Here is a 57,671-nt window from a genome sequence, read left to right on the forward strand (position 1 = left end):
CACGTCTGGACCGTTGGCGAGGCGTTTAAGACTCGCGCCCTCTGGTGCGACATCTTCGCCTTCATGTTTGCCGTGATGGGAGAGTTCCTCATCTGGTCGCAGATCGTGCGCTACTTCACCGTAGACCTCGGCTGGACGCAGCCGTCGCTACTGGGGATGCCCCTCGCCAACGTGATTTACATGGTCATTGGCCTCGCGGGTATCTTCACCATGCCGCTCACCGGCAAGGCATCCGACGCGCTGGTCAAGCGCATGGGTGTCGAGCGCCCGGCACGCCGAATGATGCTCGTGATCTCTCCGCTCTTTGGCATTGCTGGCGTGTTGCTTGCCCTCTCCGGCAACCTGCCCGTCGTCATCGTGGGCATGGTCCTGCTCGCCGTGTACTGGGGCATCGAGCCTGGAGGCGCCGCGGGCTACGCGGGCACCGTCTTCGGTGGCGCGTCCCTCGGCAAGATCTGGGGACTTGCCACGCTCATCATCATGGGCATCGGCCCGTCGTTCGGCACCTTCATGGGCGCCTTCCTCTTCGACACCTTCCAGTCCTACGTGCCCGCGCTCTACTTTGGCATCGGGGCGTACGTGGTGTCGACCATCTCGGCGCTGCTGCTCCCGGGCAAGGTCGAGGGCGAGTAGGGACAATCGCGTCTCCTAGGCCTTCTCGCTACTAAATCGGGCCGCTGTCTCAAGGCAGCGGCCCGATTGCTGTGTTGCTTGCGGCGTAGCTAGGAGGTGCGGCCCTAAGAGACTATCCCTGGGAAACGAGCGTCTCGACAAACTCCGCCGCGTGCTCGATTGCGATGTCTTCTCGCAGAGCAACCTCGTCGCCGGAGGTGGTGAGCAGATGGCGTATCTGGTCCTCCGTAAGGGGATATCTCGTCGTTAGGCGCTTTACCTCGTTTTTGAGGTCATCTTCGCTTGCCGTGAGGCCCTCCTGCCGCGCTATGGCAAGGAGAATGGCCCGTGAGGTGAGCTGACGACGCGCCTCGGCGCGCATATCGCCCATGAGCCCGGCCTCGCTTGTGCCTATGGCCGCATAGTAGTCCTCAAGCGAGTGGGAGTCCGCGGCTAGTCGCGCCTCGAGCGCCATGGCCATGGATGATGCGCGGTCCTCCACCAGGGCAGTGGGGAGCGATACTTCGCTTTTCTCGGCAATCTGACGAACGAGGGCTTCGGCGAGAAGGTGCGTGTGCATCTGCTCGCGAAGATCTGCTGGTACATCTGCGGAGTCCTTCTCGGCTGCTTTTTCATCCTCCGGAGTGGGGGAGAGCGAGCGGTAGTCGCAGAGATGCACCTGCGCTTGAGAGAGCGTTGGTCGCCTACGTTTCTTTGTGGTCACAGCAGCTTCCTTCCATGTGGGCGCAGGGGCCTACATCTCGTTGTTCATGAACCTTCTCACTGGCTCTGCAATGCGCTGAAGTGACTCCACGTTCAGGAGCACCACCTCATCGGGGGTTGGGTGGGTCACCAGGCCTTCACGTTCCAGGCTGTGTAGGACGTTGTAGAAGTTTCTCCGGCTCATTTGGAGCCTTCGCGCCGCATCGCTGGCGCTTTCGAGCCTGCATATGCCGTCATTCGCGTTCTGTACGAGGTAGTCCGCAAAGATCTGCCTGTCCGAGAAGAAGTCGCCCGCAAGCTTTTGCTTGAACATCTCGTAGAGCCTCACGCTTGTCTTGAAGTAGAAGAAGGCGCGGAACTCTGGGCAGCGGATGAGGGTCTCGTGGAAGAGCTTTGGCGAGATGCGAAGAAGTGTTGAGGGCACCCGCGTTATGCAGGCGCAGTAGAAGTTCTGGCCCCAGTAGTTGCTTAGGTGGCCTGCGAACTCGTCCTCCACGTTGGTGTCTACCACAAAAGTTCGACCAGCTTGGGACGTTGCGCAGATGTCTACTACGCCCGAGACCACATACCAGATGGGGTAAGTGTCATCGTAGGCGGGGCAAAAGTTGACGCCGCCTTCAATGTCCATGAGGCGGCAGCTGTCAAGATAGTCGCTTACATATGGGTAGATTCCCGTGTCTTCAAGACGCATGGAGTCCGACGCCCCTCCCAGTTCCCCGAACATCCACCATCAGGCGGACTCATTTTGCGGGGGCGAGAGGGGCGTCGATTGTGCAAGTTGCGCAAGCGGTCGATCTTCCCGGTGGACGTGGGGTTCTGGCGCCACGGGCGGTAGCGCATCGGCTTCCTTCTTGGTGTCAGTGGCTCTCGTGGTTTCGTCTCCCGCACGGTAGCTTTTCTCGTTCTTCGTAGGCGGCCAGTCCCTCGCTCCCGCACGACAACCGTTCTAGCCCTCCGGAGATTAGCTCCTTTTCTCAAAACGACATTGTGACAACTGCGGAAACGTCGGCTGCGTTTAAGAAAAGGAGCTAATCTCCGCAGGGAGGGGGAGAGAGCGGCGCCTGAGCAGGGGTTTCGTACGGGGCCGCTGCCAAATATGGCCCCTCGGGCGCCAAATCGACACCCGAGGGGCCCGCCGTTCGCACCTGCTTCGCCAAACGCCCTGCTATTCGTGGATGATAACCACGTCGCCTACGTTGCACAGCGAGTAGAGCTGCTCGGCCTTCTCGTACGAAAGGTTGATGCAGCCGTGACTGCCGTTCGTGAGGTAGATGTCGCCGCCAAAGGCAGAGCGCCACGGTGCATTGTGGAACCCCATGAGGTTGCCCACGACGCCCATCCAGAAGTCCACGTGGCTGACCCACGCCGGGTTACCGGACTCGTCGTTGGGGCCAATGAGGGTGGAGGGGCTCTCCTTGTTGGTAATGGTCCACGTTCCCTGCGTGGTGTCGTGCGAGAGGCTCGGCTGACCGGTCACGACGTCGGCCTCCCAAATAACGGAGCCGTCAGAGTCGAAGAAGATCGCGTGCTGGTCAGAGATATCGACGTCGATGAAGCGCGTGGGCCAGTCCTGCCCGCCGGGGTTATACGTGTCGGCCGTCTGGTAGCAGGGCAGCTCAAGCGTGGTGGGGGAGCCGGCGGTGATGTTGTTGTAGATGTCCTGCGCCGCCTCATCGCCGTTGATGGACCAGCCATAGACGCCGCCCGCAACCACGGACTCCTCGACGCCGTCCGGCCGCGTGTAGGTGCGCGCCGTGCCCACGGAATCGGTCTTCTCAGAGAGGTCGCCCTTTGCCCAGGTTGTGATGGCGTCCTGGTTAAGCGTGACCGAGAGGTCGTCTCCAATGGTGATCCACTGGGAGATGAGGTCCGCGTTAACGGTGGTGACCTCGGTTCCGCCAAGCGTGAGCGTGACGGTTGCGCCCAGCATGGCGTTGGCCGTGTTCACCGCAGCGTCGACGGACTCGCCGCCTTGGAGCGACTCGTCGCCTAGCTCGATGGAGGTTGCCAGCGAGCGGATCTTCCCCTCGACGAACTGCGCGGCGCTTGCCTGGTCGATGCGACATGCCTGCGCCGTGTCAGATGCCACATACGTCTTGCTCTCGGCATCGTAGGTGATGCCCGTGCTGTTGGACCCGTCGTCTCCTGCGGTGACCGCGCTCACTGCGTTGGCAAGGGCGGTCGAGACGGCGTTTGCGTCAAGGCTGGTGTAAGTGGAGACGTCTCCGGTCGAGAGGCTCTGCGCCTTCTGCTGAGCAAGCTCAACGGGCCACGCCCAGGGGTGCTGCTGTGCTATGGCGGCGCGCGCCGCGCTCTCTCCGTCATAGGCGAGAGATACGCCGGCGGCTGTGAGGTCGAAGGAGATGCCGTCGCCAGAGACGCTCGCCTTCCACCCTGCGGTCTTGCTGGAAGAGAGAGCGCTGGCAACGTCGGCCACGCTCATGAGCGAGACGTCTTGGCCATCGACGGTGGTCGATGGCATGAAGAAGAAGTTAAAGTACGCAACGCCGCCAAAGTAGGTGGCGAGAAGCACGGCGAGAATGACGAAAAGCGCAATGACGGGGCCACGGCTGTGACGCTTCTTCTCGGGCGTTTGAGCGAAGTGTCCGCCCCGCTTGGGTTGTTCCATAGTAATGGCTGTCTTCTCCTCGATATTGGGCGGCGGGCCGCCTCGGTATGCGTGTCATGTTTGACTATAGTAACCCAGGGTGGCCAACCGGCCCGGCTGCGGGAGCGTCCACGAGAAAAAGCTCCAAAGGAAAACGCGACGTGCGGCCGAGGCGCGGCAAGCCAGAAGCAGAGGGAGGGGTCGATCTTCGTGGGCATGCAGGTGGTGCGCGTCGATAGTGCGGAAGATCAGCGGCTTGACGCCTACGTCCGGCTAACGGACCGCCAGCTTAGAAGCAAGCTCGAGCCCGAGAACGCCGTGCTCATTGCCGAATCGCGGCTGGTTGTGGAGGTTGCCCTGGACGCAGGCCTTGAGCCCCTCTCGTTTCTTGTCGATGACGCCAGGCTGGAGTCTTGCGCGGACCTTATCGAGCGCGCGGGGTGCGTGGCCTACGTCCTGCCGCACGACCAGATGGAGCAACTCACCGGCTTCAACGTGAACAGGGGACTGCTCTGTGCCATGCGCCGGCCCAAGCCGCGCACCGTTGAGCAGGTACTTCTCGGCGCCCGACACGTTGCCGTCTTGGAGGACCTTGTCGACGTGACCAACGTGGGCGCGGTCTTTCGCTCTGCTGCGGCTTTGGGTGCAGACGCCGTGCTCCTCTCGCCACGCTGCGCGGATCCCCTTGGCAGGCGTGCCGTGCGCGTCTCCATGGGGACGGTCTTCCAGGTCCCGTGGGCGCGCGTCGATGCGGGCGCCTGGCCGATGGGGATTGTGGCCGACCTTCGCGACCGGGGCTTTGAGTGTCTCTCCATGGCACTTGAGGAGGGAGCCGTGCCCATAGACGACCCGTTATTGGCGTCTGCCAAGAAGGTCGCGCTCTTCTTTGGGTGCGAGGGCTACGGGCTTACGAGGGCAACGTTGGATGCCGTGGGGCGCTCCGTTATCATTCCCATGTCGAACGGCGTCGATTCTCTCAACGTTGCCGCTTCCTCGGCGGTTGCGTTTTGGGAGCTCTTCTCGCGCCGGCGGTAGGGAAGGCGCCGAGAAGAAAACGCCGAGAAATTATTGCGCGTTTTTCCTGACAAACGTATTGTTTGCCCAGTTGCTTAGATTTTTCCCAGGAAAAACGTTCAATAATTTCAGTCACAAAGCGCTCTGTCGGCACCCGGGACCCACCTGACCAGGCGCTTCGGTCTCCTTTGCCCCAAGCTCCTGCCCAGGCTTCGGGCTCCTTTACCCCAAGCTCCTCCCACCCCAAGTAGCTCCCGGGCGTCTCGCCGAAATCACAGCATTTCTCCCGCAGCGCCAGTGCAGACTAAAGCAATACAACCGTCTGAGGGAGACAACTACATGCAGGAGACAGACGCCGCCCAACTAAAGTATCTTGAGCTTCTCTCCGAGAAGTTCCCAACCACCCAAACCGCGTTCACCGAGATAATCAACCTCGAGGCCATTCTTAACCTGCCCAAGGGCACCGAGCACTTTGTCTCGGACGTCCACGGCGAGTACGAGGCCTTCGAGCACATCCTCAACAACTGCTCCGGCGTCATCCGCGAACGCGTGGAGGAGGTCTTCAACCTCGAGCTCACGGCAAGCGAGCAGGCCGACCTCTGCACGCTCGTCTATTACCCTGCCGAGAAGCTTCGTCGGCTGCGCGAGGAGGGCCTGACCACCAGCGAGTGGTACGCCATCACGCTCATGCGCCTCGTGCGTCTCGCCCGCCGCCTCTCCGGCTCCTACACCCGCTCCAAGGTGCGCAAGGCCATGCCTGTGGCCTACGCCTACATCATCGACGAGCTCCTGCACATCTCGCCTGACGAGCGGGAGGCGCGCCTTGCCTACCACCAGCGCATCATCGAAACGATCATCGACACCGGATCGGCCGACGACTTCATCTGCTCGCTTGCGGCGCTTATCAAGCGCCTGGCTGTGGACCACATGCATCTGGTGGGTGACATCTTCGACCGCGGGCCACATGCCGACAAGATCTGCGACCGACTGATGGGCTACCACTCCATCGACGTCGAGTGGGGCAACCACGACATCGTCTGGATGGGCGCGGCCTCGGGCTCGGCGGCGTGCTTGGCCGCCGTGATTCGCAACAACATCCACTACGAGAGCCTTTCGATCCTCGAGAGCGCGTATGGCGTGAGCCTGCGTGAGCTGGCGCTCTTCTCGGAGGCTATCTACACGCAGGACGATGGCATGACGCCCATGGAGAAGGCCATCTCGGTCATCCTCTTCAAGCTCGAGGGCCAGGTCATCATGCGCCACCCCAACTGGCACATGGAAGACAGGCTGCTGCTGGGGCATGTGGACGCGTCCCGGGGCGTGCTCGAGCTCAACGGCACCACGTACGAGATGCGCACGCGAGACTTCCCCACGCTCGATCCGGCCCACCCCTATGAGCTCTCGGCAGACGAGAAGCGCGTGATGGACGGCCTCATGGACGCCGTGCGCTCCTCGGACAAGCTGCGCGCCCACATTGGCTTCCTCTACGATCACGGGTCAGCCTACCTGGTGCGCAACGGCAACGCGATCTTCCATGCCTGCGTCCCCATGAACGAGGACGGCACCTTCTGCGCCGTGCGCCACCAGGACCGTCTCCTCGCCGGACGCGAGTACTACGACTACGCCGATCGCCTTGCTCGCCAGGCCTGGCATGAGCACGACCAGGTTTCCCTCGACTGGATGTGGTACCTCTGGTGCGGGCGCTACTCGCCGCTCTCGGGACGCGTGGTGAAGACCTTCGAGCGCACCTACCTCACCGACCGCTCCACCTGGGAGGAACCGCGTGACCCATACTTCAGGCTCACCGAGAAGCCCGAGGTGGCACGGCGCATCCTCACGGAGTTTGGAGCAGACCCGGTTCATGGCCACATCATCAACGGCCACACCCCCGTGCACGCTGCGGACGGCGAGAGCCCCATCAAGGCGGGCGGCCTTCTCGTGGTTATCGACGGTGGCTTCTGCCAGGCCTACCACAAGACCACGGGCATCGCGGGCTACACCCTCATCTCGGACCCCCGGGGCATGCGCATCAAGGCGCACCGGCCCTTTGGCACCATCGCCGACGTGCTCGACCTCAATGCCGACATCATGAGTGACGACGACCGCTTTGAGATCTACCCCAGGCCAAAGACCATTGGCGACACGGACACGGGTGTCCAGATTCGCGGACAGGTAGCAGACCTGCGGGCGCTTCTCGACGCATACCGCACCGGCATGCTTCCCGAGAGGGGATAGCCCCGGTCCAGCCCGGCCCCTCGAGGGGCGCCGGGCAATCCTTCTCGTACCAGCCATGCCCGTGCGGCACCCGTGAAAGGTGCCGCACATTATTTATGGAGACGTGGCAAATGGGTACGCTAGGGGCAGGCTCATGCACGGAATCGGACGAAAGGGTCCACAGATGGACATGGATGACAACAAGAGACGCAGATCGATGCTGATCTACGTGCTCATCGCGATCGTGGTGTACCTCGCGGTGAGCCAGACGCTCTACCCCAACCTGGTGAGCTCTCAGGTGACCGAGACCAGCTACTCTCAGTTCCTCGAGGACGTCGACAACAACAAGGTCGTCTCCGCCGAGATCGACACCAGCAACAACACAATCAAGTACACCGAGGGCACGGGAGACTCCCAGAAGATCTACAAGACCACCGCCTGGCCGAACGACGACTCCCTTGCGACCACGCTCAAGGACCACGGCGTGGACATGACGGCGTCGATCCCAGACACGTCGGGTGACCTGTGGATCTACATGCTCATTGCCTACGGCCTGCCGCTTGTTGGTCTGTTCCTCATCGGCTGGTGGGCAAACCGCCAGATGAAGAAGCAGATGGGCGACGATGGCCCATCGATGAACTTCGGCGGAGGCTTTGGCATGGGCGGCGGCCTTGGCCGTTCCAACGCCAAGGAGGTCAAGGGCGAGGACACCGGCGTCACCTTCAAGGACGTCGCCGGCCAGGACGAGGCCAAGGAGTCGCTCCAGGAGATCGTCCACTTCCTCAAGAACCCCGGCAAGTACAACGAGATTGGCGCCAAGTGCCCCCGCGGCGCGTTGCTCGTAGGCCCTCCGGGCACGGGCAAGACGCTGCTCGCCAAGGCCGTCGCCGGCGAGGCAGGCGTGCCCTTCTTCCAGATCTCCGGCTCCGAGTTCGTCGAGATGTTCGTGGGCCGCGGTGCCGCCAAGGTGCGCGACCTCTTCAAGCAGGCCAAGGAGAAAGCCCCCTGCATCGTCTTCATTGACGAGATCGACGCCGTGGGCAAGAAGCGCGACATGTCGCTCAACTCCAACGACGAGCGCGAGCAGACCCTGAACCAGCTCCTCTCCGAGATGGACGGCTTCGACAACCACAAGGGCATCGTGGTTCTCGCCGCGACCAACCGCCCCGAGACGCTCGACCCCGCACTGCTCCGCCCCGGCCGCTTTGACCGTCGCATCCCCGTCGAGCTGCCCGACCTCGCCGGCCGCGAGGCCATCCTCAAGATCCACGCCAACGACGTGAAGATGGACCGCGACATCGACCTCAGCGTGATCGCCCGCTCCACGCCCGGTGCCTCCGGCGCAGACCTCGCGAACATCATCAACGAGGCGGCGCTTCGGGCCGTGCGCTTCGGCCGCAACCGCGTCTCGCAGGAGGACCTGGAGGAGTCCGTCGACGTGGTCATCGCCGGCGAGAAGAAGAAGTCCACGGTCCTCTCCGAGCACGAGAAGGAGGTCGTGGCCTACCACGAGACCGGTCACGCCATCGTCGCCGCCATGCAGAGCGGCTCCGCGCCCGTCCAGAAGATCACCATCGTGCCGCGTACCTCGGGCGCCCTGGGCTTCACCATGCAGGTCGAGGAGGACCAGCACTTCCTCACCACGCGCAAGGAGGCCAAGGACAAGATCGCCGTGCTGTGTGGTGGCCGTGCTGCCGAGGAGCTCATCTTTGGCGAGATGACCACCGGTGCCTCCAACGACATCGAGAAGGCCACGCAGATCGCGCGCGCCATGGTCACCCAGTACGGCATGTCCGACAAGTTTGGCATGGTCGCCCTGGGCCAGCAGCGCAGCCGCTACCTCGGCGGTGGCGCCGAGCTCACCTGCTCCGAGGGGACGGCACAGGAGGTCGACGCCGAGGTGCAGGCGCTTGTCGAGGAGGGCCACACCCAGGCGATGGAGACTCTCAAGGCCAACCGCTTCAAGCTGCACGAGATCGCCCACTACCTCCAGAAGAAGGAGACCATTACGGGCGAGGAGTTCATGAAGATGCTCAAGCGCGACGACGGCTTCGCCCCGCAGTTCTCGTCCCAGGGCGTGCAGTAGCACAGGGCGTACGACAGGCGAGAAGCCCGGGGGCACCGCCCCGTGACAAGATCAGGCTTTGGTGCCGCACGGACGTGGTCGTCCGTGCGGCACCGTGCTCTTCTCGGGGAAATCCGCCAGCGCTCGAAAGGGGCTGGCGAACGTGCTATCATGCAGCCCCGAAGGCTGTGAAGGGGACAGGTAGCCTCGGACAGCGCCATGGGAAGCGAGCGGGGATGGTGGGAGCCCGCCTTGGCGTCCGTCGCAAGATCACCCCGGAGCTGCGGCCCCAAAGCGGGGGCTTCTCGCCCGCAAGTAGGCGCCGACGGAGTGGCCGCCGACACAGGCCAGCCGAGTTTGGCGGAAGATCCGCTCGCTGGGTGGTCACAAGCGAAGTGTGAAACGAGCGCTTCGTCCCAGCAGGAGGGACGGGCGCTCTTTTGTGCCCGCGAGATGGAGGGTGTCCAGGTGGCAAACGAGTACAAGAAGACGATGAACCTCCCAAAGACGGGGTTCCCCATGAGGGCTTCGCTCGCCCAGAACGAGCCCAAGCGCCTCGCGCAGTGGGATGAGGACAAGCTCTACGAGCAGCTCCTCAAGAAGAACGAGGGCCACGAGAAGTTCGTGCTGCACGATGGCCCCCCGTACGCCAACGGCCCCATCCACCTGGGCCACGCGCAGAACAAGATCAGCAAGGACATCATCAACCGCTACTGGGCCATGCGCGGCTACCAGACGCCGTATGTGCCTGGCTGGGACTGCCACGGCCAGCCCATCGAGCACAAGGTCGAGGAGACGCTGGGCACCGAGAAGTTCAACCAGCTCCCCACGGTCAAGATTCGCGAGCTCTGCCGCAAGATGGCCGTCGAGCAGGTAGACACCCAGCGCCAGGGCTTCAAGCGCCTGGGCGTGCTGGGCGAGTGGGACAACCCCTACCTCACCTACGTCCACGACTACGACGCCACCGACGTCGAGATCTTCAAAGCCATCTTCGATAAGGGCGCCATCTACCGCGGGCGCAAGCCCGTGCACTGGTGCACCCACTGCCACACGGCCCTCGCCGAGGCCGAGATCGAGTACGGCGACGAGGTCTCGCCGGCCATCTTCGTGCGCTTCGAGATGACCACCGTCCCCGCTGGCCTCGAGGCCTACGAGGGCAACCTCTGGGTTGATATCTGGACCACTACCCCCTGGACGCTGCCCGCCGACGACGCGGTGATTCTGCACCCCGAGGCAGACTACGTGGCCGTGGTTGTCGATGGCCGCGCCGAGCTCATGGCCGAGGCACTTGTCGAGAAGGACTGCGCCAAGTTTGGCTACGAGTCCTACGAGCTCGCGCGCCGCGCCGACGGCGAGGTCTGGCGCATGACGGGCGAGGAGCTCTGCCACAACAAGTACAAGCAGCCCATCTTCGGCGACCAGGGCGTCGAGGGCGAGTTCATCTACGCCGACTACGTCACGCTCGAGGACGGCACCGGCATCGTCCACACGGCTCCCGGCCACGGCGTGGACGACTACAACGCCGGCATGCGCTTCAACATCCCCGTGGTCATGCCCGTCGACGACGACGGCAACTTCTACAAGGGCGACGGCATGGGGACCGGCGGCCCGTGGTCCGGCATGAACGTGAACGACGCCAACCCCAAGATCATCGAGTGGCTCGACGAGCGCGGCACGCTCATCCTCCACGAGGACATCAACCACAGCTACCCGCACTGCTGGCGCTGCAAGCAGCCCGTCATCTTCCGCGCCACGAGCCAGTGGTTCGTCTCGATGGACAAGACCGGCCTGCGCAAGGACGCCCTGCGCGAGCTCGAGAAGGTCAACTTCTACCCCGCGCACTCCCGCAACCGCATCACCTCGATGGTCGAGGGCAGGCCGGACTGGTGCATCTCTCGCCAGCGCAACTGGGGCGTGCCCATCCCTGCGTACACCTGCCAGGACTGCGGCGAGACGGTCATGAACGACGCCACGCTCGACAAGGTCATCGAACTCTTCCGCGAGAAGGGCTCCGACGCCTGGTTCACCGAGGACCCGGCGAGCTACCTGGGCGACGCCTGCGTGTGCCCAAAGTGCGGCGGCCACAACCTCAAGGCGAACACCGACATCCTCGACGTGTGGTGGGACTCCGGCGTCTCGCACACCGCCGTGTGCAAGCACCGCGGCTACCTCAAGTTCCCCGCCGACATGTACCTCGAGGGCTCCGACCAGCACCGCGGCTGGTTCATGAGCTCGCTCATGACCTCGGTGGGCGCCTACGACGTGGCGCCGTACAAGTCGATCGTCTCCCAGGGCTTCACGCTTGACGGCCAGGGTCGCAAGATGTCCAAGTCGCTCGGTAACGTGATCGACCCCAACAAGGAGTGCGACACCCGTGGCGCCGACGTGCTGCGCCTGTGGGTCGCCTCCGTCGACACCTCGACCGACGTCCCCTGCGACGACACGATCCTCGACCACGTGGGCGACGCCTACCGCAAGATCCGCAACACTTTCCGCTTCCTCCTCGGCGAGATCGAGGACCAGTTTGACCCCGCCACTCAGGGCGTCCCCGTGGCGGAACTCACCGCCTACGACCGCATCACGCTGGCGCACATGTGCGAGGTTCACGACACCGTGGCGCGCGCCTACGAGGGCTACCGCTTCAACGTGGTCTTCCGCACGCTCTACGACTACGTGACCGAGCTTTCAAACGGCTACCTCAACGCGACTAAGGACCGCGTCTACTGCGGTGCCACCAACTCGCCCGAGCGCCGCTCTGCGCAGACCACCTGGGCCTACATCCTGTCGATGCTCATCCACGACTTCCAGCCCATCCTGGTCTACACCACCGACGAGGCCATGCCGCACCTGCCCGCCTCCATGCGGGACAACCAGGAGCACGCGGCACTGCTCGACTGGTACCAGGCGCCCATGACGGCTGCCGAGTATGAGCCGCTGCTCAAGGCCCACAAGGCCCTTGTCGAGGCGAGAAGTGCCTTCACCAAGGCCTACGAGGAGGCGGCCTCCGAGGGCGTCATTCCCGAGAAGACCTCGCAGGCAGCGCGCGCGGCGCTCACCATGCCGGCCGAGGCGCTCGAGGAGCTCACCTCCACGGGCATCGACCTCGCCGAGCCCCTCGTGTGCTCTGCTGTGACGGTTGCGGTTGGGGACGAGTTCTCCGCAGACGTCGCCCACGCCGAGGGCGAGCGTTGCCCCAGGTGCTGGAACTGGCGTGAGCTTGGCGAGGACGGCCTGTGCTGCCGCTGCCACGACGCGGTTGAGGGTGCGTCGCAGCAGGGCTAGCATCTTAGGCAGGGAAGTTGTTGGGAGACGTACGTAGGGGGCTTTCGTGACGGTTGACGCAATGCATGGAGCACGGTCATGGCGGGGCGCACGGCTCGTCGTGTTCTGGGTCATCTGCGTGCTTGCCGTTCTCGTTGACCAGGTCACGAAGGCAGCCGTGCGTGCGTCTCTCGTTCCGGGACAGCCCCAGGAGTTCATTCCGGGCGTCCTTGACCTTTCGTTCGTGAAGAACACGGGCGCGGCGTTCTCCATTGGGGAGGGCGCCGGCCCCGTGTTCATCGTCTTTGCTGCGGTTGTGCTGGCTTTTGGCATCTGGCTCGTATGGTCGCACGATGGGTTGCCCATGCCGCTCGTGGTGTCCGTCGCCTGTGTTTGCGGCGGTGGCGTGGGCAACATGATTGATCGCATGATCTTTGGCTATGTCACGGACTTCTTTGCTACCACGTTCATGGACTTCCCCGTCTTCAACGTGGCGGACATCTTTGTCACCGTGGGCATTGTGGTCTCGGTGATTCTCTACCTCGTGATGGTGGACGCACCTGCAAGCGCCGCGGAGGCGCCTGCGCATGCTGCCAAGGCCGCCTCTACCGGCGTTGGAGACCGTCAGGATGCCTGATCGTCTCGTGGGCCTGCTCGTGGGGCCAGAGGGGGACGGCGTGCGCATCGACGCGTTCCTCTCAGCACAAGATGACATGCCGTCGAGAAGTGCGTGTGCGCGCCTTGTTGAGGAGGGGCGCGTGACGCTCAACGCCACGCCTGTCTCGTCCAAGAGCGAGCGCCTCTGCTTGGGAGACCGCCTGCAGGTGACGCTTCCCGAGGAGGAGCCCACCACGGGCGTGCTTGCCCCCAATCCCTACATTCCGCTGGACATCCGCTTTGAGGACCAGTACCTCATGGTTCTCTCGAAGCAGGCGGGCCTTGTGTGCCATCCCAGCCCCGGCCATGTGGATGACACGCTGGCCAATGCCCTTGTCGCACATTGCGGCTATTCACGCCTGGGACGCCTTCAGGGCGACGACCGGCCGGGCATCGTGCACCGCCTTGACATGGACACCTCGGGCCTCATGGTTGCCGCCAAGGACGACGAGACCCAGAAGGCTCTGCAGGACCTTATCCGTCTGCGCGTGCTCGACCGTCGATACGTGACCCTGGTGCAGGGATATGTGGCCCCCGATAAGGGCACCATCGAGAGCGGCATCGCGCGCTCAACTCGGGACCGCCTGCGCATGATGGTGACCGACGACCCCGGCGCTCGCGAGGCCATCACCACCTTCACCACGCTTGAGCGCTTTGAGGCGGGGCGTCGCGACGACGGCTACACGCTGCTGGAGTGCCACCTCTACACTGGCCGCACGCACCAGATTCGCGTCCACATGCGCCACATTGGTCACTGTGTGGTGGGCGACCCACTCTACGGCCGCGGCGACCTGCGTCAGAATCTGGGTCTTACCAGGCAGTTCCTTCACTCGTGGCACATTCGCTTTGACCATCCTGTGACCGGAGAGACCATCGAGCTTGCCGACGAGCTGCCGGAGGACCTGCGCTCTGTACTAGAATCGCTGAAGGATACCTCAATGGGTCGAACCGAGGCGGGGGAGCGTATCTGCCCGCAGCTTGGTGTGTAACTAACGCAGCCGTCCCGCGTGCGTATTGCTTGACGTGCGCGGCAACGTGAGAGAGAGCTTGCTATGGAGTTCAATAGGATCGGACTCACGCCCATCGTTATCTTCAACATGGTCGTGTGGCTCTTCTTCACGCTGGCGTACTTCTACCAGTTTGTCTACCTCATCCGCGTGGCTGCCCGCGGCACCGTCAAGCTGCCGGCCGCAAAGAAGCTGCACCGCTACGCGTTCTTTATCTCCGCACACAACGAAGAGCCGGTCATTGGCAATCTCGTGCGGTCCATTCTCGCCCAGGACTACCCGCGCGAGCTCATGGACGTCTTCGTGGTGTGCGATGCCTGCACCGACAACACGCACGAGGAGGCCGAGCGCGCCGGCGCCATTGTCTGGGACAGAAATGACCTTGCTCGCCGCGGCAAGAGCTGGGCTATGGACTACGGCTTTGACCGCATTCTCAACGAATATGGTGACAAGTACGAGGGCTTCTTTGTATTTGACGCAGACAACCTGGTCTCGCCCAACTATACCCGCATCATGAATGACGCCTTCGACGCCGGCTACCTGGTGTGCACGAGCTACCGCAACTCCAAGAACTTCGACTCCAGCTGGATTTCTGCCGCTAACGCGCTATGGTTCATGCGCGAGGGCAAGTTCCTGAACAACGCCCGCATGATGGTGGGCACGAGCTGCGCCATCTCTGGTTCGGGCTGGCTTGTCTCGGGCAAGATCATCAAGGGAATGCACGGATGGGACTTCCACACGCTTACGGAGGACATCCAGTTCTCCACGTTCTGCTGCGCGAACAACATCCAGATTGGCTACGCGCCTGCCGAGTTCTTCGACGAGCAACCCGTTACCTTCAAGGCCAGCTGGGTTCAGCGTCTGCGGTGGACCAAGGGGTTCTACCAGGTGTTCTTCTCGTATTGCAGGGACCTGTTCCACGGGATTCGCCACGGGCGCTTTGCCTCGTACGATATGCTCATGACCATTGCTCCGGGCATGATCCTCACGCTTCTCTCGGCCTTTGTGAACGCGACCTACCTTATCGTGGGCAGCCTGAGCCACGGCTTCATTGCGACCGAGGCCGAGCTCTCCATGTGCGTGGGGTCGCTGATCATGACGTTCTTCTCGATGTACATTGTGTTCTTCCTGTTGGCCGTCATCACGACCATCTCTGAGCGCAAGCACATCCACTGCCACAAGAGCAGGCGTTGGATCATCTTCACCAACCTGTTCACGTTCCCACTGTTCATGATGACCTACATCCCTATGACGGTGGTTGCCCTGTTCAAGAAGGTCGAGTGGATTCCCACCAAGCACGACATTGCCGTGAACGTCGAGGACGTTCTGGGAGAGGACGCTAGCAACTAGGGGACAAGCAGTGGTGGCGTTGCGATGTGGCCGGGGGAACGGTGCTGGCAAGAGTGGCGGCAGGCAGAGCGGCGTGCTTCTCAGTGCCGCGCTATTTCGCTGTTTAAGGGCGCCTAACCGGCGAGATTTCGCGGCATCGCCGTGGTGCCGCGCATCCCGAACGTTTAAACCGATCTAACCGTTCGAAAAAATCCTAAATGTCTGAAACGCGCGGCATTTCTAGCAGAGCTTTGCAGGCCGGCCAGCCAGCTTGTGGCTGGCGTCTTCTCGCGGCGTTCGCCTTGCGGCTTCAACCTGTGGTGCGTTCTCGCAGCTCGGTGGCCGGGGCCAAAGAGCAGTCCCTTGGATGCTACAATGGCCCGCAACAGTGGCTACCAGTACCGCATTTGCGGAGAGTAGGAGCGCGCACGCATGGCAACGTTCTTCGAAGGGGAATCGCACACCTTCTCTGAGTACCTGCTTGTCCCTGGCTATTCCTCGGCGGAGAACATTCCCGCGAACGTCTCGCTCCGCACGCCCCTCGTGCGCTACAAGCGCGGCGAGGAGCCGGCCTTGAGCCTCAACATCCCCATGGTCTCGGCCATCATGCAGGCGGTCTCCGGCCCCAAGCTTGCCGTAGCGCTTGCCCAGGAGGGCGGCCTCTCCTTCATCTACGGCTCCCAGAGCGCCGACGACGAGGCGGCTATGGTGCGAGAGGTGAAGTCCTACAAGGCCGGCTTTGTGGTCTCTGACTCCACGCTTACGCCCGACATGACGCTCGGCCAGGTCATGGAGATGAAGGAGCGCACCGGCCACTCCACCATGCCTGTCACCGACGACGGCACCTCCCACGGGCACCTCGTGGGCATCGTGACCTCGCGCGACTATCGTCCCTCTCGTGATGACCGCGCCAAGCTCGTCTCGGAGTTCATGACCCCGCGCGAGAAGATGATCGTTGCCGAGGACGGCACCTCGCTCAAGACCGCCAACGACATCATCTGGGACAACAAGCTCAACCAGCTGCCCATTGTCGATGCTGATAATCGCCTGGTTGCGCTCGTCTTCCGCAAGGACTACGACTCCCACAAGTCCCGCCCGGACGAGCTTCTCGACCAGCACAAGCGCTACCTCGTAGGCGCCGGTATCAACACGCGCGACTACGCCGAGCGCGTCCCCAAGCTGGTGGACGCCGGCGCCGACGTGCTGTGCATCGACTCCTCCGAGGGCTTCTCGGAGTGGCAGAAGCGCACGCTTGCGTGGATTCGCGAGAACTACGGCGACTCCGTGCGCGTGGGCGCGGGCAACGTTGTCGACGCCGAGGGCTTCCGCTTCCTGGCTGACTGCGGCGCTGATTTTGTGAAGGTTGGCATTGGCGGCGGCTCCATCTGCATCACCCGCGAGCAGAAGGGCATTGGCCGTGGCCAGGCGTCTGCGCTTATCGACGTGTGCCGCGCGCGCGACGAGTACTACGAGGAGACTGGCGTCTACGTGCCCGTGTGCTCCGATGGCGGCATCGTCTACGACTACCACATGACGCTTGCGCTGGCCATGGGCGCAGACTTCCTCATGCTCGGCCGCTACTTTGCCCGCTTTGACGAGAGCCCCACGCGTCGTGTCAACGTGAACGGCTCCTACATGAAGGAGTACTGGGGCGAGGGCTCCGCGCGCGCCCGCAACTGGCAGCGCTACGACCTGGGCGGCAACAAGAAGGGCCTCTCGTTTGTCGAGGGCGTCGACTCCTACGTGCCGTACGCCGGCCCGCTCAAGGAGAACGTCGACAACTCGCTGCTCAAGGTCCGTTCCACGATGTGCAACTGCGGTGCGCTCGACCTTGCCGAGTTCCGCGACAAGGCAAAGCTCACGCTTGTCTCGGCCACGTCACTTGTCGAGGGCGGCGCACACGACGTGCTGCTCAAGGACTCCAGCCAGCAGGTGAACTTCCGCTCGTAGAATGAGACAAAGGAGACAAAGGGACAGTCCCTTTGTCTCATGGGAGATCAGGATGGACGAGAAGGACTTCGACAACATACGACGTGCCGGCACCGATGCCGCGCGGCAGGTGGGCGAGGCCTTCTCGCAGATTGACCTCTCCGGCGTCTCGAAGTCGATCGAGAAGGCGGTCCGCGACGTAGGGCGGCAGCTGAGCACTTTTGGGCGTCCCGAGCTCTCGCCCTACGTCATCAGCGACCCGGAGGACGCAAGTCGCGCGCGGTGGCACATGTGGGTTGGCTTTGCCCTTCTCGTCTTCCTGGCACTTCCCCTTCTTGTAGTGGGACTGGGCCTTCTCTTTCTTGGGCCACCCTCCGGCATCGTGACCATGGCGCTTGGGGCTGTTGTGGCCATCCTCGGCGCGCGCATGGTGGGAAGAGGTTCTCACGAGAAGAACTTTGCCCAGACGCTGCGTCGCGTCGACAAGGCTGTGGGGGAGAGAACGAGCGTCGCCGTGCCCGAACTTGCCGGCGAGGCAGGCGTCGCCGTGCCCGAGCTAGTCTCGGTGCTTGACGAGGCAATCTCGAGGGGGCTTATTCCCGAGGGGCATCTGGACGTTGCCGGGGCAAAGAAGACGCTCTACCTTACCGATGAGGCTTGGAATGCCGCGCGGGTGACGCATACTGCAGCTGCTGCGGCTGGCCCAACGGCCGCCGCGGATGCCGACGCGGGCTCATCTACCCTGCCGGAAGAGGCGCGAGAGGTGCTGGCCACCGCCACCCAGAGCGCCAAGCAGATCCGCGACTGCGCATCAAAGATTCGCGAGGCAGAGGTTCGCGGCACGCTCGAGCGCATCGCGTCGAAGAGCGAGGATATCTGCGCCTACGTCATGCATCACCCCGAAGTTGCCTCGCAGTTCAGACGGGCGGCAACCTATTACCTGCCCACCACGGCCAAGCTCGCGGCTTCCTACGCGGAGCTTGAGGGACATGCGAACGGGCCAGAGGCCGTAAGGACCCTCTCGGATCTGCGGTCCTCGTTTGCGCAGGTGGACGAGGCGCTCTCGAAGCTTTCTGATGAGCTGGTGCTTGACCAGTCGATTGACGTCCACAGCGACATCGAGGTCCTGCGCACCATGCTCGAGCAGGATGGCCTCTCGTCGCGGGATTGATTTACCTGGCAACGGAATTCCGTTGCCAGGTAATGGAATCCCGTTGCCAGGTAACTGAATCCCACGGTGAGTTCTGGGGTACAGATAACCACCACTCGGTTGGGAGGGGGTCTGTATGCCCAGGCGCGGTCTGAGCGAATCTGGTTACTACCATATCGTTGTGAGGAGTGCGGGAAAGGTGGCGCTCTTCGAGGACGATGCTGATCGCAGATGCTATCTCAGGCTGCTCAAAGATGCGCGAGACAAAACCGGTGCGCACGTTATCGCATGGGTCCTCATGACCAACCACGTTCATCTTGTTGTCGACTTTGGTGAGTCGCCGTCTTCGATTAGCGATTTCATGTTTAGTATTGACTTGCCATACAGCAAATACTTCAACGCTCGAACCGGCCGAGAGGGCACCCTCTTCCAGGGTAGTTTCTGGAGCAAGCCCATTACCGATGACGCACAGCTTGTCGCCACGGTTTTCTATGTGCATATGAACCCCGAAGCCGCCGGAATAGCGTCCATGCGGGACTATCGTTGGAGCAGCTACCAAGAGTACGCAGGAACCCATTGGGTAGTGGATACAAGCGTGCTTCTCGAATACTTCGGTGGCTTTGATGCATTCGATACATATGAAGGCTCGCCGAGGGACGTTGTTTGGGATGCCACGCGGTTGGATTATGATGAGCGACTCCAAGACGAAGATGCCCTTGCCTTGGCGAAGAGTCTGGCTGGCGTGAAAACCTCGAGCGAGCTTCGAGAGGTTACTCGGTCCAGACGAGACGACATCATCCGCCTCATGAGCAACCGCGGGGTGAGCGGCAAGACAATCGCCCGAACCTGGGGACTCGGCACTTCGACAATCTCTCGTATCCTGCGGCGGGATTGAGTTACCTGGTAACGGGATTCCATTACCAGGTAACGGAATCCCGTAACCTGGAAGATTATTCCCGCGAGGCTTCGAGGAGCTTGGCCTTGAGCTCTTCCTCGATCTGCGTGAGCTCGCCCTCGGCCTGGCGGCGCTTCTCTCGGCCCTCCGCCTGCACGCGCTTGACCTCGTCAAGCGTCGAGATGAGCTGCTCGTTGGTGTGCTTGAGCGTCTCGATGTCCACCACGCCGCGCTCTGCCTCGCGGGCGGCGTCAACGGTAGCCACCTTGAGCTTGTCGGCATTCTTCTTGAGAAGCTCGTTGGTCATATCGGCAACCTCGCGCTGGGCGCGGGCGGCCTGTGTGGCGTGCTCGATGCCCAGGGCGATGACCATCTGGTTCTTCCAGAGTGGAATGGTGTTGACCACCGTAGACTGGATCTTCTCGGCCATCACCGCGTCGGAGTTCTGGACCATGCGGATCTGCGGCGCCGTCTGGAGTGCCACCTGGCGCGTGAGGTCAAGGTCGTAGATGCGCTTCTCGAAGCGGTCGCACTTTTGTGCCAGGTCGCGCGCGGCCTGGGCGTCCTCGGCGAGGCCCGTCTGCGCCGCCTTGGCCTGGAGCTGGGCAAGCTCGCCGCTGCGCACCTGCTCGAGCTTCTCCTTGCCGGCCACCACGTACATCGTGAGTTCCTTGAAGTACGCCTCGTTCAGCGCGTAGAGCTGGTCGAGCGTGGCAATGTCCTTGAGGAGCGTGCGCTGGTGGCCCTCGAGGGTGTCCGAGATCTCGCGCACGTTCTTCTCGACTGCGGTGTAGCGCGTGCGCAGCGCCTCAAGGTTGTTCTTCGCCTTGTGGAAGATGGCGAGAGGCCCGGACTTCTCCTGCTTGTCGGGGTCAAAGTCCTTGAGTGTCACGATGAGCGAGCTAATGTCGTTGCCAATCTCGCCGAGGTCGTTGTTGCGCACGCCGGCCAGGGCACGCTCGGAGAACTCGGAAACCTTGCGCTGGGAGCCCACGCCGTAGGAGAGGACGCCTGCGGTGTCCGTGATGTCGATCTTCTCGACAAAGGACTCGACCTTCTCTCGCTCGGCTGGCGAGAGGGACTGGGCGGCGTCGTCTGCAGGCGCGGGCGTTGCAGCGGGGGCAGGGTCTGACGTCGAAGGCTTGGGGTCGCCAAACTCCAGCTCGGGCTCGGGGATGTCCATATCGAAGTCCTGCGTGCTCTTGGCCATGGTTCCTCCAGAGGTCTGGGTGCGTGCGCGCGTGATGCATTGCCGCAATTCTACCCTGTGGGGCAGGGCGATAGGCGAGAAGAACGGAGTGGTCCCGCGTGCGGAGAGGGACGTACGAAAGGCTTGCCCGGGCGTCATTCTGGCGCCCGTGGGCGCGTTGCCGCAGCGATTCCGTACGAAAGGGCCTCTCGGGCGAGAAATCGGCGCCGGAGGGCGCGTCTCGTACGGAATCCCGTATAAACCCCTTGCTCGGGCGTCATTTTCTCGCCCGAGGCGCGTTTTCCGTCGAAGCGCCTGCCGCACCTCCTACCACGCTCGCCGCCGTGCGGCCCGTGCCCGCGCGCTACTCGCTCTCGGCGTCTCGATACGTAAAGTCCAGCGTGTAGGTGTCCTTCTCGAAGGCGGCGTTGAAGATCTGCGTCAACTGGCCCTCGGCGTTCGTCTTGGCCTCGTCGAGAAGCCCGCCGGCAACGGCCTCTTCCTCGCTTCTCTCGACGCACTGTCTGCGAAAGGCGTCGGAGTCCTCCACCGTGATGGGGTTGAAGATGTTGTTGTTCTCCTCGAGCACGCCGCTCTTGTCCATGTCGGGCGTGTTCGAGATGATGTAGGGCTGGTCAAGCGTCACGTGGAGCAGCGATTGGTCCGCCTCGTCCTGCTCGAACTCCGCAGTGGAGAGGTCTACGCCTGCCTTGATGGTGCCCGTATAGCGATACCAGAAGCTCTTCTGGGTGAACGGAACGTCAAAGAGGTCAAGGAAGTCGCGGTTGGAGTCTGTCACCTTGTCGACTATGGCATAGTCCTGCGACGCGCTTACCAGCTCGCCCTCCTCTTGCACGCGCGAGAAGACCACGCTGGGGGAGAGGGTCTGGACGGTGGGCTGGGTCTGCTCGGGCTGGGGAGCCACCAGGGGATAGATGCGCGCGTAGAGAAACGCCCCCAGAACGGCTCCCACAATGAGAACGACAAGCCATATCTTCCACTCACGCAGGATCGCCTTGATGCGTTTTTCCGGCTTCTCCATCTGTGCCTCCTTCGTTATTGTCCACGTGGATATCACTGGGTGCTCCCATAAGCTCTTGAAGCAACTCCTCGCCCGGTGCGTCGTCTTCCGTCGTAGGCGCATGTCCAGGACCCAGCGAGACCCGGCCTAGTTCTTGCGCGTGGTCGTGTATCAACGAGAGCTGCTGCGTCCTTGTCGGCTCTTCCTCGATTGCGGCGGCGAGCGCCTCCGCGCGAACAAGGCGGTCTTCAATGTCTTCCAGCTGCTCGGAGAGCCTCTCCGCCTCAATATCAAGAAGTTGCGACAACGTGTGGCCAGCCGTGTCATCACGAAGCCGTTCGGCTGCTTGAGAGAGCGTGAGGCCTTCTCGTCGCTTCTGTGCGAGAAGGAAGAGCACCGCCAGGTCGCGCTCATCGTAGGTGCGGCGACCCCAGCTGCCATCGCTTGGCTTGAGGACTCCCACGCCCCCGCGCCCCTGGTAGCAGGCGCGCTGAATGTCACGACGCGACAGCCCCACGAGCCGCTCGACCTCGGCGATCTTCCATCCACGGCGTTTGGTAGCCCCCATGCGCTCACCTCCTTTGTGTTAACCAAACCCGTTCAACAGTTGAACAGCAATCGAGATGCGCTTTCGTGCGGTCATCGGATGCCGTTGCTTCTTCTAAAGGAGGAGTGATTTTCTTGCGACCGGGGGACGTCGCCCGGGCCGCCGACGTCTGTGCCCTCGTCTGCGTCCCCGGTTGCCGCCGTTCCCGGCCCGGGCCGCCGCTGTCCCCGCTCAGCCTCGCGTTTCTTATCGGTATCCGAGAATTGCGACGACCGCAACCTGCGGAAACGCTGTGCCCGCTTCTCGGAAACCGATAACGAACGCCCGGGCGGGCGGGTGAGCAGACGGATGGAGATCCCGATTTTCCGTGCGGGCTCATCTCAGGGATGTCAGTCCTTCTCGGCGTATTTATTGCGCGAAATTCCTGAGAATTTATCAACCAACAGGAAAAATGCGCCTCGGGCGAGAAATAACGTGCAATAACTGCGGGCGAGAATCGATTGGCGCCCGGGATGACCGCTGGCATAGCACCTGGGATGACGCCCGGCCGCGGAGGTTAGCTCCCTTTCTTAAACTTGGTATCGGTGACCTGCGGAAACGCGGCGTCGGTTTAAGAGAAGGAGCTATTCTCCGCTTTGGCAGGTGTGGGGAGGAGCGTAGAGCGGGTGCCGAGAAGGCCATGGTGCCGGCGCCGAGAGGAGCTCCGCCACGGGCTCGGCGCCGCCGCGGGACCGTCGCCGTCACGCGCCCCGCCCCGCCCGCTCCCGCTGTGTGTCTAGCAGGTTCCGCATCCCTACCGCGCACGGGGATACCTGCTAGAATCGACAGGCTATGCAAAGGAGCGAGAAGGGGCTTCACATGTGCGACAGCACTCAGCAGAATGACTTCGAGGTGCCTGCCTACGACGCGCAGGCCATAGAGACCAAGTGGCAGAAGACCTGGGAGGACGAGGAGCTCTACAAGACCGACGAGGACCCCTCCAAGCCCAAGAAGTACGTACTCGAGATGTTCCCGTATCCCTCGGGTGACCTCCACATGGGCCACGCGCGCAACTACACCATCGGTGACGCCATGGCCCGCCAGGCTCGCATGCGCGGCTATGACGTGCTGCACCCCATGGGCTTCGACGCCTTTGGCCTCCCTGCCGAGAACGCGGCCATCAAGCACCACACGCAGGCTGCCAAGTGGACCTACCAGAACATCGCACAGGCCGTCAAGACCATGAAGCGCATGGGCTTCTCGTACGACTACGACCGCATGTTCAACACCTGTGACCCCGAGTACTACAAGTGGGGCCAGTGGATGTTCATCGAGATGTGGAAGCGCGGCCTGGCGTATCGCGCTACCAGCCCCGTGAACTGGTGCCCCACCTGCAAGACGGTCCTCGCCAACGAGCAGGTCGTCGAGGGCCGCTGCTGGCGCTGCGGCTCCATTCCCGAGAAGCGCGAGCTCTCGCAGTGGTACCTCAAGATCACCGACTACGCCCAGGAGCTCCTCGATGACCTCGACAAGCTCAACGGATGGCCGGAGAACGTCAAGGCCCAGCAGCGCAACTGGATCGGTCGCTCCGAGGGCGCCGAGATCGACTTCAGGCTGGCCGCCGAGGACGGCGTGACGCCCACCGACCGCACGATCTCCGTCTTCACTACGCGCGCCGACACCATCTTTGGCGTCTCGTTCATGGTGCTCCCGCCCGAGAGCGACCTTGCCGCCGAGCTCGTCAAGGGCACCCAGTACGAGGCCGACTACCTGCGCCTCAAGGAGGCAACCGAGAAGGTCTCCTCTGTGGACCGCCAGGGCTCTGCGCGCGAGAAGCACGGAGTCTTCACCGGCCGCTACGTGATCAACCCCGTGACGGGCAAGCCCGCCCCGCTGTGGGTTGCCGACTACGTCCTTCTCGACTACGGCACCGGCGCCGTGATGGGCGTCCCCTGCGGTGACCAGCGCGACTTCGACTTCGCGCGTAAGTACGGCCTGCCCATCCCGCCGATCATCTGCCAGAAGGAAGATCCCCTCTACGACGAGCTCAAGGACGAGCGCGAGCTGCGCGTGACCAACGTCGACTGGGACCAGGCTATGGCAGCCGAGGGCTACCTCGTGCAGTCCGGCCAGTTCACGGGCATGAAGGGCGGAAAGCACTCCGAGGCCGTCGACGCCATCGTTGCCTGGCTCGAGGAGCACGGCTGCGGCCGCACCAAGGTGCAGTTCCGCCTGCGCGACTGGCTCATCAGCCGCCAGCGCTACTGGGGCAACCCCATCCCCATGATCCACTGTGACTGCTGTGGCGACGTGCCCGTGCCTGAGGACCAGCTGCCGGTGCGCCTGCCCGACAACCTCGATCTGGGCGCAGGCGACACCCTCGCCGAGTGCCCCGAGTTCTACGAGACCACCTGCCCCAAGTGCGGCAAGCCGGCCAAGCGCATCACCGACACCATGGACACCTTCACGTGCTCCAGCTGGTACTACCTGCGCTACACCGATCCCCACAACGACAAGGCCCCCTTCTCCAAGGAGGCCGTGGACCGCTGGATGCCCGTCGACAACTACATCGGTGGCATCGAGCACGCAATTCTCCACCTGCTCTACTCGCGCTTCTGGACTAAGGTCCTGCGCGACATGGGCATGATCGACGTGGACGAGCCCTTCACCAACCTGCTCTGCCAGGGCATGGTCAAGGACGAGAACGGCGACACCATGTCCAAGTCCAAGGGCAACGTGGTCCCGCCCTCCAGCGTGATCGACCCCTACGGCGCGGACACCATGCGCTTGGCCATCCTCTTCGTGGCTCCGCCCGAGAAGGACTTCGATTGGGACCCCGAGGCGGTCGCGGGCGCCAACCGCTTCATCAAGCGCGCCTGGCGCGTGGTGTGGCTGCTCTCGCACGGCGCCAAGAGGGGAGAGGTCGACCCCGCAAAGCTCTCCGGTGCAGACGCAGAGCTCAATCGCGCCCTCCACGAGCTGGGCATCAAGTGCACGAACGACTTTGACCGCGGCCAGTTCAACACGGCCATCTCCGCGTCGATGGAGCTTGTGAACGCGGCGTCCAAGTACGTGAACGACGTCCCCGAGGACAAGCGCGACGCCGCCCTCGCCTGGCGCGTTGCCCACGACATCGTGACCATGCTGGCCCCCATCTGCCCGCACTGGGCAGAGGAGCTCTTCCACGAGGCGCTTGGCCTTACCGGCTCCGTGTACAACGAGCCCTGGCCCAAGTTTGACGCCGAGCAGGCCAAGAGCGACCTGGTTGAGATCGCAGTGCAGGTCAAGGGCAAGGTGCGCGCCCGCATACAGGTGGCTGCCGACGTCTCCAAGGAGGAGCTCGAGGCCGCGGCACGCGAGGCGGTTGCCGAGCAGATCGCCGGCAAGACCGTGAAGAAGGTCGTAGTGGTGCCCGGACGCCTGGTGAACATCGTCGCCATCTAGCACGTCTGCGCCGTCTGGCGTACGCTGGCATCTGTTATGGCGGGTTCGGCACACGCGCCGAGCCCGCCTTCTTGTTAGCATCCTTATCCGGAGTATGCGCATGCACGTTGACCTGCACATCATGCCACTCACAGACGCACCTGTAGACTGGGCCTCTCACCTGAGGCTCGTTTGTCCGCGCTACCAGGGGAAGGCAACGACTAAAGCGCCGGAGCCTGCGCGCTTGGGTGAGTTTGCGGCGGGGCTACTCCTGGCGTCCGTCCTTGGCGTGCAATCGGATGACGCGCTTGTGCTGGGACCCGAGGGCAAGCCGGAGCTGGCCACGGGTTTCCCGCACATTGGGCTTTCGCACGACGATGGTATTGCCGTCCTCGCGGTTGCTCCCGACGTGGTGGGCGTGGACGTGGAGGAGGTGCCAGCCCAGTACGGCAGGCTCCAGCGAGACGCCCTACGGAGGGTGCTCTCGGCCGAGGAGCTGGCGAAGACGGAGGCCTCGCCAGACCCGGCTATGGCATTCGCGCTTGCATGGACACGCGTGGAGGCCGTGCTCAAGGCCGATGGTCGCGGCTTTGCCTTCGACGTGCGAGGAGGGCAGCTCCCTCAGGGCTGGCAGACCGCGCACACGCTGGTAGACGGCCACGCGGTGACCTGCGCCACCCGAGAAGAGCCAGCACCTCTCGTCCATCGCCTGGGCATGCGCGAGGCCATCTCGCTTCTCGAGGGCGAGCAGAGCGCCCACAAGCACTAATCGCGTCGGTACCTCTCGGCGTTCCTTTGCACTGATGCACAATGCGCCAGTGGCCCGGTGGCCCCAATTTGAATCCCCTTACATTGCCCGGCCATGCGTCCGGCCCCAAACTCATACGTGTAAGAAGCTTTATCGACGCCGCGAAAGGGGCAGACATGGACCAGGATCGTCAGGAAGTTTGGGACGCGCTCACCACCCGCGCCAGCCAGCTCTTTGGGAAGGATCCCTCCGAGTTCACGGAGGACACCAGGTTTGCGGACCTTGGCATCAAGTCGGTGCAGGTCTCGCAGATCACCACGTATCTCGAGGACGAGCTTGACATCGAGGTCCCCTACATGAAGTTCCGCCGCTGCGCCACGTTTGGCGAGGCCACGGACTTTGTCTGCGACCTTCTCGACCAGTAGGGGGCATGCGATGTTTCTAGAGCCTAGGATTCCCGAGGACTGGGTCCCCGTCACCGACAAGAAGCTGCATGACCTCATCAAGATGACGGGCGAGTGCGCAAGCTTCAACGAGGACGAGTGCCCCATCTACTGGGACCCCGACACCGAGGGCTACATCTTCCTGCACCGCGAGACCTTTGGCGAGGACGAGGTCATGGCTGCCTACCGCGTGGCGCGCCAGCCCAACGACAACCAGGCAGAGGTTGACCTCTCCGCGAGTGACGACCCTATGGCCCGCATGGGCCAGGGCTTCTGCCCGCCGTTCAACCCGCACACCTACCAGGCGGCGGACGGCGTGGTGTGCATGCAGGACCAGGAAGTGGTCATGCGTGACGGCACCAAGATCTACTGCGACATCTACAAGCCCGAGGCCGAGGGCCGCTATCCCACGATCGTCTCCTGGTCGTGGTTTGGCAAGCGCCCGGGTGACGGCATGAGCGAGTGGCAGATCATGGGCGTGCCCCCCGCGACGGTCTCCAAGTGCGCCAAGTTCGAGTCGCCTGACCCGCTCTTCTGGTGCTACAAGGGCTACGCCGTGGCCAACGTGGACGTGCGCGGCGCGGGCCACTCCGAGGGCTCGGTCCACATGTTCACGCACCAGGACCGCGAGGACGGCTACGACTTCGTGGAGTGGGTTGCCGCCCAGCCCTGGTCCAACGGCCGCGTGGGCATGTCGGGCAACTCCGGCGTGGCCATGCACCAGTGGGGCATCGCTTCCACCTGCCCGCCCCACCTGGCCTGCATTGCGCCCTGGGAGTGCACGACCGACCTCTACCGCGAGAGCTTCTTCGAGGGTGGCGTTCCGGCCCTCTCGTTTAACAAGTTCATTGCCGCACAGGTGACGGGCCCCAACGGCGTGGATGACCAGGTCGCCATGGCCAAGATGTACCCCGACATGAACGCCTACTGGAACGACAAGCGCGCGGACGTGCGCAAGGTCAAGATCCCCGTCTACCAGACCGCCGGTTGGTCGCACTTCCACCTGCCGGGCTCCTTCAACGCCTGGAGGCGCTGCCGTAGCCACCTCAAGTGGATGCGCGCGCACAGGGACTTCGAGTGGCCTGACACCTACAACCCCGAGAACCTCGAGGACCTGCTTCGCTACTACGACCGCTACCTCAAGGGCATCCACAACGGCTGGGAGATGACGCCGCGCGTCCGCCTTGACATCATGGACGGCTACGACGTGGACTACCAGGAGCAGCGCCCCGAGAAGGCCTGGCCCATCAAGCGCACCCAGTACAAGAAGCTCTACCTCGACGCGTCCGCGCCCAAGGACTGCGCGCCGCTCGACCACAAGTCCGCGTGCTTCTCGCTCTCGACCGAGCCGGTGTCCACGCAGGCAAAGGCCAGCTACAACCCGGCGGACGAGGAGGTCGACTTTGACCTCACGCTTCCCGAGGACGTCGAGATCACGGGCTACATGAACCTGCACCTCTTTGTCTCCTGCGACGGCTTTGATGACATGGACCTCTTTGTGAACATCCAGAAGGCCGACGCCGAGGGCAACTGGGTGCCTTGGCTCACGCTCGACGAGCCGCACCCCGGCGCGTGGGGCAAGTGCCGCGTGTCTCGCGCGACGGTCGACACCGCCCTCACCAAGGCACACACCCCGGTCTACACGATGACCGACACCAACAAGCTCGCCGAGGGCGAGGTGCGCGCGGTTGACATCGCGATTGTGCCCACGGCTCGCGTGTACCACAAGGGTGAGCGCTTCCGCGTGCAGATCTCTGGTCGCTACATCCGCGACGGGTGGTTTGAGCCGCTCTCGTGGGACACCGACAACCACGGCACCCACAACATCCACACCGGTGGCGAGTGGGAGTCCTGGATCGAGGTGCCCGTGGTGCCGCCGAGGTACCAGGCGGGCGAGTACGTGCACCGCTAGGCAGGCAGCCCGATAAGACGGCATTGCCGTAGGGCCCTCTGGCACAAGGCCAGAGGGCCCTTCTCTGTTACGGTGCGGCAGCAGCGGGTGCGCGCCGCACGCCACCGTGCGTTTGCACAACCCTCATCCAAACCCCGGATGCAGTTTCGTCTCGACAGACGAATACCGCGAGAACTCCGCCGCCTACCATCAGGGAGGCATGCGTGGGGTCGGCAGAGCTGGTCCCGCGTGCCAGACATCCCACATCCCAGGAGAGGGGTCTTCATGGCAAAGTTCAAGGTTATGGCCGTTTGCGCGGGTAGGAAGGACGGCAACGGCGAGGCTCTCGCAAAGGAGGCGCTGTGCGCAGTTGAGGAGGCAGGTGGCGAGGTCGAGCTGATCAACCTCTTCGACTACAACATCCTGCCATGCACGGGCTGCGAGGGCTGCACCATGCAGATGGGCAAGATGGCCGCCGGCCTTCAGAAGGAGTACCACGGCTGCGTCCTCAAGGACAAGGACGACACGGACGCGATCATCAACGAGATGCACACGTGCCAGGGCATCATCTTCGTGGTTCCCACCTACGACCTCACGCCGAGCTCGCTCTACACGCGCCTGGCACAGCGCTTCCTAGCCTACGAGCTCTCGTTCCTGCTCGCCATCGGTGCCGTAAAGGAGAACCCGCACACCGTTGCCGGCCTCATCTCGGTGGGTGGCTCCATGCACGACTGGCAGTCGCTGGCGCTCGAGAGCCTGCAGGCGACTATGTTCACCCAGTCCCTCCAGGTGGTCGACCGTTACATGGCCACGCGCGACGGCCGACCCGGCAACACCTTCGTCTACGCCGACCAGCTGCCCCGCGCGCGCAAGATGGGCGAGAACATCGTGAAGGCTATCAACACCCCCGTCGAGGAGCGCGGCTGGCTCGGCGACCCCAACGACGGTGTGTGCCCCAACTGCCACTCCAGCCTCGTCTACCCTGGCGACAAGCACTGGGACGGCATCGAGTTCCCGTGGGAGTGCGCTGTGTGCGGTGCCGGCGGAACGCTGGGCACCAACCCCGAGACCGGTCGTCCCATGCTGGTGATTGACCCCAAGAATGGCCTCATCCGCGACCGCAACAACGACAAGGCTCGCGCCGAGCACCTGAACGAGATCAACAAGACGCGCGATGAGTTCTTTGCGCAGCAGGATCAGATCAAGGACCAGATGAAGAAGTACCGCGACATGAAGTTCCCGACCCTGGAGATTAAGAGGTAGCTTCTCCTTCTCCGCCAGCGCTTAGCTGTACCGCCCGGCTGCGAGTCTTTCCCGCAGTCGGGCGGTGTTGCTCTAGCCCGGAAGGCGGACGGTCTGGTTTGGCGCACCCTCGGGGCGGTCCTGCTCCTACTCGTTCTCGATTCTGAAGTCATTGCGCGAGGTGCTGATGCGTGACTTAAAGAGGTCGAGGTAGAAGAGGACGCGGTACGAGAGCTGAAGCATGAACTGGTCCTCGCCGGAGGAGAGGTTGCACCCCAGGATTTCACGGATGCGACCCATGCGGTAGAGCAGCGTGTTCTTGTGCAGGTTGAGCATCTTGGCGGCGCGTTGGGTGTTGCATGCGTTCTGCAGGTAGATGAAGAGCGTGTCCATGAGCTCGGTCCCGTGGTCCCGATCGTAGCGTGCCAGGCGCATGAGCGAGGGATGCACAAAGTTCAGCAGGTTGTACTGGGTGTTGGTGAGGCCGAGCATCTGCACGTAGGCGTAGTCGCAGTAGTGGTAAACCTGTCCGTCCTCGAGAAAGACCGAGACCATACGCCCCGCCTTGATGGCTGCCCGTGCCTGCTCGTAGTGGCTGCGGATGTGCGTGAGGTCGTCAAAGGCGTTGCTCACGCCTATCGAGAGGTCGTTGACGTCGGCGACCTTGCGGAGCAGCTCTTCGGTGTAGTCACCCAGGCCAGCGCCCTTCTCGCGCGAGAAGGCCACCACCAGCGCGTCCTCGTACGTTGCGTAGATGCTGTTCTGGAGGCATCCCGTGAGCTGCATAGCTATGGTGTTGAGGTCATGTGGTGCCACGCGCGCGTGGTTGGGGTCCAGGACGGCAATGTAGAGCTCGGGCAGGGGAGTGAACTCCAGCACGCTCAGGCGTCGTGCGGTCACGGCATGGCTGGGCTGCTCGTCGTTGAGCAGGTTCACCAGGAAGTAGGAGTCCATCTGGCCGCGGCTTGCGGTGTAGAGGTTCGTCTTCTGCATCTCCTGCGCCACAAAGCGACCCAGGCGTCCCATGCACTCCAGGTCAACGTCGCCAAACGGGTGGTCGCGCTCGATCACCATAGTGTGCGCGATGGTTACCCCGTGCACAACCGAGGGCGTGACCATGGTGTTCGCGCCCAGGACCTCGTTGTAGATCACGATGGGCCTGGGAGATTGCGCGCAGCGCTCGGTGATCCGGGCATGCTCGATGAAGGCAACGCCGTCCTCGAGGATGGACTCGTAGCGAAACTCCTGCTCGAGCACTTGGTCCAGGTGGCGGCTGGGATCGAGCTTTCCCTCAACATGGCGCGCCACGTAGTGGTAGGCGCTGTCCACCACTACGACGGGGTTGCCCAGCGCCCTCGATGCCTCCTCGACGACGTACTGCAGGCCGTTGTTGGAGAAGTGCGCGGTGAGCATGCGACGCACGATGTCAGTTACCTGTATGTCCTCGAGGAAGAACCCCTGAAGCTCGTTGTAGCAGGTGAAAGGGTTGAACTCCAGGCGGAGCAGGATCACGTTGCAGGAGGGATTGTCCAGCAGCCCCTTCGGCACCTCCTGGCACCCAAACAGCACCACGTTGAAAATGTCCTCGATGGGCGCCTCCGGGAGGTGAACGTCATCCGAGAAGTACAGGACATTGGGATGGGGGAGCCCCGTCGCGGGCGTGAGGAAGCAGATGTTGTCGATGTTTACCTCGGGATCGCGGAGCTTCCTTGTGGCAACGGACCCCTCGGGCAGGCGTGACAGCAGCTCCTTGAGTTCCATGTGCGAGTCCCCCTTCTCGTATGTGCAAGCACACAAATAATAGGGGAATATCTTCTCGCACGTTGGTCTCGCGTTCTGCGGGCGGTGAGATTCTCATCGGCTATAGTTCAGCATATGTGCAGGAAGAGATGGCTGTTTGGGGGGGTGTGACGATGAAGCGGAGCACGGCGAGAAACGCCAAGAGGACCGTTGAGGAGAGAATCGAAGAGGCGGTCTTTGGCCTCATGGAGACGACCGACATCCCCAACATCAAGGTTGCGGACGTGGTGCGCCTGGCCGGCGTTTCTCGCTCGACCTTCTACCGTCACTACGACAGCGTCGAGGACGTGGTGAAGCAGTTCGAGGCTGGCCTTCTCGACACCATGCGCACGATCAACAACACCGCGCTTGGCGTGCAGTTTAACAAGGCCGAGCTCAAGCCCACGCAGTCGATGGTCGCACGCATGGAGGTGCTCCGGGCAAACCGCGACAAGATCGTGGCGCTCAACAGCGACCATGGCGACCCCGTCTTTCAGCACAGGGCCACGATGCTCATGCACGAGTACTTCCGCATCCGACTGCAGGGTGTGGGTGGCTCGGAGCTCCATCGAGACCTGTACCTCTCGTTTGTGATAGCGGGCCACAACAACCTCATCCAGTACTGGTTGGAGAAGCGCCCGGAGATTCCCCCTGCCGAGGTCGCCGCCATGCTCAATCGCATGTACTACTCGCCGCTCTTCATTGATGAGAAGACTGCGCTCGAGCTTCCCGAAGACCCGTTCGCGCGCCTGTAGGCACCGCTCCCCCGGGCACGATGCCCGTGTTGCTCCGGTGGGGGATACCCACCCCTGATTTGCCACTCTACCTGCTCGTTTATGCATGCGCACAAGGATGGGCAATGTGCGTCTCAGCTTCTTTGGGCGTAGCAAACAACCTGACTTTACCTGCAAAAAGAAACAGAATTGCCACGTGTGTCCCGTAACGTGGGACGCCGCCTGCGCTAATGTCCCGCCTTGCGTTTTTCTCGCCCCATATCCTGTGCTCGTACGGAGCGATTGTTCTGCAGCATATGAGCAAAGGAGTGATTGTCTTGGTCAAGCTTGGCAAGCAGGCACGCAGCGTCTCCATCGTGGGCGTTGGCTGCACGCCCTTCAAGAACTTCGAGGACCACCCCCAGACCAAGGGCATGAGCGAGGGCGACGCCTTTGGCTATGCCGCGCTGGAGGCCATCCAGGACGCCGGCCTCGAGCCGCGCGACATCCAGTACTTCTACCACGGCGCCGCCAACCCCTTCATGATTGGCGACTCCCTCACGCCCAACATGCAGGTGGCGGACTGGTTTGGCGTGCGCGGCATTGGCTCGGTGCACCACTCCGAGGCCTGCTGCACGGGCTATGTGGCCCTGCAGGAGGCCGTGCAGGCGGTTGCCTCGGGCACCTATGACGTGGTGCTTTCCGGCGCCGTGGACTTGGCGGCGTCGCTTCCCGTGGTAGACGCCCCCGGCTGCTTCCGTCGCGACTTCCCGCTCTCCGAGATGCTGCCCTCGATCCCCAAGGTCTACGACCGTGCCTACGGCCGCCCGTTCGATTCTGCGTTTGGCATCTCGTTCGACAACTGGATCAACAAGTACCGCTGGGAGTACGACCTCACGGCCGAGCAGATCGATGATGCCCTGAACGGCGTGTCCAAGTCCCTGCGACGCGACGCCGTGCTCAACCCCCTGGCCTTCTCGACGAAGACCTTCGAGGAGCTTGCCAAGGAGAACGACCTTCCGGACGCCGACGCGTACCTCAAGGGCTTTGGCAACCCCAAGGTCACGCAGTACCTGCGCGTGACCGGCTTCGAGATCAAGTGCGACGGCGCCGCCGCCCTGGTGGTCATGCCCACCGATATGGCCGTTGCTCGCGGCCTCGACCACAAGGTGATCGACGTCCTGGGCACGGGCGCCGCCGCCTTCGAGGGCGCGACCCCGGACAACGAGTACAACGGCACCAAGGTTGGCACCCAGCAGGTCTACGAGCTCACCGGCGTGAGCCCCGACGAGCTTGACCTGCTCTTTGTGAACGACTTCTTCCTGGCTGGCGACATCGTTGCCGCCGAGGAGGTTGGCTACATCCCGCGTGGCGAGGCCTGGCAGTACGCCATCGACGGTCGTATGGGCTTTGACGGTGACAAGCCCATCAACACGCACGGCGGCCGCTGCAACTTTGGTCATGCGCACGGCGCCTCGGGCGTGGCGGACGTGGTCGAGGCCGTCAAGCAGATGCGCGGCGAGGCCGGTGCCACGCAGATGCCCAAGGCTCCACAGACCACGTTCCTGCGCGGCTTTGGTGGCGGCCAGAACATCCGCTGCCAGATCCTGCGCACCCACGACTAGCGCCCGGCGCGCATCCAAGCAACCAAGAGGAGGTACACGATGCTTCTTGAAGACATGGAGCCAATCGTTAAGAAGTTCTACGACGGCGTTGCCGAGGGCAAGCTCCTTGGCCGCAAGTGCACGGAGTGCGGCGCCATCGAGTTTCCGCCGCACCTGGGCTGCAACGCCTGCGGCTACCACCAGACCGAGTGGGTGGAGCTCTCTGGCCATGGCACGCTCGAGTCCTTTGTGGTGCCCGGCATCCAGAACGACAAGCCCTACCTCAAGGAGGTCGCGCCCTACGGCTACGGTAAGGTGCGTCTCGACGAGGGCACGGAGTACTCGTTCGTGATCTTCTGCGGCAAGAAGAAGGTCGTGAAGGGCCTGCAAGAGCGCCTCTACAAGAACCACGAGACCATTGGCGTCCACTTCAAGCCCATCAAGCGTGTGGTGCCCGAGAAGGAGGGCTCTGACGTGATGGTCGAGTGGTGGGAGCCCTGCTTCGAGCTCGACGAGGTCGCGGAGTAGCGCTGCGGCCATGAACTGTTGAACATCAAATATTGAATCAAGACGAAAGGAACCAACCATGGACAAGAACGAGCTTTTCTCGACCCTCGCAGGCCTTGCCAAGGAGGCCTACAAGACCGACGTTGACATCACCCCCGATACCACCTTCGACGAGCTGGGCAAGGGTTCCATGAAGATGATCGCCCTCACTTCGATGATCGAGAACGAGCTCGACGCCGAGGTCACTGTCACCGAGATCATGAACATGAAGACCTTCGGCGAGCTCGTTGACCGCGTTGCCGAGGAGGTCGAGGAGTAGGCCATCTCGCCCACTCACGTGCACGACCAAGCAAACCCCGGGGCGGCTCCTTCTGGGGCCGCCCTTTCTTTTACCTTTGGAGAGACACATGAACCTGATGGATGACATGCGCGAACGTGCTAAGGCAGACGTCCAGCGCGTCGCCTTCTTCGAGGGCGAGAACCCCACCATGATCAAGGCCGTGGCCGAGCTCACCGCCCAGGGGCTGGCATCGTGCGTGGTTGTCGGCAACGTCGAGGCAATCGAGAGGAACGCCGCTGAGCAGGGCGTGAGCCTTGAGGGTGTGGAGCTTGTCGACCTTGCCGACGAGGAGGCAAACGAGGCCCTGGCCCAGCGCTTCGAGGTCCTTCCCAGCTGCCGCTGGAAGGCCAAGGGCGTGCGCCGGCGCGTGGTGCGCCCCATGGAGCGCGCCCTCATGATGCAGGCGCTTGGCGACGTCGACATCACCTTTGGCGGCATCGACTGCCCCACGGGTGACGTTATCCTGGGCGGCCAGGAGATCATCGGCCTGGCAGACGGCATCGACACCATCTCGTCAATGGGCATCTTCGACATCCCCGGCTACGAGGGCTCCGCGGGGCAGCTCCTGGGCTTTGGCGACTCCGCCGTCTGCCAGAACCCAACACCCGAGCAGGAGGCCTCCATCGCCATCTCCGCCTGCGACACGTGGAACGCCCTTACCGGCAGCGAGGCCCGCTGCGCGCTGCTCTCGTTCTCGACCGACGGCTCCGGCGCGGGCGAGATGGTCCAGAAGGTGCGCGACGCGCGCGACATTGCCAACGAGCGTCGCCCGGACCTCAAGATCGACGGCGAGTTCCAGCTTGACGCCGCGCTGCGCCCGGAGGTGGCGGCCCACAAGGTGCACCGCGAGAGCGCCGTTGCTGGCAAGGCCAACGTCATCATCTGGCCCGACCTCAACGTGGGCAACGTGGGTGTGAAGCTCGTGCAGATGTTTGGCCACGCCAACGCGTACGGTCCCATGCTCCAGGGCTTCAAGAAGATCGTCTGCGACTGCTCGAGAAGCGCCCCCGTGTCCGAGATCGTGGGCAACGTCGTGATGTCCTGCGTGCGCGCGCAGTGCCTCAAGGGGGAGTAGCCATGACCGAGAAGAACTACCGCATCCTGGTCATCAACCCCGGCTCCACCTCCACCAAGGTGGGTCTCTTCGAGGGCGAGACATGCGTCTTCTCGAAGAACGTCTCCCATGACGCCCAGCGCCTGGCCCAGATTGGCGACGTCTCCTCCCAGCTGCCCTATCGCCGCGACATGATTATGGGGATCTTGGACGAGAACGGCGTTGACCTCTCGACCATCGACGCCTTTGTGGGCCGCGGAGGCGGGCTCCTCTCGCTGGAAGGCGGCGTGTACTCGGTGGACGAGACGCTGCTCAACGACGCCCGCCGCGGGGCAAACGGCGTGCAGCACCCGGCACAGCTGGGAAGCCAGCTTGCCCACGAGCTTGCGGCCAGCTGCGGTAAGCCCGCCTTTGTGGTGAACCCGCCGGACACCGACGAGCTTTGCGACGACGCGCGCATGACGGGCATCCGGGGCGTCTACCGCAACGTCCACCTGCATGCGCTCAACCTCAAGGAGACGGCCATCCGCCACGCCAAGGCGATGGGGCGCCGCTACGAGGACTGCGACCTTATCGTGTGTCACATTGGCGGGGGAATCTCCATCTCCGCGCACCAGCACGGCCGCATGATCGACGGCTACGACATCGTGGGCGGCGAGGGCCCCATGACCCCCACGCGCGCGGGCGCGGTACCCGTGGTGGAGGTGCTCGACTACCTCAAGGATCACGACTCGGCCGAGACGCGCAGGCTCTGCCAGCGCAGCGGTGGCTTTGCCGACCTTCTCGGCACGTCGGACGCGCTTGAGGTGTGCCGTCGCGCGGAGGCGGGCGACGAGGCGGCATCGCGTGCGTGGAGCGCCATGGAGTACCAGCTCGTGAAGTACATCGGGTCCATGGCCACGGTGCTCCACGGCAACGTGGACGGCATCCTCCTTGGCGGCGGTATGGTGCACAACCAGGGTCTCGTTGCGTACATCCGCGACGCTTGCGGCTGGATTGCCCCCGTCACGGCGTACCCGGGGGAGTTCGAGCTGGAGGCCATGGCAGCAGGTGCTGTACGTGCGCTCTCTGGTGAGGAGGAAGTCAAGCGCTACACCGGAGTGCCGGTCTTCTCAGGCTTTGCCTGCTTTGACGAGCAGGACTAGGGCAGGCACCGGCGTGAATTTCTCGGTTCGTGCGATAGCACATAAAGATGTCACATATAGGCAAAAGCTTGTGCTAAGAGCCATAGGATGAGCCGATACGTCCGCATAGGATGAAGTCATCGGGCGGCGTGCGGGAATGCCCCGTGCGCCGCATTTTGTACCTTTGGGCATATGCCCAGCGTCTAGGGAAGGAATCACTCATGCCGATGAAGACTTCTACGAGGTTCGTGAAGGCCGCAATTCTGGATATTTGCACAGCGCTCGTGCTCTGCACACTGTGTGAGTGGCTTGCAATTTACGTCTTCCATACTGCGACCCCGGCGCCGGGTGAGGGTTGGATCTGGCCTATGTTCTGGATCAACTTCGTGTTTGCGTGGTGCGTCGCCACCATCATCGGCATGGTCCCATCCCTTCCCGAGAAGTCCGTCCGCTGGGCTATGAAGCGCTCCAATCCTTCTGAGGGCGCCAAGTTTGGTGCGCTCGTCAACATGCCCATCAACACGGTCTACGCCCTTATCCTGTGCTATCTGGTAGGCGCTCTCGATGCTTGCGTACTGGGTGGGGCACCTTTCATTGCATCAATCTTTGGGTTCCTGCAGAACATCATCCCGGTGTGGGTTGCCTGCTACGTTGTGACGTTCTTCCTGCAGGGCCCCATCGAGGACTTCGCCCGCAAGGTGTGCAACGACCCTGCTCCGGCAATGCCGCAGATGCACTAGGGTTTACTCGCCTGTTTTGGCATGCACATAGACGTGACGGCGCCCGGGCCAAGCGGCCTGGGCGCCACTTTGGCATTTTGGGAGGTACTTCTCGCATGGACAAGATCTTCACGGTGACAGACCTGGGCGACGGCCTGTGGGAGATAGCGGACTGCGTTGGCTGTCGCTGCTACCTGGTAAGGGGGCGCGATCGCGTGGCGCTTGTCGACTCGTGCGTGGGTGTGGGCGACCTGCGTCCCGTGGTGCACGAGCTTAGCGGCGGCCTTCCCGTGACCGTGCTTCTCACGCATCGCCATCACGACCACATTGCGGGTTCGTACCTCTTCGATGACGTGCGCATTCCCTGCGAGGAGGACGTGGACATCGCCTTGGGCGAGGAGCACAACGCCAACGCCGTGCGCATCTACGTGGAGCAGGGGCGCGCGCCCGAGGGTGCATTCTCGGCCATGCGCGAGGGTACGCGGCCAAGCTTCACGTACTTCGAGGAGGGCGACGTGCTTGACCTGGGCGGCGTTACCATCGAGGGCGTTTTTCTCCCCGGGCATACCGATCACTCGATGGGCTACCTGGTGCGCGAGCGCAGGCTGCTTCTCTCCGGCGATGCCGTGACGCCCTGTATGTGCCTCTTCTTTCCCGAGAGCCTACCCATTGCCACCTGGCGCCAGACGCTCGAGAAGATGCAGGGGCTGCCGTTCGACACGTTCCGGATTGGCCACTACTCCCACGAGTTCCGCAAGAGCGACTTGGACGGCTTTCTCGCCGCGGCCGACTACGCGCTGAGCGGTGCGCGCGGCCTCTCGTGGATGTACACCTACATCGACGGCCTCAAGGGGTCGCTGTACATCTCGCCCGACACGCCGACGGATGACGCCGATTCCCCGGACTTCCGTGCTGTTATTGGGCCGTACGTGCCGCGCGAGCACAAGCGTCGTAGGCGTCATGGCTCTTGTGATGAGTAGGGCTGTTCTCGCGGTCGCAACGAGTAAGTGCAGCCCTCACGCTTGCTGTTCTCCGGCAGGTAATGTGTACAATTTGGCAGCAGACGAGAAAATCCAACTGGGAATTTCAGAAGACTGAATGCCAAATTGTACACATTCAGTTGCGAGGAGGGGCGACAACTTTCTCGCTGCCTTCTCGCGACCCTCTCTCAGCCTCATTTCGGCATCAATGTGGCGCCGGAAGGCCAGTTGCCGTAGCTCTTACGTATAAGAAAGGCCCTCCGGCATCTGCATGACGCCGGAGGGCTCGTGTTGTGGGGTCTGGAGCGTCGGTCCACGAGAAATGCGCTACACATTCGTGTCCGAATGTGTAGCGCGTGCTGGTTGATACACATTCGAATGCCGAATGTGTAGCGCTCCGCGAAGTCGCTAGCTTGGCCGTGGCGGAGTCGCCGGCTGAGCCGCGGCGGAGTCATCAGCAGCGTCACCGGCGACTCCGCCGAAAAGCACCTTATCGCTTGTCAGCCGAAGCCTGGCTCTGCTCGCGGGGCGCATGCGCAAGCGCGAAGAGCGCAAGCGCCAGGCACGCCGCCATGCACACCAGTGACAGGGCGAACATGAGGCCATACCCGCCTGCGGAATCGATTACCAGGCTCCAGAACACCGCGGCCACGGCGCTCATGAGCGAGCCCACCATGGAGACGCGCGAGTAGATGTTGGCGTAGTCGGCGGAACCAAAGACGCTTCTCACCAGGAGTGGCGTCTCGACCGTGGTCATGGCGTAGACAACGCCAAAGCAGAACGCGCCCACAAGCAGCAGCGCAAGCACCGAGGGCATGCCCCACATGAGAAGGACGCCCACCGCGCCAACCGCAATGCCGCAGATGGCACCAAGGCGCACGGAGCGGTCGCTCACGGAGCCGAGAAACACCTTGCCAATGGCCTGCCCGCCCATGGCCGCAGAGGCAACCACGCCCGACGCCGCTGCAATCTGCGGCAGTGAATTGGAGAACGACAGAGCGTAGCTCGAGAGGAACTGGTAGACGGTCTGGTTGAGCGTGATCAGCCCGCAGAAGGCCACGATGGCCCAGAACGCGGGGGTGTGCATGGCGTCTGCCGCGGAGACGCCCTTGGCGGGTGCGGCCGCACCGTTGCTCTCGCCCTCGGCGTCCTCCTCGTCCGCGCCATAGGGGAGAAGCCCCTTGTCGGCGGGCTTGCTCCGCACCACAAACAGCGTGAACGGGAGCGTCCCCACCAGGATGATGATGCCAAACACCAGATAGGCCGTGCGCCATCCCTCGGCGCCGGACTGGATGATCGAAGTGCCGATGGGGTTGAAGATCACGCCGCCAATGCCCGTGAAGGCCATGCACAGACCCACGAAGAAGCCCACGCGCTTGACGCACCAGGCGTTGATGAGGGTGGGAACTGCCAGGTAGATGAGGGGTGCTACGCCCACGCCCAGCACGATGCCAACAAGGTAGAACTGCCAGACCTCCTGGCAGGACGCCATGCCAAACATGCCCAGGCCGCAAAGCGCCGTGGCAACGGAGAGCACTGCCCGCGCATCCCGCGCCGCAAGGAGCTTGCCGGCAATGGGAAGCGTGGCCATCATGGCCAGGTTGAGCACCGAGAAGTACAGCGTGAACGAGGCCTTGGGCACGCCAAAGAACTCGGACACCGGCGTGAAGAAGATTCCTGCGCACGAGAGGACCAGCGCGCAGGGGAGGCACGTCATCACGATGCACGAGAGGACGATGAGGTACGCGTAGTGGAAGCCGCCCTGCTTTGTTGCGTTGCTGCTCGCCATGCGCTAGGCCTCCACGTCGGCGAAGGCGCCGTCCATCTTGAAGCCGTCCCAGGAGGGCACGCCCGTGTAGGTCATGACCTCCTCAGTACCCTCGAGCGCGCGCACGGCGCCGGCAGCGGCGCCCTCCATCTCGAAGTCGCCCGCGTACACGTAGACCGGGGCAATCCAGCTCACGCGAGCCGTGACGTAGTCAACAAAGCGCTGGTCGTGGGACACGCCGCCGGTGAGCACGACACCGTCGACCTTGCCCTCGAGGGCGGCCGCAAAGGCGCCGATCTGCTTGGCGGTCTGGTAGGCCATGGCCTCGAAGACAATGCGCGCCCACTCGTCGCCCGCGTCAATGCGCGCGTCTATCTCCTGCGCGTCATCGGTGCCGAGAAGGCCCTTGAGTCCGCCGGTCTTGCCAATGACACCCATGACCTCTTTCTTGTCGTGCTCGCCCGAGAAGGCAAGGGCGGCAATGGGCTTGGCGGGCACGTCGCCGGAGCGGTTGGGGGCAAACGGTCCCGAGCCCTCGAGCACGTCGTTTGTGTCGACCATGCGGCCGTGCTCGTGCGCCGCCACCGAAAGGCCGCCTCCCACGTGCGCCACGATTACGTTGACCTCGTCGTAGCTCTTGCCGAGAGACGCCGCGCAGCGGATGGCGCACTCCTTCTGGTTGAGGCAGTGCACGTGGCTCTTGCGGTAGACGCCGGGGTAGCCGGTGATGCGGGCCACGTCCTCGAGCTCGTCGGTGTCAGGCTGGTTGACCGCGAAGGCGGGCTTGCCGCAGCGGCCAGCCAGGTCAAAGAGGATGGGTGCGCCGAGAATGGCGGGGTGGTTCATGCCGCAGTTGAGCACGTGCTCGCAGACCTTCTCGTCAATGCGGAAGATGCCGCCCTTGGTGGGGCCCATGCCGCCGCAGTAGCCCGAGAAGGCGTCGATGCTCTCAAGCGCGATGCCCGCGGCGTCGAGCGCGTCGAGCACGGTCTTCGTGCGGAACTCCAGCTGGTCGGCCGCACGGTCGAAGCCTGCAAGCACGGCGGGGTCGTGGCGGACGTTCTCCCGCATGAGGGTCTTCTCGCCCTCGAAGACGGCCACCTTGGTGGAGGTGGAGCCGGGGGAAAGCGTGAGGATGCGATAGGTCATGAAGTGCTCCTTTGAATTATTGCGCCCGCGCGGTGGGCGCGCGGGCGAGGCGGGCGTGTTATCGAGCGGAGAGGACGAGCATGGCGATGTCGCCAACCATCTCCTCGACCGAGGAGCCGCGCGAGCTGTCTGCCACGGGGCGCTTGAAGCCCGAGAGGTTGTGGCCGTAGCCCTTGCCGTGCGCGAAGATCTGGATGAGCTTCACGGCGCTGTTCGCGCAGTTGAGGTCGGGGAAGACGAGCACGTTTGCCTTGCCCGCCACGGCGCTCTCGCGCTTGACCTTCTTTGCGGCCACGGCGGGGATGATGGCGGCGTCGAGCTGGAACTCGCCGTCAAGCGCGAGGTCGGGCCTGCGGTCGCGGGCGATGGAGATGGCCTCGCGGATGCGCTCCACGCTTGCGCTTTCGCCGGAGCCGTCGGTCGAGTAGCTGATGAAGGCGCAGCGGGGCTCCCAGTCCATGAGGGCCGAGACGTTGTCGCACGCGGCGATGGCTATGGAGGCCAGCTCCTCGGCGGAGGGCTCGGGGTTGAGGCCGCAGTCGGTGAGAGCAATGACGTCACCCTCGGGGCCATCGAAGCCCGGGGTCTGGACAAGCGCCAGGATGGAGGGCACGTCCACGCCGTCGGCGAGGCCGATGATCATCTGGGCAGCCATGAGCACGTCGCCGGTGGTGTTGGTGTGGCCGCAGAACGTGCAGTCCACGTCGCCGAGCTCCTCGAGCATCATGGCGTAGTTCAGCGGGTTCTTGAGCTTGCGGCGAGCAGCCTTCGCGGAGAAGAGGCGCTCGCGCCCGGCGTTCATGTAGCGCTCGGCAAGGGCGTCCGCGGCCTCGGCGTCTGAAGTGTCGATGATGCGCATGCCCTCGGTGGAGACGCCCGCGCGCTCCGCGGTCTGTGCGATGACGTCGGCGGGGCTCACCAGGACCGGGGTCCCAATGCCGTCGTCTGCCACGCGCCTTGCCGCGAGCAGCGTGTCCTCGTTGTCGCACTCGGGCAGCGCCACCGCCTTCGGGGTCTTGCGCGCCTTCTCGATGAGCTCGTCAATAAGTGCCATGGTCTTCTCTGCCTTTCCCTTGGCCTTGTACGTGAGTGTGTGGGCTATGCTTCCGGCTTCGCCGGCGTTGCCCCTAGTGCTTGGACGGGATCTTGAAGAGGATGATCGACGTCACGTAGCCGATAAGAACGAGCTGGAAGTAGGTCTGGAGCCACGTGGCGATCATCTGCGCGGGCCCAACCTGCGTTACCGCCTCGGTAAGGGAGATGATGGTGACGAAGATCAGGTTCTCGATGAAGATGGCCAGGTACGGCCTGATCGCCTTGCCCTCAAGCCCCTTCGTGAGCGACTGCGAGATGCTCACCGTTGGGATGAGAAGCTGCGCCACGACGTTGGTCGTGAAGGCGACGCAGGTGTAGGGGTACCACGTTCCCCACTCCATGGGCGCGCCCGCGAGCAGCGTCGCACTCGTGTTGATGACAAGAGCGAGGACGATGTCGTTCACGAGCGTCCTGATGTTCCATTCGCACATGGGGTGCCCTCCGGTCCTTCTCGGCAAAAGTCCACCAGTTAGCGTACGGCGGACCCCCTCTGCCTCCCATGGAACGCGCACCAAATTACTCGGTCGGAGAAGTTACTATGTTTGTGCACGAGCACAGCGCTATTTAAAGGGGACATATGAGGCTTCGGACCGTCCTGAACGAGTTGCCCATAACGGCTTCTTACATCCACGACGACGAGCTGCTCGAGTGGGACCTTATCGTCTCTCCCGAGTGGAACGTGGGGTCGAAGGGCGTCATCTGCCTGGGCCCCATGGCAGACTACCTTCGTGACGGTGCGTCCCAGAACGGCGATGGCATCATGCTTGTCTACGTCCAGGGAGAGCTTGGGGAGGAGTACCACAAGCCGCCGCGCAACGTGGTGTTTGTCACCGGCGAGATCTCCCCGAGCGACTTCCAGGAGGCGTTCATGCGCCTGGTGCTCAAGAGCGGCGAGCTTGCCGTGAGGAGGGAGACCCTCTTCCGCTGTTACCTGGACTCCTACGATCTGCGGCAGTTTGCCCGCCGTGCCTCCGAGGTCATTGGCAATCCCGTGGTGATTACGAACACCGACCACAAGGTGTTGGCGACGGCAGGCGAGATACCCAGCGACCGCCCGGACATTGCGGCGACCGTCGAGAGCGGCTACGTCTCGCAGGCGGTCGAGGACCACCTGGCGGAGTCCGGCATCCTGAGCTCCGTGAGGGGCTCTCGCCACTCGGTCATCACCACGAACGTGGCCGACAACCTGCGCTGCGTGACCTCGATCATCTATCACCACCGCCTGGAGATGGGACGCTTCGACGCATTCGAGGTGACGCACGAGGTCACGGGCATAGACCTCGAGCTCATCGACTACGCCACCTCGCTTGCGGGCCTCATGATTGACCGGCTGGGCGTTGCCGGGAAGCGCGTGGACATGGGCTCTTCCGTCCTCGCGGACATCCTGGCGGGCAAGTTCGAGGACAGGGACGCCGTGCGGGAGCACCTCCGCATAGCCGACGTCCCGCTCGACTGCAACTACGTGCTGCTCCGGGTGGTGGGGCAGCCCGGTGCAGGCCACGACTACTACGCCCGGGTGGGGCAGCTCGTGGGTGACGCCCTCTCTGGCAGCGTCTGGACCATCTTTGGGTCTGCGGTCATCGTGCTTGTCTCGCTTGGCGGAGCAGCTGACGGCTCCTTTGACGGCTACGAGTCCTGCGAGCGGCGAATCCTCCGTGATAGGCACTTCATGGGCGCTCTTGAGCACAACGACATGAGGGCTTTTGTGAGCGAGCCCTTCTCCGACGCCATGCAGCTGCGTCCCCGCCTCAAGCAGTGCATCCTGCTTGACGAGGCTGACGCCCTCGAGAGGGACTCCAACCAGCGCGTGGTCTTCTTCTGGGAGCACCGCTTCCAGGTGGTTGCTTCTGTGTTCAAGGGGCTGGGCTACTCCGACATGCTCCTCGACAAGCGCGTGGTTGCCATGGCTCGCTACGACCGCGAGCACGGGAGCTCGTATCTGGAGACCGCCGTGATGTCGGTGCGCTTCCCGGGAAGCCCCGCCGAGGCGGCGGAGGCCCTGAGCGTGCACAGGAACACCTACTTCTACCGTGTGAACAAGATTGGTGAGCTCTTCAAGCTCGACCTCAAGGACGGCGACGACCGCCTGGCGCTCTCGTTCACGGCACGCGTCCTGGAGGCGCTCGGCGAGGACACAGTGGACGCCGGTGCCCTTCCCGAGACAAGCTGAGGGACTTTCTCGGCCAATCTTCTATGCAATTGCACAGCATTCCCGGCGATAGGCTTCTGCCATCAGGAAAGGCCGTCGCGCGGGGGCGTGGCGGAAACGCTGCGAGAGGGAAGGTTGGTGTCCCATGGCAAAGGTTTTGGGCGTCTCGTTTGGAACCAAGAACGGCAACAACGACAGCATCTGCAAGGAAGCGCTGATGGGTGCCGTCGAAGAGGGCTGCGAGGTCGAGTTCATCCGCGCGATGGACCTCAACATCAAGCACTGCACGGGCTGCATCACCTGCGTGAAGATGCTCATGAGCGGCCAGGGCAACATGTGCATCCACAAGGACGACTTCGACTGGCTGTTCTTCAAGATGGCCGAGGCAGACGGCATCATCATGTGCGACCCCATCTTCGAGACGGGCGCCTCGGGCCTCTTCCACACCATCATGGACCGCTTTGGGCCGCGCATGGATACCGGCAACAACGTGATCGCTACCCAGATTGCCGAGAAGATTGCGGCTGAGGGCGGCAAGTCCAAGGCCCCCGACCCGCGCATCATCTGCCCGGGCAAGCCGGTATCCTACATTGGCATTGGCGGCTCCGACTGGGGTACGCACGTCCAGTCCGACCACGCCATCCAGTCGATGACCCCCACCTGGAAGGTCATCGACAACGAGTGGGTGCCCTGGTCCAAGCGCGCCCTTCTCGACGACAAGGTCGTTGCCCGTGCCCATCAGATTGGCGTGAACCTCGCCCGTGCGGCCAAGGACCCCGAGCATGCCACCTACCAGGGTGCTGAGGGCGTCTGCCCGCATTGCCACGCCAACGACTTCTACCTGGTCCCCGGCACGGACAAGGCCATCTGCTCCGTCTGCGGCCTTGAGGGCCACGTGAGCGTTGTCGACGGCAAGATCCAGGTGGAGTACCGCCACGACGAGTGCTACGACGAGCGCGGCCTCTTCCGGGCGCACGACACCGCCGAGGGCAAGCAGATCCACGGCGAGGACATTGGCCGCATGGAGGGCGAGCTCGCGCAGCTTCAGAAGGGTGACGAGTACAAGCAGCGCGTCGCTAAGTACAAGGCCTTCATCCAGCCCACGATGCCCCCGAGGGACTAGCGGGCCCGCACACGGCGACTCTCCCACGGCATCGCGCGTCGCGCACAGTTTTGTGCCGGGCGCGATGCCGTTCTTTTGTACGGCCGCACATAGCCCGTACGGCCCGGTGCTGCGACATTACTAAGTGTCTACGTTACACAAAGCGTCTTGTTGTCCCAAACATGGAGGTATGACATGGCCAAGCAGCTTGAAACCGACGTTGTCGTCGTTGCGGCGGGTCTCTCCGGACTCGCTGCGGCGATTTCTGCCGCGGAGAACGGCGCAAGCGTCATCGCTCTGGAAAAGGCGTCCAACACCGGCGGCGCCGCCAACATGGGCATGGGCCCCTGCGCGGCCGGCTCCCCGGTGCAGAAGGCCTCGATGATCGAGGTCACCCCTGGCGAGCTGTTCCGTCGCCACATGTTCTATACCCACTACCAGGTTGACCCCCGCCTTGTGCGCGCGTACTACTTCAAGAGCGGCGACACCATCCAGTGGCTCATGGACATGGGCGTCAAGTTCAACTCCGTGCGCCCCGCGTTCCGCGCCCGCGAGCGCACCCGCGCTTACGCCGACGGCGAGTACACCTGGCACGTCGTCCAGCCCGAGGACGGCTCCGAGCCCGGCCCTCGCGCCGCGACCACGATGACCAAGCGCATGACCGAGCGTGCCCAGGCACTGGGCGTCGAGTTCATGTTCGAGACCCCCGGCAAGGAGCTCATCACCAACGACGAGGGCGCTGTCGTGGGCGTGAAGGCCGTCGACAAGAACGGCGAGGAAGTCGACATCACCTCCAAGGCGGTCATCGTCGCCACCGGCGGCTTTGGCGCCAACTCCAAGATGATCAAGGACCTCATCGGCTTCGACTGGGGCAAGAACCTCTACTCCTTTGCCGTGCCCGGCATGGATGGCGACGGCTTCAACATGTGCCACAAGGTGGGCGCCGGCCACACCCCTGTGACCATGGAGATGATGTACCAGCTTCCCGACAACATGAACCACTTCTACGTGGAGGGCGGCTTCCGCCAGCCCTGCTACTGGTGCGACCGCAACGGCGAGCGCTTCATGCCCGAGGACGACATCTTCAACACCACCTTCGTGGGCAACGCGATCAACCACCTGCCCGGCAAGGTCGGCTTCTCGATCTTTGACTCCAAGATGCTCAAGCACTGGAAGAAGGACGGCCCGGACATCGTCTCCCACGTCCACCCCAAGGACCTCTACCAGGGCTTCGAGGAGCAGTTTGCCCGCGACGAGGACACCTACCTCGACGGCGACGGCAACCACGTGATCGCCAAGGCCGACACGCTCGAGGAGCTTGCCGAGAAGATCGGCATCGACCCCGAGGGCCTCGTCAAGAACGTCGAGGAGTACAACGCCATGTGCGCCGAGGGCTGGGATTCGCTCTTCGAGAAGGAGCGCGAGTTCATGATGCCGCTTGAGAACGGCCCGTTCTACGCCTGCCGCCAGTACGTTGGCGCCTACGGTACGCTGGGTGGCGTCCTCATCAACCAGCGCATGGAGGTCATGACCGACGAGTACAAGAAGATCCCTGGCCTGTACTGCGTGGGCACCGACGCCTGCACCATCTACGGTGACTCCTACAACTACTCCATCCCCGGCAACACGATGGGCTTCTGCCTCAACTCTGGCCGCATCGCCGGCGAGAACGCCGCTGCCCTCTCGATGGAGTCCGCGTCGGACGACGAGTGGGACTAGCACCTACTAGCTCGTGACTGGTTGCGCCCCGCTGCGTCTGCGGCGGGGCGCGCCGTCTTGAGAGACCATCATTGCCATTGGAGAGGGACATGATGAAGCTGACCATTGACGGAAGCGAGGTCGAGGCCGCAGAGGGCACGTCGGTGCTCGACGCTGCGCTCGATGCGGGAATCTTCATCCCGCACCTCTGCAAGCACCCCGACCTTGAGGCCGTGGGTGGCTGCAGGCTCTGCGCGGTCGAGGTGAACGGCTCCGGCCACGCCGTCCCCGCCTGCAAGACCCAGGTTGAGGAGGGCATGGTTGTTGACTCCCACGCCGCCACCGCCGACCACGTGCGCAGGATGGCTATGGAGCTCATTCTCGCCACCCACCCCTCGGACTGCACCGGCTGCCCCAAGTACGGCGTCTGCGAGCTGCAGTCCATGTACCAGTATCTGGGAGTCTCGCCGGCGCGCTGGCGCTGCCGCGCCCGCACCGTTCCCACGGACGACTCGAACCCGCTCATCACACACATGTTCACGCGCTGCGTGCGTTGCGGCCGCTGTGTGCGTGCCTGCCGCGAGCTGCGCGGCGTTGGGGTTCTCGACTATCAGCGCACCGAGGACGGCGTGCGCATTGGCATCGACGGGGGCGTCTCACTCGAGGAGGCGGGCTGCCGCTTCTGCGGGGCCTGCGTTGAGGTGTGCCCCACGGGCTCGATCGTGGACGTCCTGGGCCTCAACAAGCCCGAGCGCAGCCGCGAGGACAACGTGGTGCCGTGCCGCTCCGGCTGCCCCGCGCACATCGACATCCCGCGCTACCTGCGCCACGTGAAGGCGGGGGAGTGGGAGAAGGCCACGGCCGTCGTGCGCGAGAAGGTGCCGTTCCCCGAGACCCTGGGTTCCATCTGCACGCACAACTGCCAGGGCGAGTGCAAGCGCAACCACCTGGAGGGTCCGCTCTCCATCTGCAGGCTCAAGCGCGCTGCCGCCGTGCGTGACACGGGCGAGTGGAAGTCCCGCGTGCGCCACGAGCCGCTTACGGGCAAGCGCGTGGCCATCGTGGGCGCCGGCCCCGCTGGCCTCACCGCGGCATACTACCTGGCAGAGAAGGGCCATGCGGTCACGGTCTTCGAGGCCGAGGAACGCCCCGGCGGCCAGCTTCGCTACGGCATCCCCGCCTACCGCCTGCCCGATGAGGTTCTCGACCACGAGGTCTCGACCATCCTCGAGGTGACGCAGGGCACAGACGAGAAGCCCCGCATCGAGCTCCGCTGCGGCGAGCGGCTGCACGACGTGAAGTCGCTTCTCGGCAGCTATGACGCGGTGCTTGTGACGGTTGGCACCTTCGACGGAACCGTGCTCCCCATGAAGGGGCACGACCTCTCCGGCGTCATCCGCAACACCGACTTCCTCAAGGCCGCCCGCAAGGGCAACCCCATCGAGGTCAACGGCCGTGTGGTGGTTCTCGGCGGCGGAAACGTTGCCTACGACTGCGCCCGCACCGCCGTGCGCCTGGGTGCCACGAGCGTGGACGTTGCCTGCCTCGAGGCCGAGGCCGTCATGACCTCCACTCCCGAGGAGCGCGAGGAGGCGTCCGAGGAGGGCGTGGTCCTGCACGACGCATACGCCTTCACGTCCATCAACGAGTCTGCGGAGGGCTCGGGCAAGGTTGGCTCCATCACGATCAACAAGATCGCCAAGTTCTACTTTGACGAGAACCACCGCGCCGTGACCGAGCTCGTCGAGGGCGGTGAGCTCACGCTTCCCGCCGACTACGTGATTTTTGCTGTTGGCCAGAAGCCCGAGGACACGCGCGACATGGGCCTCGAGCTCACGCACGGTCCGTACGTGGTGGCAGACGCGGATCACCGCACGAGCGAGGAGGGCATCTTCGCCGCCGGTGACGCCGTGACGGGCACCAAGTCCGTGATTGGCGCCATCGAGGGCGGCCGCGAGGCGGCGCAGTCCATCGACCGCTACCTGGGCGGCAACGGCGACATCTCCGAGGTCCTTCTCGACGTAGACGCCCCCGAGCAGCACATTGGCCGTCCGGGTGAGCACTTCTACGATGCGCCGCTGGAGCCCGAGATTGCCCCCGCATCCGAGCGCCGCGACAACTTCAAGCAGTACGAGTGCCCCTTCGCCGAGTCCGAGGCGGAGCGCGAGGCGTCCCGCTGCCTCCAGTGCGACCTGCGCCTGACCCTCGAGCGCCCGAAGCTGTGGAACGAGTACCCGCAAAGGAGCGCAAACTGATGACTCTCGTCAACTTCATGCCGCTCGACCGCTCGCATCCGGTTGCGCTCGAGCTGCTCCGTTCGAACCTGGCGGATGCCGCGCAGCGCGTGGCGGCAGAGGACGTGCGCCTGCTCGTGCCCGCCTCCGCCACGGACGTTGCCGCCGCGCTTCCCGAGGGAAGCTTTGTCACGGCGGATGACTCCTTTGGCTTTGTCTACGCCAACGACACCGCCGCCGCGCGCGTCCTTGTGGGCGAGAAGCCCCTGCCCTCCGCCGTGAGCGGAACAACCGCAGGCGCGGACCCGCTTGTGTCCGGCGAGGCGTGGCTCTGTGGCGGCGAGCGCAAGGTGGTCTACGTGGGTGACGCCCGCGTGGAGAGCGCCGCACAGACCACGGTCGCCGAGCTTCTCGGCGCCGCTGGTGTCTCTGCCGATGACGTCAAGGCCGTCTACCTGGGCTATCCCATGTGTGCCTTTGTGGCGCCCGCGCACTTTGGCGATGCCGTGACCCTTGCCTGCGACGAGGCTCGGGTGATTGGTGCAGGCGACTGCGCCGTTGACGCCATGCGCGAGATTCTCGACGGCTTCCACCGCGAGTGCTGTGGTCGGTGCGTCTTTGGCAACGAGGGCGGCCACCAGCTCTGCGCGATTCTCGCCGACGCCTGCGCCGGCAAGGGGCAGGACGCTGACCTCGACCTCATCCGCGACCTTGCGCCCACGATGGCCGAGCAGGCGCTCTGCGAGGTTGGCCAGCGCATGGCGAGCGTTGCCGCTCAGGCGCTCGACCTCTTTGGCGACGAGTTCGAGGCGCACGTCTCGCGCCACCAGTGCCCCGCGGGGAAGTGCCGCGCGCTGGTCACGTACCACATCCTGGTCTCGCGCTGCACTGGCTGCGGGGAGTGCCTGGATGCGTGCGAGGAGGACGCCATCGAGGGCAAGGCGGGGTTTGTCCACGTGATCGACCAGCGCGCCTGCGTGCGTTGCGGCAAGTGCCTGGACGCGTGCCCCAAGGGTGCTGTGGTGACGGCCGGGCTCAAGAAGCCCAAGACGCCGCCGCATCCCATTCCCTGTCGCGTGCACTAGGTTTAGTGTCCGAACTGCGTTTGACCTTTGGGGCCCGCCGCCACGCGCGACGGGCCCTTCTCGTGTGCGGCGCTGTAACGATTCCGGCTCCGCATAACGTCTCCGGTGCCGTATCGCCTCTGTCCCTTCCGGAGAATAGCTCCCTTTCTTAAAATCGATTTCAAGCAACTGGGCAAATGCGACTGCCGTTTAAGAAAAAGAGCTATTCTCTGCGAGAAACGGGGCTGTCATGCCAGACCATCCCTCCATCCCCCGAGGACCCGCGTCGTTTGAGGACTTGCTTCAGAATGCGGGACTCTCCGAGCGCGAGGCGGATGCGGCCCGGACGGTCGTGTTGGGCCTCACCGCCGCAGAGGCGGCCCCATTGATGGGCGTTGGGGCGTCGACTGTTGGCAGCTACCGGCAGCGGGCCTACCAGAAGTTGGGCGTGTCTACGAAGGCGGAGTTCCTGAGAATTCCCTCATGTGCCCAGTGGCAGAAGGCGCTGGTGCAGGAAGATGCCCCACACGATGGGACCTCAAAGACGGCGTCTGAGACCCGCCAAAGCTCGCGGCAGTTTTACCTGCGTCTCTTCCTCAAATGTCTTCTTGCCAGTGCTGCCATTGTGTCCGTTGTTATAGTCGCCTCCTTGATTTCTCGTCCCCAGTACACTTACCTCGACTCACCTAATGGGTCCATTACGTCCGATTTCGGCGACGTACCGGACGTCACGGGCATGCGTGCGGATTCCGCCGCCTCCGCGTTGGCGTCTGCGGGCTACTTCCCAGAGTTTCTACCTCGCACTTCTTCGGAAGTTCCGGGTACGGTCCTTCGCGTGGGCAAGATTGGTGAGATGAAAGACGCTGATGAGAGCCGCTCTGCCATAGCGTGGGATGGAGGCAGCGCCTCTGGTTACAACGTGCACGGCGATTGGAAGGCGTATGTCCTGATTGACGTTGCCGTCTAGGAGTGCGCTTGCGGACATGGCTGCGCCGTCGATGGGTGGCAAATGTGGCAACTCGCAATTTGCTGCAGACATCCACTTCCTGCATTTAGTACTTTCTTGGCAAGACAGACATAGATCAGAGAGATCATCAAGAGGGGAGCGGCCTCGATGGTTTACGGACTGAGTGGTTGGGTACTATTTGGCATGCTCCTTGTTGCGATTCTCGTGGTTGCGCTGATTATCTTCGGCGTCGTCCTTCTTGTGAGAAAGGCTTGGGGCAAGCGCAAATAAACCCTGCAGAAAAGCCTCGCTCGGCTGTGGGCTGCAACACATTCGGCGCTCGATTGTGTATCGACCTGCGCGGGATACACGTTCGGGTGCGAATGTGTGGCGGTGCACCGTGCGTTTGGAACGGATGCGGGCCTCCCCGCGGGATCCCGTGCCCAAAATTTGCGGTTGCCGGTCAAAAATAGGGGTTCCGTCTAGTATCACCCCACAGGTGCCATTTCCCTACCTGCGGCTCTCTAAAAGGTTAGAGGCTTCGTACTCGGCGATTCGCCCAAAAAGGACCGGCAACCGCAAATTTTGGGCAGAGCATGTCGCGAGGATGGCCCAAAACGCTTCGGCCCCCGCCAGCGCGCTCATCGCGGCCCCCGCCAGCGGGCCTAACGCCCGCCAGCGCGCTCATCGCAGCCGCCGCCAGTGCACCCAACGCGGCCCCCCACACCCAATTGCTAACAGCCGCGTGCCTCCATGTTTCGAGCGTGCGAAACCCCCGTTACCATGCTCGTTTGGTTCCGATTCTTACAAGACCCAGCGAATCCTCCCACGTAAAACGGTATGCGTGGGGCAGAGAAGGCCCCCAGAGCGTGGGGCAGGGGAGCCCCGGAGAGCGCGGGCCGAGACCCGCAGACAGTTTGGGGAAGTGATCGCATGGGAACGCGCTTCGATGAGCACCCGATCCTCGGGACAACCGAGAGGGGGCGCCTCGTCAGCTTCACCTACGACGGGAAGACGCTGCAGGGCTACGAGGGCGAGCCGGTTGCCGTTGCCCTGAGCGCAGCCGGCGTCAAGGTGCACCGCTACACCGCCAAACGCCACGAGCCGCGTGCAGTCCCGGCCGGCATGTCGGCCGCCATCGAGGTGGCCAAGCGTGGCGCGTTCCCCCAGCCGGTGCGCTCCGACCGCCGCACTCGTGGCGTCCTTGTGATGCCGTTCGACCTGCTCCTTGACCGCCTGCCGATAAGTCCCTATACTCAACCTGCAATGCAGTAGTGATTCGTAGGAAGTGGGGTGGAGTTTCTCGCCCCGCTTCCTTTCTGTATGTACCTGTGATGTGTGAGGGAGGGAACATGCCCGCAGTGCCAGAGCACGACACGCGCCAGCGCATCCTTGACGCGCTCGAGGCAGCAGCGCCCGAGCATGGCATCGACATCGTCGACGTCGAGGTCGTGGGCTCGAAGAAGAACCCGTGCGTCCGCGTGCGCATCGACCACGCAGACGAGGAGGCCGCGCCTATCTCGCTCGACGAGGTGGCCGCCGAGACCGAGTGGATCTCTGCCGCGATCGACGAGCTCGACCCCATCGAGGGGTCCTTCACGCTCGAGGTCTCGTCGCCCGGCCTCTCGCGTCCGCTCCGTCGTCCGCACGACTTCGAGCGCTTCGCCGGCGAGGACGTCTCGCTTGGGACCACGGCAACCGAGGGTCGTCGCCACTTCACCGGCCGCCTGGAGGGCCTGGACGGCGGAAACGTTGTCCTCACGGTTGACGGCGAGCGCGTGAGCATCCCCCTCGACCAGGTCAAGAGCTGCAAGATCAAGCCAAACTTCGATGCCCCGTCCAACGGGGCCAAGAGCTAGAAAGGAATCCGCATGGCATCAGAGATGATGGAAGCGCTGATGGCGCTTTGCCAGGAGAAGCACATCGACGAGCTGTACCTGCTCGACCGCCTGGAGCAGTCGCTCGCCAAGAGCTACGCCGACATCCTTCACCTTCCCTTTGGCGCGCGCGTCACCATCGACCACGCCACCGGCAAGGTCTACGTCTACGAGCTCATCCCCAAGGAGGAGTCCTACGACGAGGAGACCGGCGAGTACCTCGACTTTGACGAGAAGGACGTCACCCCGCCCGACACTTCCCGCATCGCGGCGCAGCACGCCAAGACCGAGATTCGCGCCATCGTGCGCAACGCGGCGCGCGTACAGATCTACGAGGAGTTCTCACAGCGCATTGGCGATATCATCACCGGCACGGTGCTCCAGACCACGCCCGACTTCACGATCATCAAGATCCGCGAGGGCGTCGAGGCCGAGCTTCCCCACTTTGACCAGCGCCGCTTCCCCGACGAGCGCAACGAGCGCCCCGTTGGCGAGCGCTACTCGCACAATCAGCGCCTGAAGGCCATCATCATCGACGTGCGCGACCCGAACAACGACCAGCCCACTGTTCGCGGCGAGCGCCAGCGTCCGCCCATCGTGGTCTCCCGCACCCACCCCGACCTCATCCGCAGGCTCTTCGAGCTTGAGGTCCCCGAGGTCTACGACGGCGTCGTCGAGATTCGCTCCATCGCCCGCGAGCCGGGTATCCGCTCGAAGGTCGCCGTCTCGTCCAAGGACGAGCACCTCGATCCCGTGGGCGCCTGCGTGGGCCCCAAGGGCAGCCGCGTGCGCACGGTTGTCTCCGAGCTGCGTGGCGAGCGCGTAGACGTGGTGCCCTGGTCCGATGATCCCGCGCGCTGCGTTGCCAATGCCCTCTCGCCTGCACGCGTGTCTCGCGTGGTTCTTGGCCCCGAGGACGGCTACGCCACGGTCATCGTGCCTGACGACCAGCTGTCGCTGGCCATTGGCAAGGAGGGCCAGAACGCCCGTCTGGCCGCGCACCTCACCGGCATGCACATCGACATCAAGAACGAGTCGCTGGCGGCTGGCGTCCTGCGCGACCTTCCCCGCGCTGCTGAGGCCCTCGAGAGCGAGGCCGAGGAGGACGGCGAGCAGCACCGTTGCGAGTACGTGGGCGAGAACGGCATCCAGTGCCGCAACATGGCTCGTCCGGGCTCGCGCTACTGCGGCATCCACGAGAAGCTCATGGATGCCGAGGTCTCCGATGACCCCGATTCTCTGATCTAGCGTCCCCAAGCGGACTTTTGATTGCAGGCACTACCCGGGCGGCACAGCCGCCCGTGAATGAAAGGTTGGTCACATGGCCAAGACTCGCGTACACGACCTTGCCAAGGAGTATGGGATGACGAGCAAGGAGATGCTCGACCATCTCCGCGACATGAAGATTCCCGCCAAGTCTGCCTCCTCGACGCTCGAGGACGCCTACGTCTCCATTGTGCGCAAGAAGCTCAAGCCCATCCTGGAGGATCGCGCTGCCCAGATTGAGGCCGCCAAGAAGGCCGAGGAGGAGGCTGCCGCCGAGGCCAAGAAGGCCGAGGAGGAGGCCGCCGAGAAGGAGCGCGTCGCAGCCGAGAAGCGCCGCGAGCGCGAGCGCGCCGAGGAGGAGAAGAAGCGCGCTGCCGCCGAGGCCGCGAGGAAGCGCGCCGAGGAGGAGAAGAAGCGCGCCGCCGAGAAGGCCGCCAAGGAGCGCGCCGAGGAGGAAGAGCGCAACCGCGTCCACGACAACGCCCCCAAGTCGATGCCCACCTTCACCTCGCTGCTTGACCAGATTGCCCAGCAGGAGCAGGTGCTCAAGCAGCAGGCCGAGGAGGCCGCGCAGAAGAAGGCCGAGGGCCAGGGTCGCCGCGAGCGCCGTAGCGAGTCCGATCGCGCCCGCTCCGAGCGCAAGAGCTACTCCGCCCCGTCTCGCATGGAGCAGGACGGCAGTCCCGAGCAGGGCGAGGGCCGTCCCGGCCGCAAGGGCCGCAAGGGCAGCCGTCGCGGTGACGAGGGCGAGGACCGCTACAGCCGCATGGCCCGCGAGGCCGAGGCCTACAACCGCAGCCGCGTTCTCGACGAGGCCCGCGAGGCCGTCGAGGAGGCGTCGCGCGAGTCCACCGGCAGGCGCCGCCGCCGCAAGGAGCGCCGCCAGAAGCAGGCCGAGGAGGCCGCGGAGGAGAAGCGCATAGAGGAGGCCATCGCCAACGACCAGGACCTCTCGCAGCTCGACACCGTGAAGGTCCCGCAGGGCGCCACGGTCGCGCAGCTCGCCGAGCTTCTCGGCGTGCCGGCCAACGACATCATCAAGCGTCTCTTCCTCCTGGGCAACCCCCTCACGCTCACCGAGTCCATGTCCGATGACCTCATCGAGCTGGTCGCCGATGACCTGGGCCGCGACGTCAAGGTCATGACCAAGGAGGAGGAGAACTCCTTCACCTTCTACGATGACCCCAAGGACCTGAAGCCCCGTCCGCCCGTGGTCACCGTCATGGGCCACGTCGACCACGGCAAGACGTCGCTCTTGGACGCCATCCGCCACACCGGCGTTGCCGAGGGCGAGGCCGGCGGCATCACGCAGGCCATCGGCGCCTCTCAGGTCAAGATCAACGGCCGCACCATCACCTTCATCGACACCCCTGGTCACGAGACCTTCACGGCCATGCGTGCCCGCGGCGCCAAGGTGACCGACATCGTCATCCTCATCGTGGCCGCAGACGACGGCGTCATGCCCCAGACCGTCGAGTCCATCAACCACGCTAAGGCCGCAGGCGTGCCCATCGTCGTGGCCGTGAACAAGATCGACAAGCCCGGCGCCGACCCCACCCGCGTGCGCCAGGAGCTCACCGAGTACGGCATCATCCCCGAGGAGTGGGGCGGACAGAACATGTTCGTCGACATCTCGGCCAAGAAGCACATCGGCATCGACAACCTGCTCGAGGCCGTCCTGCTCGAGGCCGACGTCCTCGAGCTCAAGGCCAACCCCGACACCTTTGCCTCCGGCAACGTCCTCGAGGCCAAGCTCGACCGCGGCCGCGGCTCGGTGGCCACGGTGCTCGTGACGCGCGGCACGCTCCACGTGGGCGACGCCGTGGTTGCCGGCATGGCCTACGGTCGCGTGCGCGCAATGCTCGACCCCAAGGGCAACCCCGTCGAGACGGCGGGTCCCTCCGACCCGGTGGAGATCCTGGGCCTCCAGAGCGTCCCCATGGCAGGCGACGAGTTCCGCGTCTTCCAGGACGACCGCGACGCCCGCGACCTGGCCGACCAGCGCGCCCTCAAGGCCCGCATCGAGGAGCAGAACCGCGTGAAGCACGTCACGCTCGAGAACCTCTTCGCCACCATGGCCGACGCCGACGTCAAGGAGCTCAACCTCATCATCAAGGCCGACGTCCAGGGCTCCATCGAGGCGCTCCAGGACTCGCTCGACAAGATGGACCAGTCCGAGGTTCGCATCAACACGATCCACGCTGCCGTGGGCGCCATCACCGAGACCGACGTCACGCTAGCCGATGCCTCCAACGCCATCATCATTGGCTTTGGCGTGCGTCCCGATGCCAAGGCCCGTGCCGCCGCCGAGCGCGAGGGCGTCGAGATTCGTACCTACAGCGTCATCTACAAGGCCATCGAGGACATCGACGCCGCCCGTATCGGCATGCTCAAGCCCACCGAGGAGGAGGTCCAGACCGGCATCGCTGAGGTCCGCGACACCTTCAAGGTGCCCAAGGTTGGCATCGCCGCCGGCTGCATGATCTCCGAGGGCGAGGTCTCCCGCGACGACCAGGTGCGCCTCGTGCGCGACGGCATCGTGGTCTACGAGGGCAA

At 63.7% G+C, this 57,671-nt stretch carries 45 protein-coding genes (1 of these 45 running past the window's edge); 34 read left to right on the forward strand and 11 right to left on the reverse strand.

All coding sequences use genetic code 11. The features are described 5' to 3' along the window. On the forward strand, positions 1–633 hold a 633-nt coding region (locus BT122_RS11010), incomplete at its 5' end, for an MFS transporter (RefSeq protein ID WP_502685899.1). A 112-nt stretch (positions 634–745) separates the two neighbouring features. Here BT122_RS11010 and BT122_RS09015 read toward each other — a convergent pair. From BT122_RS09015 to BT122_RS09025, 3 genes are all read right to left on the reverse strand, one after another. Beyond that, on the reverse strand, positions 746–1,336 hold the full coding sequence (locus tag BT122_RS09015) for a trigger factor (protein WP_072355605.1): 591 nt from the start codon (positions 1,334–1,336) through the stop codon (positions 746–748). 30 nt (positions 1,337–1,366) lie between these two features. Beyond that, positions 1,367–2,026 (reverse strand): Crp/Fnr family transcriptional regulator, encoded by a 660-nt coding sequence (locus BT122_RS09020; RefSeq protein WP_072355606.1) that lies wholly within the window; start codon positions 2,024–2,026, stop codon positions 1,367–1,369. Positions 2,027–2,500: 474 nt separating this feature from the next. After that, a complete protein-coding gene (locus BT122_RS09025; protein WP_072355607.1) occupies positions 2,501–3,964 on the reverse strand; it encodes a L,D-transpeptidase family protein in 1,464 nt (487 codons plus the stop codon). 195 nt (positions 3,965–4,159) lie between these two features. Between BT122_RS09025 and BT122_RS09030 the strand changes: the two genes are divergently transcribed. From BT122_RS09030 to BT122_RS09075, 10 genes are all read left to right on the forward strand, one after another. Next, positions 4,160–4,978: a TrmH family RNA methyltransferase gene (locus tag BT122_RS09030; RefSeq protein WP_072355674.1), complete on the forward strand. Its 819-nt coding sequence runs from the start codon at positions 4,160–4,162 to the stop codon at positions 4,976–4,978. Between the two features lie 318 nt (positions 4,979–5,296). Continuing rightward, the gene (locus BT122_RS09035) at positions 5,297–7,192 is read left to right on the forward strand and encodes a fructose-1,6-bisphosphatase (RefSeq protein ID WP_072355608.1); all 1,896 of its coding nucleotides are present in this window, start codon (positions 5,297–5,299) and stop codon (positions 7,190–7,192) included. Between the two features lie 163 nt (positions 7,193–7,355). Then, positions 7,356–9,257 (forward strand): ATP-dependent zinc metalloprotease FtsH, encoded by a 1,902-nt coding sequence (gene ftsH, locus BT122_RS09040; RefSeq protein ID WP_072355609.1) that lies wholly within the window; start codon positions 7,356–7,358, stop codon positions 9,255–9,257. 447 nt (positions 9,258–9,704) lie between these two features. Then, a complete protein-coding gene (ileS, locus tag BT122_RS09045; RefSeq protein WP_072355675.1) occupies positions 9,705–12,518 on the forward strand; it encodes an isoleucine--tRNA ligase in 2,814 nt (937 codons plus the stop codon). Between the two features lie 46 nt (positions 12,519–12,564). Beyond that, positions 12,565–13,134, forward strand: a complete 570-nt coding sequence (lspA, locus tag BT122_RS09050) for a signal peptidase II (protein WP_286130354.1) — start codon at positions 12,565–12,567, stop codon at positions 13,132–13,134. Next, positions 13,127–14,143 (forward strand): RluA family pseudouridine synthase, encoded by a 1,017-nt coding sequence (locus tag BT122_RS09055; RefSeq protein WP_072355611.1) that lies wholly within the window; start codon positions 13,127–13,129, stop codon positions 14,141–14,143. Before lspA ends, BT122_RS09055 begins: the two co-directional genes overlap by 8 nt. Before the next feature lie 63 nt (positions 14,144–14,206). Further along, complete coding sequence (locus BT122_RS09060; protein WP_059055545.1) at positions 14,207–15,511, forward strand: glycosyltransferase family 2 protein; 1,305 nt, start codon at positions 14,207–14,209, stop codon at positions 15,509–15,511. Positions 15,512–15,922: 411 nt separating this feature from the next. Next, positions 15,923–17,440, forward strand: coding sequence for an IMP dehydrogenase (locus BT122_RS09065; RefSeq protein ID WP_072355612.1), 1,518 nt, complete (start codon positions 15,923–15,925; stop codon positions 17,438–17,440). A 52-nt stretch (positions 17,441–17,492) separates the two neighbouring features. Then, positions 17,493–18,590, forward strand: coding sequence for a 5-bromo-4-chloroindolyl phosphate hydrolysis family protein (locus tag BT122_RS09070; protein ID WP_072355613.1), 1,098 nt, complete (start codon positions 17,493–17,495; stop codon positions 18,588–18,590). Positions 18,591–18,705: 115 nt separating this feature from the next. Further along, a complete protein-coding gene (locus BT122_RS09075; protein WP_072355614.1) occupies positions 18,706–19,464 on the forward strand; it encodes a transposase in 759 nt (252 codons plus the stop codon). 55 nt (positions 19,465–19,519) lie between these two features. Here the strand turns inward: BT122_RS09075 and BT122_RS09080 are convergent, their stop codons facing one another. The 3 genes from BT122_RS09080 to BT122_RS09090 all read right to left on the reverse strand — a co-directional run bounded on the left by BT122_RS09080 (position 19,520) and on the right by BT122_RS09090 (position 22,242). Further along, complete coding sequence (locus tag BT122_RS09080; RefSeq protein ID WP_072355615.1) at positions 19,520–20,674, reverse strand: toxic anion resistance protein; 1,155 nt, start codon at positions 20,672–20,674, stop codon at positions 19,520–19,522. A 343-nt stretch (positions 20,675–21,017) separates the two neighbouring features. Further along, positions 21,018–21,695, reverse strand: coding sequence for a DUF4230 domain-containing protein (locus BT122_RS09085; protein ID WP_143190030.1), 678 nt, complete (start codon positions 21,693–21,695; stop codon positions 21,018–21,020). After that, complete coding sequence (locus BT122_RS09090; protein WP_072355616.1) at positions 21,655–22,242, reverse strand: MerR family transcriptional regulator; 588 nt, start codon at positions 22,240–22,242, stop codon at positions 21,655–21,657. The genes BT122_RS09085 and BT122_RS09090 overlap by 41 nt, the downstream gene beginning before the upstream one ends. An 837-nt stretch (positions 22,243–23,079) precedes the next feature. Between BT122_RS09090 and leuS the strand changes: the two genes are divergently transcribed. From leuS to BT122_RS09115, 5 genes are all read left to right on the forward strand, one after another. Then, positions 23,080–25,644 carry a leucine--tRNA ligase gene (gene leuS / locus BT122_RS09095; protein WP_072355617.1) on the forward strand — a complete coding sequence of 855 codons (2,565 nt, stop codon included), beginning with the start codon at positions 23,080–23,082 and terminating at the stop codon, positions 25,642–25,644. A 100-nt stretch (positions 25,645–25,744) separates the two neighbouring features. Then, on the forward strand, positions 25,745–26,392 hold the full coding sequence (locus BT122_RS09100; RefSeq protein ID WP_059055527.1) for a 4'-phosphopantetheinyl transferase family protein: 648 nt from the start codon (positions 25,745–25,747) through the stop codon (positions 26,390–26,392). A 155-nt stretch (positions 26,393–26,547) separates the two neighbouring features. Then, entirely contained in the window at positions 26,548–26,796 is a 249-nt protein-coding gene (locus BT122_RS09105; protein ID WP_072355619.1) for an acyl carrier protein, read from the forward strand. Between the two features lie 10 nt (positions 26,797–26,806). After that, complete coding sequence (locus BT122_RS09110; protein WP_083432427.1) at positions 26,807–28,726, forward strand: CocE/NonD family hydrolase; 1,920 nt, start codon at positions 26,807–26,809, stop codon at positions 28,724–28,726. 264 nt (positions 28,727–28,990) lie between these two features. Continuing rightward, the gene (locus BT122_RS09115) at positions 28,991–29,968 is read left to right on the forward strand and encodes a flavodoxin family protein (protein ID WP_072355620.1); all 978 of its coding nucleotides are present in this window, start codon (positions 28,991–28,993) and stop codon (positions 29,966–29,968) included. A 126-nt stretch (positions 29,969–30,094) separates the two neighbouring features. Here BT122_RS09115 and BT122_RS09120 read toward each other — a convergent pair whose 3' ends face one another. Then, on the reverse strand, positions 30,095–31,708 hold the full coding sequence (locus BT122_RS09120) for a PucR family transcriptional regulator (RefSeq protein ID WP_059055519.1): 1,614 nt from the start codon (positions 31,706–31,708) through the stop codon (positions 30,095–30,097). Between the two features lie 152 nt (positions 31,709–31,860). On the opposite strand from BT122_RS09120, the gene BT122_RS09125 reads away from it, so the two are divergent. The 8 genes from BT122_RS09125 (at position 31,861) to BT122_RS09160 (ending at position 38,767) form a co-directional block, all read left to right on the forward strand. Next, positions 31,861–32,481: a TetR/AcrR family transcriptional regulator gene (locus BT122_RS09125; protein ID WP_059055517.1), complete on the forward strand. Its 621-nt coding sequence runs from the start codon at positions 31,861–31,863 to the stop codon at positions 32,479–32,481. A 287-nt stretch (positions 32,482–32,768) separates the two neighbouring features. Then, on the forward strand, positions 32,769–34,064 hold the full coding sequence (locus BT122_RS09130) for a thiolase family protein (protein ID WP_233519081.1): 1,296 nt from the start codon (positions 32,769–32,771) through the stop codon (positions 34,062–34,064). Between the two features lie 39 nt (positions 34,065–34,103). Beyond that, on the forward strand, positions 34,104–34,571 hold the full coding sequence (locus BT122_RS09135; RefSeq protein ID WP_052009950.1) for a Zn-ribbon domain-containing OB-fold protein: 468 nt from the start codon (positions 34,104–34,106) through the stop codon (positions 34,569–34,571). Positions 34,572–34,629: 58 nt separating this feature from the next. Beyond that, positions 34,630–34,869: an acyl carrier protein gene (locus BT122_RS09140; protein WP_032111661.1), complete on the forward strand. Its 240-nt coding sequence runs from the start codon at positions 34,630–34,632 to the stop codon at positions 34,867–34,869. Positions 34,870–34,957: 88 nt separating this feature from the next. After that, a complete protein-coding gene (locus BT122_RS09145) occupies positions 34,958–35,965 on the forward strand; it encodes a phosphate acyltransferase (protein WP_072355621.1) in 1,008 nt (335 codons plus the stop codon). A 2-nt stretch (positions 35,966–35,967) separates the two neighbouring features. Next, positions 35,968–37,089, forward strand: coding sequence for a butyrate kinase (buk, locus tag BT122_RS09150; RefSeq protein ID WP_072355622.1), 1,122 nt, complete (start codon positions 35,968–35,970; stop codon positions 37,087–37,089). 347 nt (positions 37,090–37,436) lie between these two features. Continuing rightward, positions 37,437–37,808: a hypothetical protein gene (locus BT122_RS09155; RefSeq protein WP_143190031.1), complete on the forward strand. Its 372-nt coding sequence runs from the start codon at positions 37,437–37,439 to the stop codon at positions 37,806–37,808. A gap of 95 nt (positions 37,809–37,903) precedes the next feature. Further along, positions 37,904–38,767, forward strand: a complete 864-nt coding sequence (locus BT122_RS09160) for an MBL fold metallo-hydrolase (RefSeq protein ID WP_072355624.1) — start codon at positions 37,904–37,906, stop codon at positions 38,765–38,767. Between the two features lie 490 nt (positions 38,768–39,257). Here BT122_RS09160 and BT122_RS09165 read toward each other — a convergent pair whose 3' ends face one another. From BT122_RS09165 to BT122_RS09180, 4 genes are all read right to left on the reverse strand, one after another. Continuing rightward, positions 39,258–40,556 carry an MFS transporter gene (locus BT122_RS09165; protein ID WP_072355625.1) on the reverse strand — a complete coding sequence of 433 codons (1,299 nt, stop codon included), beginning with the start codon at positions 40,554–40,556 and terminating at the stop codon, positions 39,258–39,260. Positions 40,557–40,559: 3 nt separating this feature from the next. Then, complete coding sequence (buk, locus tag BT122_RS09170) at positions 40,560–41,684, reverse strand: butyrate kinase (protein WP_072355626.1); 1,125 nt, start codon at positions 41,682–41,684, stop codon at positions 40,560–40,562. Between the two features lie 58 nt (positions 41,685–41,742). Beyond that, positions 41,743–42,738 carry a phosphate acyltransferase gene (locus BT122_RS09175; RefSeq protein WP_072355627.1) on the reverse strand — a complete coding sequence of 332 codons (996 nt, stop codon included), beginning with the start codon at positions 42,736–42,738 and terminating at the stop codon, positions 41,743–41,745. Between the two features lie 73 nt (positions 42,739–42,811). Beyond that, entirely contained in the window at positions 42,812–43,210 is a 399-nt protein-coding gene (locus BT122_RS09180; protein WP_072355628.1) for a hypothetical protein, read from the reverse strand. 146 nt (positions 43,211–43,356) lie between these two features. On the opposite strand from BT122_RS09180, the gene BT122_RS09185 reads away from it, so the two are divergent. The 10 genes from BT122_RS09185 to infB all read left to right on the forward strand — a co-directional run. After that, positions 43,357–44,949: a PucR family transcriptional regulator gene (locus BT122_RS09185; RefSeq protein WP_072355629.1), complete on the forward strand. Its 1,593-nt coding sequence runs from the start codon at positions 43,357–43,359 to the stop codon at positions 44,947–44,949. A 124-nt stretch (positions 44,950–45,073) separates the two neighbouring features. After that, on the forward strand, positions 45,074–46,051 hold the full coding sequence (locus BT122_RS09190; RefSeq protein WP_072355630.1) for a flavodoxin family protein: 978 nt from the start codon (positions 45,074–45,076) through the stop codon (positions 46,049–46,051). A 174-nt stretch (positions 46,052–46,225) separates the two neighbouring features. After that, a complete protein-coding gene (locus BT122_RS09195; protein ID WP_072355631.1) occupies positions 46,226–47,749 on the forward strand; it encodes an FAD-dependent oxidoreductase in 1,524 nt (507 codons plus the stop codon). An 89-nt stretch (positions 47,750–47,838) separates the two neighbouring features. Continuing rightward, the gene (locus BT122_RS09200; RefSeq protein ID WP_286130355.1) at positions 47,839–49,983 is read left to right on the forward strand and encodes an FAD-dependent oxidoreductase; all 2,145 of its coding nucleotides are present in this window, start codon (positions 47,839–47,841) and stop codon (positions 49,981–49,983) included. Then, positions 49,983–51,047: an NADH-ubiquinone oxidoreductase-F iron-sulfur binding region domain-containing protein gene (locus tag BT122_RS10750; RefSeq protein WP_083432428.1), complete on the forward strand. Its 1,065-nt coding sequence runs from the start codon at positions 49,983–49,985 to the stop codon at positions 51,045–51,047. The genes BT122_RS09200 and BT122_RS10750 overlap by 1 nt, the downstream gene beginning before the upstream one ends. Positions 51,048–51,276: 229 nt before the next feature. After that, positions 51,277–51,993 (forward strand): helix-turn-helix transcriptional regulator, encoded by a 717-nt coding sequence (locus BT122_RS09210; RefSeq protein ID WP_072355632.1) that lies wholly within the window; start codon positions 51,277–51,279, stop codon positions 51,991–51,993. A gap of 912 nt (positions 51,994–52,905) precedes the next feature. Continuing rightward, on the forward strand, positions 52,906–53,247 hold the full coding sequence (locus BT122_RS09215) for a 2Fe-2S iron-sulfur cluster-binding protein (RefSeq protein WP_072355633.1): 342 nt from the start codon (positions 52,906–52,908) through the stop codon (positions 53,245–53,247). Positions 53,248–53,324: 77 nt separating this feature from the next. Beyond that, entirely contained in the window at positions 53,325–53,831 is a 507-nt protein-coding gene (rimP, locus tag BT122_RS09220) for a ribosome maturation factor RimP (RefSeq protein WP_072355634.1), read from the forward strand. 12 nt (positions 53,832–53,843) lie between these two features. Beyond that, the gene (gene nusA, locus BT122_RS09225; RefSeq protein WP_072355635.1) at positions 53,844–55,097 is read left to right on the forward strand and encodes a transcription termination factor NusA; all 1,254 of its coding nucleotides are present in this window, start codon (positions 53,844–53,846) and stop codon (positions 55,095–55,097) included. 73 nt (positions 55,098–55,170) lie between these two features. Next, positions 55,171–57,671 carry the 5' portion of a translation initiation factor IF-2 gene (gene infB / locus BT122_RS09230; RefSeq protein ID WP_072355636.1) on the forward strand. The gene runs 148 nt beyond the window's last position, so the window shows 2,501 of its 2,649 coding nt (coding positions 1–2,501); its start codon is at positions 55,171–55,173; its stop codon lies off the right edge, out of view.

The organism is Olsenella sp. kh2p3 (genome assembly GCA_900119625.1).
In the GTDB taxonomy this organism is placed as follows: domain Bacteria; phylum Actinomycetota; class Coriobacteriia; order Coriobacteriales; family Atopobiaceae; genus Tractidigestivibacter.

Bases quoted from the DNA above. Each gene is read 5' to 3' on its own strand.
- BT122_RS09195 (WP_072355631.1), top strand. From the start codon at position 46,226: ATGGCCAAGCAGCTTGAAACCGACGTTGTCGTCGTTGCGGCGGGTCTC.
- BT122_RS09085 (WP_143190030.1), bottom strand. From the start codon at position 21,695: ATGGAGAAGCCGGAAAAACGCATCAAGGCGATCCTGCGTGAGTGGAAG.
- BT122_RS09165 (WP_072355625.1), bottom strand. From the start codon at position 40,556: ATGGCGAGCAGCAACGCAACAAAGCAGGGCGGCTTCCACTACGCGTAC.
- BT122_RS09120 (WP_059055519.1), bottom strand. From the start codon at position 31,708: ATGGAACTCAAGGAGCTGCTGTCACGCCTGCCCGAGGGGTCCGTTGCC.
- BT122_RS09200 (WP_286130355.1), top strand. From the start codon at position 47,839: ATGATGAAGCTGACCATTGACGGAAGCGAGGTCGAGGCCGCAGAGGGC.
- BT122_RS09035 (WP_072355608.1), top strand. From the start codon at position 5,297: ATGCAGGAGACAGACGCCGCCCAACTAAAGTATCTTGAGCTTCTCTCC.
- BT122_RS09025 (WP_072355607.1), bottom strand. From the start codon at position 3,964: ATGGAACAACCCAAGCGGGGCGGACACTTCGCTCAAACGCCCGAGAAG.
- BT122_RS09145 (WP_072355621.1), top strand. From the start codon at position 34,958: ATGAACCTGATGGATGACATGCGCGAACGTGCTAAGGCAGACGTCCAG.
- BT122_RS09185 (WP_072355629.1), top strand. From the start codon at position 43,357: ATGAGGCTTCGGACCGTCCTGAACGAGTTGCCCATAACGGCTTCTTAC.
- BT122_RS09030 (WP_072355674.1), top strand. From the start codon at position 4,160: ATGCAGGTGGTGCGCGTCGATAGTGCGGAAGATCAGCGGCTTGACGCC.
- BT122_RS09105 (WP_072355619.1), top strand. From the start codon at position 26,548: ATGGACCAGGATCGTCAGGAAGTTTGGGACGCGCTCACCACCCGCGCC.
- BT122_RS09140 (WP_032111661.1), top strand. From the start codon at position 34,630: ATGGACAAGAACGAGCTTTTCTCGACCCTCGCAGGCCTTGCCAAGGAG.
- BT122_RS09115 (WP_072355620.1), top strand. From the start codon at position 28,991: ATGGCAAAGTTCAAGGTTATGGCCGTTTGCGCGGGTAGGAAGGACGGC.
- buk (WP_072355626.1), bottom strand. From the start codon at position 41,684: ATGACCTATCGCATCCTCACGCTTTCCCCCGGCTCCACCTCCACCAAG.
- BT122_RS09125 (WP_059055517.1), top strand. From the start codon at position 31,861: ATGAAGCGGAGCACGGCGAGAAACGCCAAGAGGACCGTTGAGGAGAGA.
- buk (WP_072355622.1), top strand. From the start codon at position 35,968: ATGACCGAGAAGAACTACCGCATCCTGGTCATCAACCCCGGCTCCACC.
- BT122_RS09070 (WP_072355613.1), top strand. From the start codon at position 17,493: ATGGACGAGAAGGACTTCGACAACATACGACGTGCCGGCACCGATGCC.
- BT122_RS09215 (WP_072355633.1), top strand. From the start codon at position 52,906: ATGGGAACGCGCTTCGATGAGCACCCGATCCTCGGGACAACCGAGAGG.
- BT122_RS09075 (WP_072355614.1), top strand. From the start codon at position 18,706: ATGCCCAGGCGCGGTCTGAGCGAATCTGGTTACTACCATATCGTTGTG.
- BT122_RS09060 (WP_059055545.1), top strand. From the start codon at position 14,207: ATGGAGTTCAATAGGATCGGACTCACGCCCATCGTTATCTTCAACATG.
- BT122_RS09020 (WP_072355606.1), bottom strand. From the start codon at position 2,026: ATGCGTCTTGAAGACACGGGAATCTACCCATATGTAAGCGACTATCTT.
- leuS (WP_072355617.1), top strand. From the start codon at position 23,080: ATGTGCGACAGCACTCAGCAGAATGACTTCGAGGTGCCTGCCTACGAC.
- ftsH (WP_072355609.1), top strand. From the start codon at position 7,356: ATGGACATGGATGACAACAAGAGACGCAGATCGATGCTGATCTACGTG.
- BT122_RS09135 (WP_052009950.1), top strand. From the start codon at position 34,104: ATGCTTCTTGAAGACATGGAGCCAATCGTTAAGAAGTTCTACGACGGC.
- BT122_RS09090 (WP_072355616.1), bottom strand. From the start codon at position 22,242: ATGGGGGCTACCAAACGCCGTGGATGGAAGATCGCCGAGGTCGAGCGG.
- BT122_RS09190 (WP_072355630.1), top strand. From the start codon at position 45,074: ATGGCAAAGGTTTTGGGCGTCTCGTTTGGAACCAAGAACGGCAACAAC.
- rimP (WP_072355634.1), top strand. From the start codon at position 53,325: ATGCCCGCAGTGCCAGAGCACGACACGCGCCAGCGCATCCTTGACGCG.
- BT122_RS09055 (WP_072355611.1), top strand. From the start codon at position 13,127: ATGCCTGATCGTCTCGTGGGCCTGCTCGTGGGGCCAGAGGGGGACGGC.
- BT122_RS09100 (WP_059055527.1), top strand. From the start codon at position 25,745: ATGCACGTTGACCTGCACATCATGCCACTCACAGACGCACCTGTAGAC.
- BT122_RS09180 (WP_072355628.1), bottom strand. From the start codon at position 43,210: ATGTGCGAATGGAACATCAGGACGCTCGTGAACGACATCGTCCTCGCT.
- BT122_RS09175 (WP_072355627.1), bottom strand. From the start codon at position 42,738: ATGGCACTTATTGACGAGCTCATCGAGAAGGCGCGCAAGACCCCGAAG.
- nusA (WP_072355635.1), top strand. From the start codon at position 53,844: ATGGCATCAGAGATGATGGAAGCGCTGATGGCGCTTTGCCAGGAGAAG.
- BT122_RS09210 (WP_072355632.1), top strand. From the start codon at position 51,277: ATGCCAGACCATCCCTCCATCCCCCGAGGACCCGCGTCGTTTGAGGAC.
- BT122_RS09080 (WP_072355615.1), bottom strand. From the start codon at position 20,674: ATGGCCAAGAGCACGCAGGACTTCGATATGGACATCCCCGAGCCCGAG.
- BT122_RS10750 (WP_083432428.1), top strand. From the start codon at position 49,983: ATGACTCTCGTCAACTTCATGCCGCTCGACCGCTCGCATCCGGTTGCG.
- BT122_RS09110 (WP_083432427.1), top strand. From the start codon at position 26,807: ATGTTTCTAGAGCCTAGGATTCCCGAGGACTGGGTCCCCGTCACCGAC.
- BT122_RS09155 (WP_143190031.1), top strand. From the start codon at position 37,437: ATGTTCTGGATCAACTTCGTGTTTGCGTGGTGCGTCGCCACCATCATC.
- BT122_RS09065 (WP_072355612.1), top strand. From the start codon at position 15,923: ATGGCAACGTTCTTCGAAGGGGAATCGCACACCTTCTCTGAGTACCTG.
- BT122_RS09160 (WP_072355624.1), top strand. From the start codon at position 37,904: ATGGACAAGATCTTCACGGTGACAGACCTGGGCGACGGCCTGTGGGAG.